This is a genomic window from Daejeonella sp. (assembly GCF_046590655.1).
Classification (GTDB): domain Bacteria; phylum Bacteroidota; class Bacteroidia; order Sphingobacteriales; family Sphingobacteriaceae; genus Daejeonella.
In genome coordinates this window covers 1-55713 of sequence record NZ_JBKJUM010000066.1, presented here as the reverse complement: position 1 = coordinate 55713, position 55713 = coordinate 1, and the positions used below count along the sequence as shown (strand labels likewise).

Annotated in this window: 49 protein-coding genes; 29 read left to right on the top strand and 20 right to left on the bottom strand. The window is 40.2% G+C overall.

Annotated elements, in window-relative coordinates; translation table 11 throughout:
- Positions 1 to 3414 (top strand): DNA polymerase III subunit alpha (gene dnaE / locus ACLL8Z_RS07195; RefSeq protein WP_411274091.1); only part of this gene is annotated, 3414 nt, incomplete at its 5' end.
- Positions 3415 to 3490: 76 nt separating this feature from the next.
- On the top strand, positions 3491 to 3811 hold the full coding sequence (gene trxA, locus ACLL8Z_RS07190; RefSeq protein WP_411274090.1) for a thioredoxin: 321 nt from the start codon (positions 3491 to 3493) through the stop codon (positions 3809 to 3811).
- 61 nt (positions 3812 to 3872) lie between these two features.
- Here trxA and ACLL8Z_RS07185 read toward each other — a convergent pair whose 3' ends face one another.
- Positions 3873 to 6020 carry a DPP IV N-terminal domain-containing protein gene (locus ACLL8Z_RS07185; protein WP_411274089.1) on the bottom strand — a complete coding sequence of 716 codons (2148 nt, stop codon included), beginning with the start codon at positions 6018 to 6020 and terminating at the stop codon, positions 3873 to 3875.
- 221 nt (positions 6021 to 6241) lie between these two features.
- Between ACLL8Z_RS07185 and ACLL8Z_RS07180 the strand changes: the two genes are divergently transcribed.
- Together ACLL8Z_RS07180 and ACLL8Z_RS07175 are read left to right on the top strand one after the other, a co-directional pair.
- Positions 6242 to 7162 (top strand): DUF58 domain-containing protein, encoded by a 921-nt coding sequence (locus ACLL8Z_RS07180; RefSeq protein ID WP_411274088.1) that lies wholly within the window; start codon positions 6242 to 6244, stop codon positions 7160 to 7162.
- Positions 7163 to 7203: 41 nt separating this feature from the next.
- On the top strand, positions 7204 to 8691 hold the full coding sequence (locus tag ACLL8Z_RS07175; protein ID WP_411274087.1) for a glycoside hydrolase family 130 protein: 1488 nt from the start codon (positions 7204 to 7206) through the stop codon (positions 8689 to 8691).
- Here the strand turns inward: ACLL8Z_RS07175 and ACLL8Z_RS07170 are convergent.
- Complete coding sequence (locus ACLL8Z_RS07170; protein ID WP_411274086.1) at positions 8668 to 9672, bottom strand: glycosyltransferase family 4 protein; 1005 nt, start codon at positions 9670 to 9672, stop codon at positions 8668 to 8670. The two genes, ACLL8Z_RS07175 and ACLL8Z_RS07170, sit on opposite strands and share 24 nt — an antisense overlap.
- A complete protein-coding gene (locus tag ACLL8Z_RS07165) occupies positions 9672 to 11960 on the bottom strand; it encodes a glycosyltransferase (protein ID WP_411274085.1) in 2289 nt (762 codons plus the stop codon). Before ACLL8Z_RS07165 ends, ACLL8Z_RS07170 begins: the two co-directional genes overlap by 1 nt.
- 286 nt (positions 11961 to 12246) lie before the next feature.
- Between ACLL8Z_RS07165 and ACLL8Z_RS07160 the strand changes: the two genes are divergently transcribed.
- Entirely contained in the window at positions 12247 to 12915 is a 669-nt protein-coding gene (locus ACLL8Z_RS07160; RefSeq protein WP_411274084.1) for an SGNH/GDSL hydrolase family protein, read from the top strand.
- A 49-nt stretch (positions 12916 to 12964) separates the two neighbouring features.
- Here ACLL8Z_RS07160 and ACLL8Z_RS07155 read toward each other — a convergent pair whose 3' ends face one another.
- From ACLL8Z_RS07155 to ACLL8Z_RS07100, 12 genes are all read right to left on the bottom strand, one after another.
- Complete coding sequence (locus ACLL8Z_RS07155; RefSeq protein WP_411274083.1) at positions 12965 to 14233, bottom strand: DEAD/DEAH box helicase; 1269 nt, start codon at positions 14231 to 14233, stop codon at positions 12965 to 12967.
- Between the two features lie 584 nt (positions 14234 to 14817).
- The gene (locus ACLL8Z_RS07150) at positions 14818 to 16011 is read right to left on the bottom strand and encodes an aspartate aminotransferase family protein (protein WP_411274082.1); all 1194 of its coding nucleotides are present in this window, start codon (positions 16009 to 16011) and stop codon (positions 14818 to 14820) included.
- A 162-nt stretch (positions 16012 to 16173) separates the two neighbouring features.
- Positions 16174 to 16611 carry a hypothetical protein gene (locus ACLL8Z_RS07145; RefSeq protein WP_411274081.1) on the bottom strand — a complete coding sequence of 146 codons (438 nt, stop codon included), beginning with the start codon at positions 16609 to 16611 and terminating at the stop codon, positions 16174 to 16176.
- A complete protein-coding gene (locus ACLL8Z_RS07140) occupies positions 16608 to 17234 on the bottom strand; it encodes a hypothetical protein (protein ID WP_411274080.1) in 627 nt (208 codons plus the stop codon). The genes ACLL8Z_RS07145 and ACLL8Z_RS07140 overlap by 4 nt, the downstream gene beginning before the upstream one ends.
- Before the next feature lie 30 nt (positions 17235 to 17264).
- On the bottom strand, positions 17265 to 17813 hold the full coding sequence (locus ACLL8Z_RS07135; protein ID WP_411274079.1) for an RNA polymerase sigma factor: 549 nt from the start codon (positions 17811 to 17813) through the stop codon (positions 17265 to 17267).
- A 170-nt stretch (positions 17814 to 17983) separates the two neighbouring features.
- Positions 17984 to 18937 carry a transketolase family protein gene (locus ACLL8Z_RS07130; RefSeq protein ID WP_411274078.1) on the bottom strand — a complete coding sequence of 318 codons (954 nt, stop codon included), beginning with the start codon at positions 18935 to 18937 and terminating at the stop codon, positions 17984 to 17986.
- A gap of 47 nt (positions 18938 to 18984) precedes the next feature.
- Positions 18985 to 19830 carry a transketolase gene (locus tag ACLL8Z_RS07125; RefSeq protein ID WP_411274077.1) on the bottom strand — a complete coding sequence of 282 codons (846 nt, stop codon included), beginning with the start codon at positions 19828 to 19830 and terminating at the stop codon, positions 18985 to 18987.
- 96 nt (positions 19831 to 19926) lie between these two features.
- A complete protein-coding gene (bcp, locus tag ACLL8Z_RS07120; protein ID WP_411274076.1) occupies positions 19927 to 20388 on the bottom strand; it encodes a thioredoxin-dependent thiol peroxidase in 462 nt (153 codons plus the stop codon).
- Positions 20389 to 20455: 67 nt separating this feature from the next.
- Positions 20456 to 22165, bottom strand: coding sequence for a M23 family metallopeptidase (locus ACLL8Z_RS07115; RefSeq protein ID WP_411274075.1), 1710 nt, complete (start codon positions 22163 to 22165; stop codon positions 20456 to 20458).
- Positions 22166 to 22179: 14 nt separating this feature from the next.
- Positions 22180 to 22791, bottom strand: coding sequence for a fumarylacetoacetate hydrolase family protein (locus ACLL8Z_RS07110; RefSeq protein ID WP_411274074.1), 612 nt, complete (start codon positions 22789 to 22791; stop codon positions 22180 to 22182).
- Between the two features lie 220 nt (positions 22792 to 23011).
- Positions 23012 to 23557: a T9SS type A sorting domain-containing protein gene (locus tag ACLL8Z_RS07105; protein WP_411274073.1), complete on the bottom strand. Its 546-nt coding sequence runs from the start codon at positions 23555 to 23557 to the stop codon at positions 23012 to 23014.
- Between the two features lie 227 nt (positions 23558 to 23784).
- Positions 23785 to 25503, bottom strand: a complete 1719-nt coding sequence (locus tag ACLL8Z_RS07100; RefSeq protein WP_411274072.1) for an APC family permease — start codon at positions 25501 to 25503, stop codon at positions 23785 to 23787.
- Positions 25504 to 25573: 70 nt separating this feature from the next.
- Between ACLL8Z_RS07100 and ACLL8Z_RS07095 the strand changes: the two genes are divergently transcribed.
- Positions 25574 to 26248 (top strand): phosphatase PAP2 family protein, encoded by a 675-nt coding sequence (locus ACLL8Z_RS07095; protein WP_411274071.1) that lies wholly within the window; start codon positions 25574 to 25576, stop codon positions 26246 to 26248.
- 88 nt (positions 26249 to 26336) lie between these two features.
- Here the strand turns inward: ACLL8Z_RS07095 and ACLL8Z_RS07090 are convergent, their stop codons facing one another.
- From ACLL8Z_RS07090 to yihA, 4 genes are all read right to left on the bottom strand, one after another.
- Positions 26337 to 26990: a hypothetical protein gene (locus tag ACLL8Z_RS07090; protein ID WP_411274070.1), complete on the bottom strand. Its 654-nt coding sequence runs from the start codon at positions 26988 to 26990 to the stop codon at positions 26337 to 26339.
- A 164-nt stretch (positions 26991 to 27154) separates the two neighbouring features.
- The gene (locus ACLL8Z_RS07085) at positions 27155 to 28873 is read right to left on the bottom strand and encodes a M3 family oligoendopeptidase (protein ID WP_411274069.1); all 1719 of its coding nucleotides are present in this window, start codon (positions 28871 to 28873) and stop codon (positions 27155 to 27157) included.
- Positions 28874 to 28877: 4 nt separating this feature from the next.
- Positions 28878 to 29735, bottom strand: a complete 858-nt coding sequence (locus ACLL8Z_RS07080) for a UbiA-like polyprenyltransferase (RefSeq protein WP_411274068.1) — start codon at positions 29733 to 29735, stop codon at positions 28878 to 28880.
- 2 nt (positions 29736 to 29737) lie between these two features.
- Positions 29738 to 30340, bottom strand: coding sequence for a ribosome biogenesis GTP-binding protein YihA/YsxC (yihA, locus tag ACLL8Z_RS07075; RefSeq protein ID WP_411274067.1), 603 nt, complete (start codon positions 30338 to 30340; stop codon positions 29738 to 29740).
- 159 nt (positions 30341 to 30499) lie between these two features.
- Here yihA and ubiE point away from each other — a divergent pair, with 159 nt between their 5' ends.
- The 22 genes from ubiE (at position 30500) to ACLL8Z_RS06965 (ending at position 54119) form a co-directional block, all read left to right on the top strand.
- Positions 30500 to 31237, top strand: coding sequence for a bifunctional demethylmenaquinone methyltransferase/2-methoxy-6-polyprenyl-1,4-benzoquinol methylase UbiE (gene ubiE / locus ACLL8Z_RS07070; RefSeq protein WP_411274066.1), 738 nt, complete (start codon positions 30500 to 30502; stop codon positions 31235 to 31237).
- Positions 31234 to 31980: an outer membrane beta-barrel protein gene (locus tag ACLL8Z_RS07065; RefSeq protein WP_411274065.1), complete on the top strand. Its 747-nt coding sequence runs from the start codon at positions 31234 to 31236 to the stop codon at positions 31978 to 31980. The genes ubiE and ACLL8Z_RS07065 overlap by 4 nt, the downstream gene beginning before the upstream one ends.
- Before the next feature lie 65 nt (positions 31981 to 32045).
- The gene (locus tag ACLL8Z_RS07060) at positions 32046 to 32804 is read left to right on the top strand and encodes an SDR family NAD(P)-dependent oxidoreductase (protein ID WP_411274064.1); all 759 of its coding nucleotides are present in this window, start codon (positions 32046 to 32048) and stop codon (positions 32802 to 32804) included.
- Positions 32805 to 32939: 135 nt separating this feature from the next.
- Positions 32940 to 33389 carry a GatB/YqeY domain-containing protein gene (locus ACLL8Z_RS07055; protein ID WP_411274092.1) on the top strand — a complete coding sequence of 150 codons (450 nt, stop codon included), beginning with the start codon at positions 32940 to 32942 and terminating at the stop codon, positions 33387 to 33389.
- 128 nt (positions 33390 to 33517) lie between these two features.
- Complete coding sequence (locus tag ACLL8Z_RS07050; RefSeq protein WP_411274063.1) at positions 33518 to 34279, top strand: alpha/beta fold hydrolase; 762 nt, start codon at positions 33518 to 33520, stop codon at positions 34277 to 34279.
- A 3-nt stretch (positions 34280 to 34282) separates the two neighbouring features.
- Positions 34283 to 34945, top strand: coding sequence for a CBS domain-containing protein (locus ACLL8Z_RS07045; RefSeq protein WP_411274062.1), 663 nt, complete (start codon positions 34283 to 34285; stop codon positions 34943 to 34945).
- A 9-nt stretch (positions 34946 to 34954) separates the two neighbouring features.
- A complete protein-coding gene (locus ACLL8Z_RS07040; protein ID WP_411274061.1) occupies positions 34955 to 35839 on the top strand; it encodes an NAD kinase in 885 nt (294 codons plus the stop codon).
- Between the two features lie 14 nt (positions 35840 to 35853).
- On the top strand, positions 35854 to 36639 hold the full coding sequence (locus tag ACLL8Z_RS07035) for a DUF6089 family protein (protein ID WP_411274060.1): 786 nt from the start codon (positions 35854 to 35856) through the stop codon (positions 36637 to 36639).
- Between the two features lie 178 nt (positions 36640 to 36817).
- Positions 36818 to 37558 (top strand): isoprenyl transferase, encoded by a 741-nt coding sequence (locus ACLL8Z_RS07030; protein WP_411274059.1) that lies wholly within the window; start codon positions 36818 to 36820, stop codon positions 37556 to 37558.
- 61 nt (positions 37559 to 37619) lie between these two features.
- Entirely contained in the window at positions 37620 to 40166 is a 2547-nt protein-coding gene (locus tag ACLL8Z_RS07025) for an outer membrane protein assembly factor (protein ID WP_411274058.1), read from the top strand.
- A 5-nt stretch (positions 40167 to 40171) separates the two neighbouring features.
- Positions 40172 to 40705 carry an OmpH family outer membrane protein gene (locus tag ACLL8Z_RS07020; RefSeq protein WP_411274057.1) on the top strand — a complete coding sequence of 178 codons (534 nt, stop codon included), beginning with the start codon at positions 40172 to 40174 and terminating at the stop codon, positions 40703 to 40705.
- Positions 40706 to 40750: 45 nt separating this feature from the next.
- Entirely contained in the window at positions 40751 to 41296 is a 546-nt protein-coding gene (locus ACLL8Z_RS07015) for an OmpH family outer membrane protein (RefSeq protein ID WP_411274056.1), read from the top strand.
- Positions 41297 to 41918: 622 nt separating this feature from the next.
- The gene (gene ltrA / locus ACLL8Z_RS07010) at positions 41919 to 43193 is read left to right on the top strand and encodes a group II intron reverse transcriptase/maturase (RefSeq protein WP_411274055.1); all 1275 of its coding nucleotides are present in this window, start codon (positions 41919 to 41921) and stop codon (positions 43191 to 43193) included.
- Positions 43194 to 43399: 206 nt separating this feature from the next.
- The gene (gene murI / locus ACLL8Z_RS07005) at positions 43400 to 44206 is read left to right on the top strand and encodes a glutamate racemase (protein WP_411274054.1); all 807 of its coding nucleotides are present in this window, start codon (positions 43400 to 43402) and stop codon (positions 44204 to 44206) included.
- Positions 44207 to 44417: 211 nt separating this feature from the next.
- Complete coding sequence (nuoH, locus tag ACLL8Z_RS07000; RefSeq protein WP_411274053.1) at positions 44418 to 45488, top strand: NADH-quinone oxidoreductase subunit NuoH; 1071 nt, start codon at positions 44418 to 44420, stop codon at positions 45486 to 45488.
- A 5-nt stretch (positions 45489 to 45493) separates the two neighbouring features.
- A complete protein-coding gene (locus ACLL8Z_RS06995; RefSeq protein WP_411274052.1) occupies positions 45494 to 46084 on the top strand; it encodes a NuoI/complex I 23 kDa subunit family protein in 591 nt (196 codons plus the stop codon).
- On the top strand, positions 46081 to 46614 hold the full coding sequence (locus ACLL8Z_RS06990) for an NADH-quinone oxidoreductase subunit J (protein ID WP_411274051.1): 534 nt from the start codon (positions 46081 to 46083) through the stop codon (positions 46612 to 46614). Before ACLL8Z_RS06995 ends, ACLL8Z_RS06990 begins: the two co-directional genes overlap by 4 nt.
- Positions 46611 to 46916 (top strand): NADH-quinone oxidoreductase subunit NuoK, encoded by a 306-nt coding sequence (gene nuoK / locus ACLL8Z_RS06985; RefSeq protein WP_411274050.1) that lies wholly within the window; start codon positions 46611 to 46613, stop codon positions 46914 to 46916. The genes ACLL8Z_RS06990 and nuoK overlap by 4 nt, the downstream gene beginning before the upstream one ends.
- Positions 46917 to 48941 (top strand): NADH-quinone oxidoreductase subunit L, encoded by a 2025-nt coding sequence (gene nuoL / locus ACLL8Z_RS06980; protein WP_411274049.1) that lies wholly within the window; start codon positions 46917 to 46919, stop codon positions 48939 to 48941.
- Between the two features lie 46 nt (positions 48942 to 48987).
- Complete coding sequence (locus tag ACLL8Z_RS06975) at positions 48988 to 50592, top strand: complex I subunit 4 family protein (protein ID WP_411274048.1); 1605 nt, start codon at positions 48988 to 48990, stop codon at positions 50590 to 50592.
- Positions 50592 to 52091 carry an NADH-quinone oxidoreductase subunit N gene (locus ACLL8Z_RS06970; protein ID WP_411274047.1) on the top strand — a complete coding sequence of 500 codons (1500 nt, stop codon included), beginning with the start codon at positions 50592 to 50594 and terminating at the stop codon, positions 52089 to 52091. The genes ACLL8Z_RS06975 and ACLL8Z_RS06970 overlap by 1 nt, the downstream gene beginning before the upstream one ends.
- 126 nt (positions 52092 to 52217) lie before the next feature.
- Positions 52218 to 54119 (top strand): amidophosphoribosyltransferase, encoded by a 1902-nt coding sequence (locus tag ACLL8Z_RS06965; RefSeq protein WP_411274046.1) that lies wholly within the window; start codon positions 52218 to 52220, stop codon positions 54117 to 54119.
- Positions 54120 to 54336: 217 nt separating this feature from the next.
- On the opposite strand, the gene ACLL8Z_RS06960 is transcribed toward ACLL8Z_RS06965, so the two are convergent.
- On the bottom strand, positions 54337 to 54966 hold the full coding sequence (locus tag ACLL8Z_RS06960; RefSeq protein ID WP_411274045.1) for a LysE family translocator: 630 nt from the start codon (positions 54964 to 54966) through the stop codon (positions 54337 to 54339).
- A 229-nt stretch (positions 54967 to 55195) separates the two neighbouring features.
- On the opposite strand from ACLL8Z_RS06960, the gene ACLL8Z_RS06955 reads away from it, so the two are divergent.
- Positions 55196 to 55713: MFS transporter (locus ACLL8Z_RS06955; protein ID WP_411274044.1), on the top strand; the 518-nt coding region annotated here is incomplete at its 3' end.

The following is a 55713-nucleotide window of genomic DNA, read 5'->3' as shown; positions in this document are numbered from 1 at the left end:
AGGCACATCAAACAGTTCACTAAAGACAAACGTGACCAGCGGTTTCATCAGCTTTTGCTTGCAAAAAATGCACAGGGATATAAGAATCTTGTGAAACTATGCTCTCTTGGGTATATGGAGGGTTTATATAGCAAATGGCCCCGAGTCGATAAAGAGCTAATCCTACAATATCATGAGGGTTTAATTGCAACCACTTGTTGCCTGGGAGCTTCAGTTCCTCAAACTATTCTAAAAAAAGGAGAAGTAGAAGCGGAAACCGAATTTAAATGGTGGCTTGATTTATTTGGTGAGGATTATTACATAGAGCTTCAGCGTCATGACATCCCCGAACAGCAAATTGTAAATGAAGTTCTGTTAAGATTTGCTAAAAAGTACAACGTAAAAATAATCTGCTCTAATGACTCCCATTATGTAGATCAGGAAGATGCAAATGCCCATGATATTTTGTTATGTGTCAATACCGGAGATATGCAAAGCACACCTATTGCGACCGACGAGGAAGGCGGCAAAGGTTATCGGTTTGGGTTTCCAAACGATCAGTTCTTTTTCAAGAGTCAGGCTGAAATGAGCCAGCTTTTTCACGACCTGCCTGAATCGCTTGACAATACGAATGAGATTGTTGATAAGGTTGAACATTTACAACTGAAAAGGGATATCATGCTTCCGAACTTCCCAATTCCGGATGAATTCAAAATTCATTCCGGGGCGGAAGCAGAGAATATGAATCAGTGGGAATATCTAAAACATCTAACATTTACCGGGGCGAAAGTTCGGTATCGTGACATTACATCTGAAGTAGAGGAGAGATTAAATTTTGAACTTTTTACAGTGAGAACAATGGGTTTTGCTGGTTACTTCCTGATTGTTGCCGACTTTATTAGAGCGGGCCGCGATTTGGGGGTATTTATCGGCCCCGGCCGGGGGTCGGCAGCTGGTTCAGTCGTCGCTTATTGTATTGGTATTACAAATATTGACCCTATAAAGTACAATTTACTTTTCGAAAGATTTCTTAATCCCGACCGTAAATCAATGCCCGATATTGATACAGATTTCGATGATGCGGGACGTCAGAAAGTGATAGATTATGTAGTTGACAAATATGGTAAAAATCAGGTAGCACAGATCATTACATACGGTTCGATGGCTGCTAAATCAAGCATTAAAGACGTCGCTCGGGTGCTTGACCTACCTCTAGCCGAATCTAATATGCTAGCCAAACTTGTTCCAGACAGGCCTGGGACAAGCCTTGTTCAGGTTATGACTGCACCAATTGAAACGGTAAAGAAAGAACAAAATCCGGAGGATTTCGAAAACATAAAGATCCTTCGTAAAATCCTTGAAGAAGGTAAAACCGTTCAAGCCAAAGTCTTAAAGGAAGCACTGATCCTTGAAGGTTCAGTGCGGAATGTAGGAGTGCATGCGGCGGGAATAATTATAGCTCCATATGACCTGACCGATATTATCCCAGTGGCTACTTCGAAAGAATCGGACCTCCTTGTTACCCAGTTTGACGGGCGTGTTATCGAAGACGCAGGGGTAATAAAAATGGACTTTCTTGGATTAAAGACTTTAACCATCATAAAAGACGCTCTTCGACTGATCAAACAAAACCATAATGTTGATATTGATATAGACTATATTTCACTTGAAGACACTAAAACTTTCGAGCTCTATCAGCGTGGTGACACCAATGGCACATTCCAGTTTGAAAGCGATGGTATGCAGATGTATCTCCGTGAACTCAAGCCCGACAAATTCGAAGATCTGATAGCGATGAATGCGCTTTACAGGCCGGGACCGATGGAGTATATCCCTAAATTTATCTCCAGAAAGCATGGCCGGGAAGATGTAACCTACGATCTTCAGGATATGCAGGAACATCTGGAAGAAACCTATGGAATTACGGTCTATCAGGAACAAGTGATGCTATTATCCCAAAAGCTCGCCGGATTCAGTAAGGGAGATGCCGACGTTTTACGAAAGGCCATGGGTAAAAAGCAAATAGAGGTTCTTAATAAGATGAGGGCTCAATTCATGGATGGCTGTAAAACGAATAACCATGACGTTAAAGTTGCTGAAAAAGTATGGACCGATTGGGAAGCCTTTGCACAATATGCGTTCAATAAGTCGCACTCCACATGTTATGCATTCGTAGCATATCAGACAGCATATCTGAAAGCAAATTATCCTGCAGAATACATGGCAGCGGTTCTTAATAACCAGAATAATATCGATAAAATATCTTTCTTTATGGAGGAGTGTAAACGTATGGGGGTTCCTGTTCTGGGCCCTGATATTAACGAATCCGAATTAACTTTCACTGTGAACACTAAAGGGGAAGTTCGATTTGGAATGTCTGGCATGAAAGGCGTAGGCGAGAAAGCTGTTGAAAGTATTGTGGAAGAACGCATAGCTAATGGATTGTATCAGAGCGTATATGATTTTTCACGTCGGACGAATTCCCGTGCAGTGAGCAAAAAGGTGTACGAAAATTTGGTATATGGTGGAGCTTTCGATTGCTTCGGATTTAAGCGCTCGCAGTTTTTTTATAAGCCTGAGTCGAGTTTATACAACGGCATTGAAAGACTCGTTAAATACACAAATGATTTTCAGAATAACTTGAATTCTTCTCAAGCATCACTTTTTGGGGGTACCTCGGATGCCCAGATCACGGAGCCAATACTTCCCGAATGCGAGGAATGGGGTTTGATTGAAAAGCTTAAATATGAAAAGGAATCTATAGGTATTTATCTTACCGGGCATCCCTTGGATAATTATAAATTTGAACTTGAAAATTTCTGTTCCCACAAGGTTAAGCACCTCAGTCTCGTAAACAGAATGAAAAGTGCAGAAGCGCTGCCTGAAGATGTCGGGGAATTTAAGAAGATCAGTAACCGGGATTTAATTATTGGGGGACTCGTTTCCGCAAGCAGTCACAGAACAACGAAAACGGGAAAACCTTTTGGTTCATTCATGCTTGAGGATTATAGCGATACCTTTGAAGTAGTTCTTTTTGGCGAAGATTATGTAAAGCTTAAGCAGTATTTGTACGAAGGGTATTTTATTCAGGTCAGGGGGCTAGTTACAGAACGGTTTAAGCAAAAAGACAACTGGGAATTTAAAGTAAATAACATTGTTCTCCTCTCTGAGCTCCGGGATAAAATGTCAAAATGTCTTACCATTCAATTGCCTTTAACTGAACTCTCTGAAAGTTTTATGGAGAAAATTGACGAAATAGTAAAGACCAATTCGGAGCAAAATCCGGTTAGAAATTGCCAGCTTAGATTCATGATCATGGATTATGATGAAGAGACGACTCTGGAAATGCCTTCTAAAACAGTGAAGATTAGCCCAAGTAATGAATTTATCGAAGATATCTCTAAATTGATTGGTGTAAGGTATAAGTTGAATTAGTGTCACATTAACAGATCAAGTTTGTGGCAGGAATATTGAATAGTATATTTGATTTTAAACTGTAAAAAATAGTATCATGGCATTAGAAATAACAGATGCGAACTTTGATGAGTTAGTGCTTAAATCGGACAAACCAGTATTGATTGATTTTTGGGCTGAATGGTGTGGACCATGTCGTATGGTAGGGCCGGTAGTTGAAGAATTAGCAAAAGAATATGAAGGTAAAGCAATTGTTGGAAAAGTGAATGTTGATAATAACCCGGAAATCTCAATGAAATTCGGTATCCGTAACATTCCTGCCTTACTTTACTTTAAAGGCGGTGAAATTGTAGACAAGCAGATTGGGGCGGTTCCGAAATCAGTTCTCGCAGAAAAATTGATGAAGCAATTAGCATAATTAATTAAATAAAAAAACTCCATCGCCTAAGGCTGATGGAGTTTTTTATTAGCAATCCCTGCTACTTCCAGTATTCCAAAAATTCTTTTGGTACAGGTTTTTCTAAAATGTGACTATACATAAATCTGACAGTTTCCTGTGTACTGTGTCTGGCCTTCAATCCACCCCATCCATGCCGTTCGCCAGGGTAAACCATGAATTCAAAATGTTTATTTAAATCCTGGAGTTTGTTTACAAATTGTATTGAATTTTGCATATGGACATTGTCATCCATCGTGCCGTGGATAATTCTCAATGTTCCCTTTAGCTTGTCGGCGTAAGTAATAGGCGACGTAACTTTATAGCCATCAGGGTTGTTCTTGGGCGTACCCATGAAACGTTCCGTGTAATGGGTATCATATAATGCCCAATCGGTTACAGAATAGTTAGCTATTCCATGGGTAAATACATCAGCACCATAAGTCAAAGCCATGGCAGTTATATACCCGCCGAAACTGCCGCCAGTGATACCGATTTTTGTGCCATCAACATAGGGTTTAGATTTAAGGCTCGTCGCCGCATCCATATAATCTTCAATTTCATACTTACCCATTTTTTTATGGATAAAATCCATACCAACTTTGCCTAAATGGCCGGCGCTGCGATTATCTATTGCAACCTGAATAATTCCTTCTTTTGCCCACCAATAGTTGAGACCCAAAGGGCTCTTCCATCTGTCGTATACAGTGCCCGCATCCGGACCACCGTAAACGCTTATCCAAATGGGATACTTCTTGGCAGGGTCAAAATCAAGAGGCAGGGTAATGGTCATCGGAAGTTCAAGTCCATCACGCGTTTTGTAATAACTCAACTCGGTTTTGGGTAAGTTGTAAGTTTCAAATAGTGCACCCTGTGTGCTTGCAAGTTCACGAACTATTTCACCCTTATCATTTACCAACGCAGATTTCGAAGGACTTGAAAGACTTGAATAGGTAGTTATAAAATATTTACCGTTCGGCGAAAGCTCTATCTGATGATCATAATTTCCAAAAGTAAGTCGTTTTGGCTCTTCGGACCCTCTTAGCCCAGCAGTATAGAGGTCGTATCGTGTTGACGTCTCCAGACGTGCTGTAAAGAATATTTCCTGATCTCTCTCATCAACCAGTAACAACTCTCCAACTCTCCATGAACCGGAGGTAAGCTGTTTCTTTAGGTTGCCTTTTAAATCATAATAATAATAATGTCCCCAACCTGATTTATCACTTTTAAGAATAAACCCCGACCCATTTTTAAGGAAATGCATACCATCAAACCAGTCTACCCATGTATTTTGTTTCTCTTCGTAAATGATAGTTTTTGTTCCTGCCGTTGGTTCGACACTATATATTATAAGGTCATTCTGGTCTCTGTTCATCCACTGTACCCATAGGGCTTTGCTATCAGCCATCCAATAAGGGGTGCCGAAATACTGATCGTTTTTAACATTGAAATCAGCCCATACTGTGCCTTTCATTCCTGCATTCACGATACCCACCTTTACTTCAGGATTTTTATCGCCAGCTTTTGGATAGCGTGTATTTTCGAGAAAGCCATGCTGTCCGGTAGAATTATAAATAGGATAAACTGGTACCAGTGTGTCATCGAAGCGCATAAATGCCAATTTCTTACTATCAGGACTCCACCAAAATGCTTTATAACGGGTTGCTCGACCAAGAATCTCCTCATAATAAACCCATGAGGCCCAGCCATTATAAATTACGTTTGATCCATCGCTTGTATATCTTGTTTCTGCACCGGATAATACGTCTACAGAGAAAAGATCATTATTTTTTGTAAATGCAACCTGTTTTTTATCAGGAGACAGGGTGGGATTCTTCTCAAGGACTGTATCCATGGTAAGTTGTTTTTCTGCTCCTCCAGCATCCTTGTAAAAAACATCTTTGTTTCTTATAAAAACAGAAGACTCATTAACTTGCGCCGGTGCAGATGGAACAGCTATTCCGGTTTTTACATCGACAGTGTAAGGCTTATTTTGTTGACCTTCGAGTCGATATTCTATATAATGTGTATCATCCGCCCAACCGCTGTATTGTGGCAGAGGTTTTAAAATTTCTTTAACTGGAGTAGTAAAGACTTCATGAAAATTTAATACTTTTTGCTGAGAATTTGCACTTTGCGTTATCGTGAAAAGGCATGAAAATAATGCAATTTTTAATCTGTTAACCATCATATTTATGATCGATTGTAGCGTTAATAATTTGATTGTTTGGTGTCTGAATATATCATCTGGTTATAATGATACATAATTCTCGAAGGTATAAATCTTTTTCATAAAAATCATTTTCATGCTGTAGGCGTTCCATAAATACCGTAATTTGAAATAATTAAAAAATCAATTTAATTGATGAACAAGCACTTTGGCCATCAATTTTTATAATCTAATTTTATGGAATGGAACCCAATCTGACTAATTACAAAGACCTTCAGGATTTTGGAAATTTGGAACTGCTCTCGCAGCAGGTCGTTGAAGGTTTTATAACCGGACTTCATAAAAGTCCTTTCCATGGTTTCTCTGTGGAATTTGCCGAACATAGACTATATAATACCGGGGATTCTATCAAGAATATTGATTGGAAATTATACGGTCGAACCGACAAACTTTTCGTAAAACGATTTGAAGAAGAGACAAATCTTAGATGTCAGATCGTCATGGATATTTCTTCGTCTATGTATTATCCTGAAAAGGATTTCAATAAACTGTTATTTTCAGTTTATTCCGCCGCCTCTCTAATGTATCTGTTTAAGAAGCAACGCGACGCATTCGGATTGAGCTGCTTCTCTGATAAATTGGAGCTATCCACGCCGGCAAAATCCACCGCAATTCATCAGAAATATTTATTCTCGGAACTTGAGAAACTAATGAGCCGCGAAAGGAGAGGGGATGGTACTGCAGTTGCGCCAGCCCTGCACGAAATTGCAGAGCAGATCCATAAGCGTTCTTTGGTCATAATATTTAGCGATATGCTTGAGGGTGGGGATAATAATCAATTGACAGCCATTTTTTCAGCATTGCAGCACCTAAAACACAACAAGCATGAGGTAGTTATTTTCAATGTTCTTGACCATAAGATGGAACTTGAATTTAATTTTGAAAACAGACCATATCATTTTGTAGACCTTGAAAATGGCGAGGAATTGAAAGTACACCCCGGAAATGTTAAAGAAGCATATCTCAATGCGATAAGTTCATATCACAAAGAGCTTAAACTTAAGTGTGCCCAGTACCAGATTGATCTTATCGATGCGGATATCCATGCAGGTTTTTACCAGATTCTACATTCATATCTGATAAAAAGAGCGAAGATGGCATAATATCTGAATAGAATTAGGAATTTAGCCGAACAAATTATAATATGAGATTATCAGTTGACCGGAGCCCGGTAAAAGTTTACCCGGATCCGAAACGTGTTATTGCGAGGTTTTTCTTCAGCCAGGACGAACGTGCTAAGGAATTAATTTTAAGAGTAATGGCTCTTTCGGAAGAAGATGTCTTTACAATTATATCCCCAATTTTACAGGAATACTCCAAACGTCATCGCAACATTACAAAAATACTCAACAGGCATTGCGATAAAGTAAAAAGACTCATTACTGGAGTAGAGCTTAATTATGAGGAACTTAGTCAATTCAGAAAATTGCTCATCGGTTCATATTTCACCCATGAATATTCTATCGAGTCCGCGGCCTTTTTCAATCCATCTATAATTGAAGATCCGGATCAAACGGAATTGGTTGAAGGGCAAAAGCGAATGATTATTAGCTTTAGAGCAGTCGGAGAAGGGCATATTTCCTCAATCGTTTTCAGAAGAGCCCTTGTTGAGAAGAATGGAGATCTGAGTGTCCTACCCGCTGGAAATTACATTGATGAAGCAGAGATTATAAGGAATGCAGTCTATATTAAAAAATTCTTTTTTGGTAAAGCTGTAGACAATAATATTGACAGTAATGTTCTCGAAAATGTCAAGAAAAAGTTAGGTGACCAGTTTGAATACCAGGAGCTTCGAAATGTTATTTTAGCATTAAAAAATGAGCAATCGTCTGAAGAGGCAAAATTGGACTATGATAAAGTACTTTGGTTGTCTGATTCTTACCATGATATTAGCTTCTCAAAAGACACTGACATTTCTGACCGGGTAATTTTTCCAATTTCAGAATTTGAAAAAAAGGGTATTGAAGATGCAAGATTTGTTACGTTTATCAATGAGGATGGTTCGACTATATATTACGCAACTTATACAGCGTATGATGGTCATATGATCATGCCTAAACTTCTCCAAACAACCGACTTTTATAACTTCAAAATCTGCCCGTTGTACGGAGCAGGAGCGCAGAACAAAAATCTAGCATTGTTTCCGCGTAAGATCAATGGGAAGTATGCCATGATGTCAAGAATTGACGGATGGAATAACTATATTATGTATTCAGACAAGATTCAGTTATGGGAAAGTCCCGAACTGCTTCAGCAGCCACATGCAGCGTGGGAATATATTCAAATCGGAAATTGTGGATCACCAATAGAGACAGAGGACGGATGGCTTATCATAACACATGGTGTCGGCCCGATGCGGCGATATTGCCTTGGAGCAAGTCTACTAAAACTGGACGATCCGTCCGTTGAAATTGGACGTTTGTCGGAACCTCTGATTGTTCCAAATAAGGATGAGCGGGAAGGTTACGTACCGAACGTTTTATATTCTTGCGGTTCTATTATCCATAATGATAAACTGATCATTCCATATGGACTATCAGATTATTGCTCTTCATTTGCTACGGTTGATATCAACGCTCTTTTGGACAAACTCAAGAGCAAATCATCATCATTGTACGATCTTTTTATATAGCTCCAGATAGTCGGACACCATTTTTTCGCTCGAAAACTTTTCTTTTGCCCAGTTATGACAGGCAGTTCTGCTGATCGACTTTAAATTATTAACCGCATCAATTGCTGTGGCGATATCCTTGACAAGATACCCGGTGAGGCCGTCTCTTATTAATTCAGGCATCGCACCCCTATTGAATGCAATAACAGGAGTTCCGCAATACATTGCCTCGGCAACACTTAATCCGAATGGCTCATCAAAATTTATAGGATGAAGCAATGCAGTAGCCATACCAAGTAGTTTATTTCGTTCTTCAGGGCCGGCATGGCCTGCGAAGATTATTTCATCACATAAACGCGGCTCTATCTTTTCTTTGTAATAGCCCTCATCCTGTATAATTCCGGCAATAATCAATTTTGTCTTTGATTTTTGAGCTATTTCAATGGCTTCAGATGTACCCTTGTCGGGATGGATACGACCAAAGAACAGAAGGTATTCCTCGGGATACTCTACAAACGAAAATTCACTTGTTTGAATGCCGTTATAAACCGTTGCTATATATTCGAGTTCTGGGGACCGGTTCGAATGGCTTATTGAAACGTACGATGATGATCGATTATATTTCTTGTAAACGGAAATTATTTTAGGTGAAGAAAAACCATGAATAGTGGTTATTATCGGTGTCTGGATAAGCTTTGAATACGTAAGGGGAAGAAAATCGTAATGATTATGAATAATATCAAAGGAAGAGGCTTTTTCCATTAAATTACTAATATGCAAACATTCTACAACTTTTGCATCCAGATTTCGGTCTTCTTCATAGCCAGTAAGAATTACCGAATCGAGTCTGCCGGAAGTGAGTGAATCAGCTGTTGAAAAAAGTGTGACATCCATTCCCAAAGCCACCATCCCTTCAGTTATGTTCGAAGCCATTTGCTCCCAGGGACCATAATGTCGGGGAGGGGTTCGCCATGCAACGGGCGATAAAATTGCAATTTTCATCAGGCCGCTTCGATATCTGACTCCTGTTGGATTATTTTAATATTTTTTTGGTCGCCAGAAACAGACTCAAGTTCCAGACCTTTGAGGACAAGCAGATGTGAGATGAAATAAGCCAGTGTGCTTTCTGCCCCCTGATTTCTGTTTAGCCCGTCCGGCTGCAAGCCATCACAGCAGCCTTTTGTTTCATGATCGTAAAGGGGTAGACGCAATGTATTCTCGCCCAGAAACCACTGGTAACATACATACATATTACTTAAAAATTGTTTATCGCCGCTCAAATCGTAAGCTTTGAAATACATTAGTACCATAGCCATACTTTCAATTGCCTGTTGATCAAAAATTGCCATACTGCCTTTTTTATAATACCACCCATCGCTTCCTACAGGACTAAGGTAGCCTTTGCTTAAAGTAAGATTATCAAGAAAGTGTATTGATTCATAAGCGATTTCCATCACCCGTTCATCCCCCGTAATTTCACCGGAATGAAGCAAGGCGAGTGGGAGTATCGCATTATCGTAACTAAGTTTTTCTTCAAACCAATGCCAGTTTTCCTCTCGGTTGCTCTCATACGCATTCGTTAAGGGTTTAGTTAACTTTTTGAGCTCCTCGATTAAACCCTCGTTGTGAGGATGGGCATGTAGGTAGTAAGATAAACCAATAACCGTGTTTGCCAGGCCTCTGAGGTGATAGAGAGCTTTAAAGTGTGGAATTGACCGTTGGAAAAGCTCTTCTGCAAACTCCCGGTAAGAATTGTTTGGAGCTGAGTTGATAAGGTAGCCCAAGGCCCATATTGTTCGTCCAAATGAATCTTCGGATCCCACCTCATCCAGATACTCTCTCCGGAAACTTAGGAAATTTCTGAAGTTCCCATCATCCATCTGCATATACTGGATATAGCTGAGGTATATTGGAAGAAGATCAAGCGCTTCCTTACTTTTATTTTGCTCGTATGCCATAAGAGCCATAATAAGAGCTCGTGAATTATCATCGAGACAGTAGCCTTCCTTCAAATTTGGAATGCCATATTTTGCGTGTTGGACGATACCTGTGTCATCAGTCAATCGTTTAACATGAGTTAAATTAAATTCCGGCATAATTTCCGAATCGATAACATGTCTGCTTTTATTTTTAACTGCCATCGGCTGCGCTGCTGAAGCCTCAAGAAGAGCAGTGTATTCCCTGCCGATTGCGGGCCATCTCAAATTCAAACCATAGGCGAAAGCACTTTTCTTCAATTCCTGCAATTTCCCTGTGTGGTCAAGCAGATCGTTAACCGAAAATGCGAGGCTTTCAGAGTCCTTAAAATCAAAAAGCCTTCCGCGCTTATTTTCAAGTAATTCTTGAGCATGCCAATATGGAGTTGATATCACCGCCGCTCCTGCCCCAACGGCATATGAGAGTGTTCCACTTGTAATCTGTGCTTCGTTCAGATAAGGGGTCACATAGATATCGCATGCGGTCAAATAATTGTGAAGATCTTCTTCGGAGACGAACTGATTGATGAATGTCAGATGTTCTTCGACGTTTAAGCTTTTCGCTAGTTTTTTAAGGCTGTCACGATATTCTTCTCCGGAATTTTTCCTGACCCCCGGATGGGTATTTCCCAACACCACGTACATAACATCAGGATGATTCTCAACAATGGCCGGAAGCGCTTTTATAACAGTTTCCAGCCCTTTGTTCCTGCTTATCAAACCAAAAGTGAATAATACTCTTTTGTTCTTGAAAGAAGTGAGATTTTTGACTGGATTGTTGCTGGCAGGCTCCAAATGGGGCACTCCGTGTTCAATTTTCTGTATTTTGTCTGCTGGAATATTGTAAATGTTCTTTAGAAAATCTACTGCACGGTTGCTCATAACAACAATCTTTGAAGACTGGTTAGCGATCTCTCTTATGATAATCTGCTGCATAAAACTTGGCTCCCTAAGCACTGTGTGCAAAATTGTTATCAGGGGTTTGTTTAGGCGGCTGATCAAAGGAAGTAGATATACACCGCTTTCACCACCGTAGATCCCGAATTCGTGCTCGATTATACAGGCGTCTACATCACTGTTATTTATGAACTCAGCGGCTTTTATATAATCCTTTTGATGCTCCTGCCGAACTTTAAACTTAACTTCACCCGGATAATCATGTTCTTCAAGGTTATCTGAATCGTTCATGGCAACTACAAATCCATTAAGCGAACCGTCGGCATTGCCAGCGTTTATCGCTCTTATTAGATTATAATTAAAAGTTGCTATTCCACATTCCCGTGGCGTGTAGGATGAAAGATAAGCGATTTTCATACGTGTTTGTTTATTCAATACTTGTCATAGTGATGTTTGGAGTAGTTTCAAAGATTCTCGTTAAATTGAGTCCTTTAATAAACATTTCAGCCTTCTTAGGTTGATACTTTCGCCTAAGTCTATAATGAATACGCCGATAGGTCAAAATTTACAAGGATGACCACTCGTGTGCAGCTGATTATAAAAGTTATTTCTATTTAAACAGCATTTCTATCATTTTGTTGACAATTTGCATTAGATTTAAATATTATTCCGAAAAAGTTATATTCTTATATATCGTATACAAATGAAATTTAGGCGACTTATTATATCATTGTTATGCATGATGGTGCTCACCAGTATGCAGCTTCAGAAACCAGTAAAGGTTGTGCTATTTGGAGATTCTATTACTCAGGCTGGTGTACGGCCAGGAGGATATATTTCACTTATGCAACAGTCGCAAACAACGTACGAATTGATTGGAGCGGGAATAGGCGGAAATAAAGTATATGACCTCTACTTAAGAATGGAGGATGATGTAATAAAAATAAAGCCCGATGTGGTGGTTATCTATGTTGGTGTAAACGATGTGTGGCACAAGCAAACTCATCAGACGGGAACCGACCCGGATAAATTTACAAGTTTCTATTCTGCAATGATCAAAAAATTCCAGTCTGCCGGTATAAGAGTGATCGTTTGTACCCCTGCAGTTATAGGCGAGAGAACAGATTTTAGCAATCCTCAGGATGGAGATCTGAATAGTTACAGCCAGCTAATAAGAAATCTTGCGAAGCAATACAATTGCAGTTTGGTTGACTTGCGAAAAGAGTTTCTTGGTTATAATCTCGCCAACAATCCCGGAAATAAAGAGTCCGGCATTCTTACGACTGATAGAGTTCATCTAAATCCTGCCGGGAATAAATTAGTGGCTGATTTGATGATAAAAACTTTAACTGGGTTAAAAGTTGAAAAGTAAAAGTTGTAATTATTGATCTAAACTATCCACTTTCGTCTTTTCCCCTCAATTAACGTTTCTTTCCAAAATATCTCTTCGGTGCCCCTTTTGCGCCAGATGTATTATCAGAACGCTCCGGTTTTTTGCTTTTGGAAGAACCACCCTTTTTCTTGGTCGATTGAGTTAGCATATATGCAGCGCCTTTCATATGGTAAGGTTGTTCTTCAACCACAGAAATTGATCGTGAAATAAGTTTCTCGATATCCTTCAGGTATTCCATTTCCTCTTCATCACAAAAAGAAAGCGCAATACCACTTGATCCGGCCCTCCCGGTTCTGCCAATCCGGTGAACATAGGTTTCCGGTACATTAGGCAGTTCAAAATTGATCACATGAGAAAGTTCTTCAATATCGATTCCCCGGGCGGCAATATCTGTGGCAATCAATGCCTTCAACTGTCCTGTTTTAAAGTTCGACAAGGCCTTCTGACGTGCATTCTGGGATTTGTTTCCATGGATTGCCTCAGTTTTTATTCCGGCTTTTACCAAATCTTTCACAATCTTATCTGCTCCATGTTTCGTGCGTGTAAATATGAGAGCAGATTTGATCGCTTTATCATTCAATAGATGAATTAGAAGCTTTTTCTTGTCCCCTTTTTCAACAAAAAAGATTGATTGATCAATGGTATCTGCGGTACTTGAAACCGGCGTGACCTCCACTTTTTCAGGATCAACAAGAATTGTATTAGCTAGTTTTTGAATCTCTGGCGGCATTGTTGCCGAGAAGAAAAGTGTCTGGCGTTTTTGTGGAATTTTTGTAATGATCTTTTTGACATCATTTATGAAGCCCATATCCAGCATACGGTCTGCCTCATCAAGGACAAATATTTTCAGATAATGCAAGTGGACAAACTTCTGATTTATCAAGTCTAAAAGTCGCCCTGGAGTTGCAATCAGAATGTCTATCCCAGATTTTAGCGCGGATACTTGTGAACCCTGGGAAACACCACCAAAAATGACAGCATGTTTCATTCCAGTATGTCGACCGTAAGCACCGAAGCTTTCACCTATTTGTATGGCAAGTTCGCGTGTTGGGGTAAGGATCAGACATTTTATAGCCCTTGGACTCTTATCATAAATTCTGCCGCCCTCGAGTATTTGGAGGATGGGTATTGCAAATGCAGCAGTTTTTCCTGTACCGGTTTGTGCACAGCCAAGCAGATCTTTGCGCTCTAATATGATGGGTATTGATTGTTCCTGGATAGGAGTGGGAATTGTGTAACCTTCTGTTTTTAAAGCCCTTAAAATAGGCTCAATTAAATTTAAATTTTCGAACGACATGTATTGATCTTAATATTGCTGCTTAAAATGCCAGCAATTTATTTTGGCGCAAAGGTACGGGATAAATGTGATATTGCCACAAAAACCGTTTGTGTGGTATTACTGGGTCTAAAATTTGGGAAATGGGGATCAATGCAATTATTTCCTCCTTTCAAGAAGACAAATAAATACATTGATTAGCCAAAGTACTACCAGATAAATACATAATCCCGCCTGAACGTTTAACTTCCATTCACTGAAATACATAAAAAGTATACCAAATGGAAGTATCATGGCGACGATACTTAGTATTAAAAAGTCCTCGAACTCTTTTCCTGCTGGATTTTCAACCGCTCTAATAAAAAATTTGCTTAATAAATAGATATAAATTAATGCGGGCGGATGACTAAGTAAAAGAAGCCAAACTTTATCACTACCAAGGTTATCAAAAATGCTGAGAACTAATACACCAATTGCAGACAGAATTAGTGAGAACCCAAAGATAATTTTTGCTAGTCTATACTGTGTTCCTATGAATTTATTGCTTACTTCAAAATTTAACTTAGAAGTCTCCTTAGATTTCTAAAATTAAGTTAAGTCGCCTTTCAACGGTCAATTTCTGTAAGGATTGCTTCTGTAATTACCTTACAGGCATCAATAATCTCATTTTCCGTTATAATTAACGGAGGAGCGATACGCAATGCTGTATCACAGTGCAGGAACCAGTCGATGATAATCCCGTTCTCCAGGCAGCGTTTGCTGACACGCTCCACCTGTTCGAATGAATCGAGTTGAATGCTCAACATTAAACCTTTCCCGCGAACCTCTTTTATTCTCGGATCATGAAGCAACTTGCGGAATAGTTTTTCTTTAACAGGAACATCAGACATCAGATTCTCGTCAAGTATAACTTGCAGATTAGCCAACCCAGCCGCACAACTCACCGGATGCCCGCCAAAGGTCGTAATATGCCCTAAGATCGGATTTTCTTTCAAGGCATCCATTATTTTATGTGATGATATGAAAGCTCCTATCGGCATCCCCCCCCCCATGCCTTTAGCAAGAAGAAGGATATCGGGAATAATGCCAAATTGTTCGAAACCAAATAAGGTTCCCGTACGGCCAAAGCCCGTCTGGATTTCGTCCAGAATTAATAGTGCTCCAGTTTCATCACACCGCTTGCGTAATTGCTGCATGTAACGCAATTCCGGAACTCTTACTCCTGCTTCACCCTGTATTGTTTCCACAACAACAGCGGCTGTTTTTTTTGTTATCGAATCCAGATCTGTGAGGACGTTAAATTGGATAAACCCTATGCCGGGAAGCAAGGGTCTGTAGGCCCGTTTATAATATTCATTGCCCATTATGCTTAATGCACCCTGTGTGCTGCCATGATATGAGTTGTTGCAGGCTAAAATATTTGACCTCCCGGTAAATCGTTTCGCTAATTTCATCGCCCCTTCAGTAGCTTCAGTACCAGAATTAACAAAGTAAACGGAGTGAAGAGATTCAGGAAGAACGGAAGCCAGTTTTTCGGCAAATCTGACCTGGGGAGATTGAATAAATTCACCGTATACGGTTAAATGGAGATATTTGTCGACCTGGTCTTTTATAGCCTCAACAACTTTAGGATGACGGTGGCCGGTATTACTAACCGCGAAACCGGAAACGAGATCCATGTATCGATTACCGCTGGGATCATACAAGTACATACCCTCCGCACGTTCTACTTCAAGTGATCGGGGAAAAGATGAGGTTTGGGCGGTATTAAGCAGAAACAACTGGCGAGTGGTAAGCATTCGCGAAATTACTAAAAAAGAGTTGCCAGTTGCGAGTTACCAATTATGGGGTCTGGATGCATAGGCAAAGCGCCCGAATATTACTTTGTTAGCATTCACCAAGCTTTAGAATTGTTAATTTCCAAGTAGCCTGAAAACGGGCAACAGGCAACTTGCACCCAACTATTCGTTCCCTTTCCTCCGATTATTCAACTGCTTATAAAGATGTTCTCTAAATTCGCTCTCCGCTTTATATAAAGCCAGAATCTTTTGCGGCGGGATAGCCTTAGCATATAATTTCCTATACCTTTTCTTTAAATCAAGCATTTTACTTTCATAAACCAGATCAGCACTAATTATCTCATCAGGGTCACTGTTTTTGCTGTATTTTGCTTCTTTCTTTTTCTTAAGTAGTTCCAAAAATTCTTTTGAGTAATTGTTGTAAACTGGCCAGAATTTTTGAGCCTCTTCGCTTGTTAAGTCAAGTTTACTGGTAATAAATGCTACTTTTATCGATTCGATCTGTTCAGATCGTCCCCAGCTCCTTTGTGCGAATGATTGTAAGGTTAGTGCCAAACACATTACAAATACCCACAATCTCTTTTTTAACTCTCTGTTCATAATGTTGTACTGTTGATATATAGCTCCAATTCCTCGGATGAAACATCACCTGTTACAGCTTCCAGTTGATCAGTATTAAGATTTTCAATAATAAATGGAGTATCGCCGGCAGTACTGTGTGCTTGCAGGTAATTCATAATTTCCTGATCTGGAACTTCTGAAAGTTGTTTATCGAATTGGTAAGTATTGGAGCTAAAGTATATTCCGGTTGCAATCATAGTCGTGATACAAGCTGCAGCCGCATAACTAATCCATGAAGTAAATAACCTGCGACCTGGATTCGCTTCGCTTGATGAATCGTCCAATCTTGAGTTTATTCGCTCTGAAAGCTCAGCAAAATATCCTTCTGGCAATGCAAAGCCCTCGGAAGGAGCAAATGATCTAATCTTCTCGACAGTAATGTTACTCTCAATGGTGGACGAAAGTTCATCAAAATAACTAAGAGGAACTTTAAACCCACTATTACAATCAACGCCTGTTGGCTCAATCAATGATAGGCTTTCCAGATTATCAGACAGTTCCTGAAAGTATCCGGAAGGTACGATGAAAGGAATCCCATTCCCAATCGCAGCAAGAGTCGGTGCTTCTTTCTGCAAATCTATTTCTCTTTCATTTGATTCCATATTCTTTAGACCCCCAGCGTGTAAAAAGGTTTAATCAGTGTTCAATAAATAATCTTCTATTTTCTTTACCGCTATATGAAAAGATGCTTTGAGACCTCCCACTGTAGTTCCCAGAATTTCTGATATCTCCTCATATTTCAGATCGTCATAGTATTTCATATTGAAAACCAGGCGCTGCTTCTCGGGCAAAGTGAGCAAGGCTTTCTGAAGTTTCATTTGAGCATTATCACCATCGAAATACGGGCTATCGGCTAAAGTCTTTGCAAGATCATATCCTGCACTTTCATTAAGAGAGATGTTATTTTTATGCTTTTTCCGATTTATAAACGTGATGCTTTCGTTTGTTGCTATCCGATAAAGCCATGTATACAGCTGAGAATCATTCCTGAAATTAGAAAGACTCTTCCAGACTTTAATAAAAACTTCCTGCACAAGATCATCAGTATCATCATGGTCGATTACTAATCTACGGATATGCCAGTAAATCTTTTGCTGGTATTTATTCAGAAGGAGTCTGAAAGCCTCATTGCGGGTGCTTTCGAGTTCAAATTTGCTGAGAATTTCTGAATCATCTACCATTTTAGTTGCGAGTTATCAGTTGCCCGTTACCAGGCTAATCGGATTTGCAGGGCGTTTAATTAAAAGTTTAACAATCATTCGTTTCATCGCCCAGACTGGTAACTGGTAACCGGTCATTGCTTTATCGTTCGTTTTTCCGCTCAGTCTAACAACTAACAACTAACAACCAACTATTTCCTCTTCATCACCCTTTCCACCGCTCTAACAATATCATCGGTGTCTAATCCGTATTTCGTCATTAACTGATCAGGAGTTCCGCTTTCTCCAAAGCTATCATTTACAGCAACATACTCTTGTGGCACAGGGTTATTTCTGGTAAGTACCTGTGCTATGCTGTCGCCGAGTCCGCCGTAGCGGTTATGTTCTTCAGCAGTAACAACACAACCCGTCTTAGCTACCGACTTTAGGACTGCAGCCTCGTCCAATGGTTTAATTGTATGGATATTTATTATTTCTGCATTTACACCTAACTCAGCAAGTTTTTCGCCGGCTTCTATTGCCTTCCAAACTAGATGTCCCGTAGCAAAGATTGAAACATCAGTCCCCTCACTAACCATCCAGGCCTTTCCTATTTCAAATTTCTGATCGGGATCGGTGAATACAGGGACAACCGGACGCCCGAACCTTAGATAAACCGGGCCGTGGTGCTCAGCGATTGCAATAGTAGCAGCTTTGGTTTGGTTATAGTCGCAAGGGTTGATAACAGTCATGCCCGGGAGCATTTTCATCATACCGATATCTTCGAGTATCTGGTGGGTTGCTCCATCTTCGCCCAGAGTCAAACCTGCATGAGAAGCACAAATCTTGACGTTTTTGTCAGAGTATGCAATAGACTGTCTGATCTGATCATACACGCGTCCTGTTGAAAAATTTGCAAATGTGCCGGTAAATGGAATTTTTCCGCCAATGGTCAAACCGGCAGCAATTCCCATCATGTTCGCTTCCGCGATACCTATCTGAAAAAAGCGCTCAGGGAATTCTTTTATAAAAGCATCCATTTTAAGTGAACCAACAAGATCGGCGCATAAGGCAACTACTTGGTCATTCTTTTTCCCAGCTTCTAACAGCCCAGCCCCGAAGCCGGAACGAGTATCTTTTTTCTCGGTGTATGTATATTTTTTCATATTAAACCTGTAACCAGGGTTTGTGAGCTTGAGGAATGTTTTAGTTATTAGTAATCTCCGTGGGTTTCTTCAACCTGGGCGAGTGCAAGGGCGAGCTGCTCATCGTTTGGCGCTACGCCGTGCCATTTGTGTGAATGCATCATGAAATCAATTCCGTTACCCATCATTGTTTGCATGAGAATCATAATTGGTTTTCCCTTACCTGTTTTTGAAACGGCGAGGTCCAGGACGCGGATAACATCAGACATGTCGTTCCCGTTCATTTCCAAAACTTCCCATCCAAACGCCTCCCATTTTGCCCTTAAGTTTCCGAGGGAGAGTACATTCTCGGTCGAGCCATCAATTTGCTGGCCGTTGACATCAATTGCTGAAATCAGGTTATCAACTTTGTTATGACTAGCGTACATCGCCGCTTCCCAGGTTTGTCCTTCCTGTAATTCCCCATCACCATGAAGAGAGTAAACAAGACGATTATCCTTGTTAAGTTTTTTAGCAAGCGCTGCGCCAATAGCAACAGACATTCCCTGACCGAGGGATCCTGAAGCAACCCGGATTCCGGGCAAGCCTTCATGAGTTGTAGGATGACCTTGTAACCTCGAGTTTATCTTTCGAAAGCTCGCTAGTTCGCTCAGTTCAAAATATCCTGATCGTGCAAGTACGCTATACCAAACTGGCGAAATATGGCCGTTAGAAAGAAAGAAGAGATCTTCGTCATTGCCGTCCATGTCAAATTTCGTATTGTGTTTTAACGCGTGAAAATATAGCGCTACGAAATAGTCTGCACAACCAAGAGAACCCCCTGGATGTCCCGACTGGCACCCATGTACCATTCTTACAATATCACGCCGCACTTGAGCCGCAAGTCTTGTTAATTTATCAATATCTGGATTCATATAATTTGCTTAAAGCGCCGCTAAAATAGGTAATGTTGTTTGAATAGAAAAAGGTTAGGCTTTTAATAATGCGGGATCATCACACGATTTAAAGAGTTAAATAAGTGATTCCATCACTTGTTGAGAAGAGTTTTTGGTATCAACCTTCGAAATGATCTTTTTAATTATGCCGTCTTTACCGATAATAAAAGTTTTGCGGGCAACTCCCATGTACTTCTTTCCATACATGTTCTTTTCAACCCAAACTCCATATGATTCGACTATTTTTTTATCCTCGTCGGAAATCAAGGAAAATGGTAAACTATATTTCGATGTAAATTTCTGGTGTGATTTTTCATCATCGGTACTAAGCCCGAGCACTTCAAAACCCTTGTCGATTAAGGATTGATAATTATCTCTGAAGCTGCATGCTTCAGCTGTACAACCCGGGGTGTCGTCCTTAGGATAAAAATACAAGATCAGATCCCTGCCTAAAAAATCACTTAGTGAAATATCATGGCCATTTTGATCTTTTGCAGTAAAATCAGGGGCTTTTTGTCCTTCGTTCAATTCAATCATTATCAGGATTGTTGGAGCGCTAAATTACTGAAATAAATCAATCGCTGATTAATAAGCAGAGGCTTTATTATCTGAAAAAGCTGATCGTGTATTCAGTCCTATTCGACTTCATATCCGTTACGGTTAGTTGTAAGTCGTGTTTTCCCTTACTAGTTTGATCATCTAATGTATGCCAGAGCGAAGCTGTTTTAGCGTCGTATTCCATAAGAATCCATTTTCCATCAATCCGTCCGGTAAATGTTTTAATGCCGGAAAGATTATCTGATATCTTAAACTGGATTCTAGGCGTTGTTGTGAGGGACTTCCCATTGCTTATGCTAACTGGAGTTATTCTGGGAGGCACAGTATCCAAAGCAACATAGAAGCTTCCAAAACCTCGGAGATCTGCACTTACGAAACCCTTTTCATAAGAGCCTCCTTGTGAAATTTTATTTGCATTTACCAATATAGCCTTCGATTGAAGATGTGCTGGTAAGTCCGAATTTATTGCAATACTAAGCTTGTAGGGGAGATGAACAGCAATCAAACGATTATGTACGTGGTGTAATTTCGATAATCCTCCAAAAGGAGTAGGGGAACTTGAATAAACAAAATTAAGATCGCTATATAAAGAATTTTTTGACATCTGAATTTTCATCCCATTAGTGTCAAGCTGATTGTCTTCATTAAATTTGAACATTCGGCCTTTTACGGGCTTAATAAATTTAGATGCGGTTTCATCATATCTGATCTTAAAGTTGAGGACACTTTCGTTACCAGCCACGTCGCTAACTACATACTGCGCTTCATGAATGTCCCTGTCGGTAAAATTTATCAGACCATTGTTTACTTTTGTTTTATAAATCTGTAATGGATTGCCCGGCTCAAGGAAACCTTTTTGGATTCTCCGGCCTGAACTCATTAACAATGGATAATCTACATGAGAATTAATACCCCGGGAATTGGCAAATGAAAATTTCTCCCAAACAGAGGAGTAAATAGTTTCGCCATCTACCCGCAATTCTATTGAATATGGGCCATTTGAATTTTCCGAAGCGGAGTTCTTATCGCTGGTCATGATTCCAAAACCGGTTTTCCCGCTAATACTAACAATTTTTACAGGACTCAACTGGTAAATTCCACTTGCTCCGCCAATAGGAAAAAACTGTCTTGGAGTATTTTCACTAAATGGTTCACCATTTAGCTGATACATGTATAAGCCAGTTATCGCAGGTTTTACTCGATCAGGAATAGTAATGCCAAAAAGCTGTGGATTAATTGCTTCTTCAGTATTTGTATCCCTTATTTCAAAATGCAGGTGTGGGCCACTCGAGCCCCCGGTATTACCAGACCATGCAATTATTTCGCCTTTTTTAACAGGAATTTCTACAGGCAGAAGCGGGAAATCAACATCGAAATTTTCAATTCTGTATTGATAAGCTTTAAGGGACTGACTAATGCGGCTGTTGTATTTTTGAAGGTGCATATACACCGTAGTGTACCCGTTTGGATGTGTGAGGTACAAAGCGTTGCCGCCCCCACCAATTTGTACTCTAACTCTTGATACATAACCATCCGCCGCTGCATAAACCGGATAACCTTCTTTCTGATTTGTTTTAAAATCCAATCCCGAATGGAAATGGTTAGACCTCAGCTCGCCGAAATTGCCAGCTATGATCGGAGAAATTCCAAGCGGGTATCGAAAATAAGACTCAGGGTAATCCTGCAACTTATCATCTTGCGCGAAGGTCGCTGTAAATAGTAATAAGAGGAAAGTCAGAACTATAAATCTTAACATATTTGGAATGGATATTAGCGGACGTAAAAGTCCAGCATTTTATCTTCTTCCAAATAGCCTGCCAAATGATCACCGATGTTCACTTTCCCTACCCCTTGCGGTGTTCCGGTGAAGATCAGATCACCTTTTTTTAGTGTAATATATTGAGAAACAAAGGCGATGATTTTCTCAAAGGAAAAAAGCAAATCATTAGTGTTTCCCTTCTGAACCATGTTCCCATTAATATCTAACTTGAAATTTAAATTGGTCAAATCCTTGAATGTCGATTTAGGAACGAATTTACTGAGGGGAGCAGAGTTGTCAAACGCTTTTGCGAGTTCCCAGGGCAATCCTTTCTCTTTATGTTTCTGTTGGATATCCCGCGCAGTAAAATCAACACCAAGAGCAATTTCTTCGAAGTAGTTCGAAGCGAATTTCTCTGCTACATGTTTTCCCTCTTTTGAGATTTTCAGCACTAGTTCTATCTCATGATGGATATCTGTTGAAAATTCGGGATGATAAAAAGGTTTGTTGTCTCTTAGTACTGCGGTATCAGGTTTCATAAATATAACCGGGACAGTCGGTACGGGGTTATTCAGTTCTTTGGCATGTTCAGCATAATTGCGACCGATAGCGATTATTTTCATTTGTATGTAATTTGTTATTTTATTGCAAAGGAGCCCTTCCGAACAACTGTGGTAGGCGGCCTAAATGAGCTTATGTTCATGTTATGAGCTGCAAACTCATGCAGGTTTTATCAAAGTAATTTGAATTAGAAGTATTGGTAAATATAAATTTTCCTTCAGCATGAAACCCATTGTCTCGGCGAAGATATAAATCCAATAAGCAAATAAAAGAAATTAACGGTTATAAAACAGAGATTCGCTTGGTGATGATCTCACCAGCAACGCTTACGCGAATAAAATAAAAACCGCTGGTAAGCCGTGAAGCGATATCGAAAGAATTTGCCTGATCTCCGGCAGAAAGCCTTTCAGTAAGTAAGGTTGTAACTTCATTGCCTAACACATCCATAATTTTAATGGTAACGTTGGAGTCCTTATTAATGGAATATGATAGATTGAGCTGGTCTGAAACTGGGTTCGGATAAACTTTTACATTATTTAGGACCTTATCGTTATCGCCTTGTTTCGAAATCCGTGATGTAGGTGAACCTGAAAATAACTTTTCCGTTCCAGGCTTGAAAGGAACGAAATTCACTATGACCCCATTTTTCAAGAATGCGGGTCTATTGAGACGTGTATCGGTTATTTTAGTTGATATTGTCGCTTTTATAATCTTGGAGGTATCATTCGAAACTGAACTTGTACCAGCAAATACTTCAGAGTGGCCCGGCATTGTGATGCCGCCCAAAGTGATGAATATTGCTAATAGTCCGAGGTAGAAGTTTCTCATACGCACTTAGTACACTATAAATATAGGGCTTTATAATATATACACTTGCAGGGCAATAAAGTTTTTAACAAATTTTAACTAAAATTATAGGGTATACGTCAATATTAACAAATTTGTTAAGATAAATTTAATTAATCAGAATGATATTTAAACATAAAAATTATGACGTTGTTAAATTACATTTAAGGTGTACTTTTGTTCCAAAATTTTTGAACGTGTCGAATTGATTACGAATTGGTATTCTTCTGGTTCAATCGGCTCTTGTGATACCCATAAGAGAAATAGATAATAAGCCCTAAAGCAAGCCAAATAAGAAATCTCAGCCAATTGGTATAGCCCAATTCTGTCATTAAATATAAACAGCTGAGCATTCCCAGAACCGGTATCAAAGAAAGCTTTTTCATAAAAGATAAGACAGACATTGTAATTGCAGCGAGGATAAAGAGGAAATAAGGGAGTTTGTCCTTATACTCATGCCAGTCGCCGTTATAGGTGAACAGGTTGAGGATCTGCTCTCGGAATATTAAAAAGAGGCTTAGGATTAGCAATGGTACTATATATTTGCTATTCACATACGGGATTCTAAAACGTTTCCGATTTAGATCAGTGATTGGCTCCTCTGGCAATAGGAGCACGCCTCCACATACCAAAACGAAAGCAAACAGTGTACCGATACTGGTAAGGTCAGTCACTTCTGTAAGATTCATAAATAAAGCAGGGATAGCGACAACAAATCCGGTAACAAGTGTTGCAAACCCAGGAGTCTTATATTTGGGATGGATACTTGAGAATTTTTTAGGTAGCAGGCCGTCGCGGCTCATGCTCATCCAGATGCGGGGCTGACCCATTTGAAAAATAAGTAATACGCTGGCCGTTGCTATAACAGCACTAACCGATATTACGTAGCTGATGTTTTCCAATCCCACATTCTTAAATACAAAAGCCAATGGGTCTTCTACTTGCAGGTATTTGTAATTAACCATTCCTGTGAGGACAAGTGCTACGAGGATATATAGCACAGTGCAGATAATCAGGGAATAGATCATGCCTTTTGGAAGATCGCGCTGTGGGTCTTTACATTCCTCGGCAGTAGTAGAAATTGCATCAAATCCTATATAGGCGAAGAAAACCCCTGACACGCCTTTCATCATCCCTTCAAATCCATTAGGTAAAAACGGATCCCAATTGGCAGGAGTAATGTAGAAAAATCCCAACAGGATCACTCCAATAACCACAGCTACTTTTAAGATAACCATTGCATTAGTAGCTTTCTTAGTTTCCCGAATGCCGATATAAACGAGGTAGGTAATCAGAAAAACGATACCGAGTGCCGGGATATCGGCAATTAATTTAAAATTTCCGGATCCTGGCGCTCTATTCCAAGCTTCTGCGGCATACTTTACTTTATCCGTTATCCCAGCAAGTTCTCCACCTGCAGCTAGAATTTGCGAATGGGCTCTGGCCGCAGAAAGATAGTCCATGGTAAGGTAGGCAGGGATGTGAATGTTGAAACCTTCCAATAAATTGGTAAAATATTCGCTCCAGGAGATCGCGACAGCAATATTGCCTATTGCATATTCCATTAATAAATCCCAACCGATTATCCATGCTACAAGTTCTCCAAAAGAGGCATAAGCATAGGTATACGCGCTGCCAGCTACTGGTATTCGCGATGCAAATTCGGCATAACAGAGAGCTGAGAAACCGCAGGTGACTGCGGTTATGACAAATAGGATACTAACACCAGGCCCACCATTAAATGCGGCATTTCCTATCGTCGAAAAAATACCTGCACCGATCACTGCGGCTATCCCCATAAGGGTGAGGTCTTTAACAGTCAAAACCCGACGCAGGCCAGCTTCTTCCGACTCAGCATCCGAGAATCCCGCCTGGCGGTCCCTCATTATAAGTTCAATTGATTTTTTGCGGAAGAAATTTGAGGACATAAGGAAAGCTAAATGATTTAGTACCAAACATAAAAATTATTTAGTTTTGAAAATACCTTAAACTTAAATAATGCGCTCCAGCTTCGGCAATCTGCTCAAAAGGCACCTGGCTTTTATTATTCCATTCATTATAATGGTTGTTATATGCCTTTATATCTATTTAACAAATTCCAAGATTGAGATTTTCTTATGGACGAACATTCGCCATAATGCCTTTTTTGATGAATTTTTCAAGATCAGTACGCTTATAGGGGATGAGTACACAACGATCTTAGTTTGTATTGGGATGTTGTTTATAAAGTACAGGTATGCCGTGCTAACAATTCTTGCTTATCTGTATTCCTCGGTAACTGTGCAGATCCTGAAAAGGATATTTGACTCGCCACGGCCCAGTAAGTTTTTCGAAGGATTAAATCCTATTAGAACAATTGAGGGCTATCCTCTGTACGAAATCAATAGTTTTCCTTCCGGCCATAGTACCAATGCATTTACGCTAGCCGTTGTGCTGGCCTTCATCCTCCCTAAATTAAGGTACCATTGGGTTATAATCCCGGTTGCAGTGCTTACTGCCTTCTCCAGGGTGTATCTCTCACAACACTTTTTCCAGGATGTTTTTGCCGGGGCTGTTCTAGGAGTTGTACTAACCTTCCAGTTAATATGGTGGCTGGAAAATACAGAATGGTATCATTCTCCCAAACTGGATGGCCGACTATTTAAAACAAAATTTAAAGGTCATTGGCAATAAAAAGGAAGGTGAAAACTGAAAAAGAGGTGTCTTACGTGAAAAATAAGATTTAATTTAACCTCATACCTAGAGGGTTAATAAATAGATTTTAAGTTTCCCCTTTTCTGAGAAGGAAGAAAGCCAAACCAATTAGAGCAATGCCTCCTGGAATTGCCCAATAAAGATATTTTTTGCTCGCTGTATTGTTATCATTTATTTCGTCGCTTGTAAACTGGTCAGACATGTTCAATTGTTCATTGACCTCAATAGAATTGAAAAACTTCACCTTTTCAGGCACTGCAAATTCGCTGTGAAGGTCCTGGTAAAGATATTCAAAAATATATGTGGCACTGCTTGCATGCAGCAGGCGGAAATCTCTGTATAATACACCGCTCCCGGTATCGATTTGAAGTGTGAAGTCTTTTACGTTTAGTGCTCCAAGTTTACTATCTCTTTCGTTTTTTATAATTGAGCCGGTGGATACCGTCCGCACATTTTTGATGTAGTCATTGTAGTACTTCTTCAGGTGCTTATCTTTCTCGATGTCAGGAGTTGACATCTCATCATCAGGTGTTTTGAAAATAAGGATGGTGCCCCAGGGGCTTACAGCAACCATGCTATATTTGTCGTTTTTTTCAGTTTTAGTAAATCCTTTCGGAAGATTCACCGAAACGGTACTATCGATCCTGACCGTTTCCCAATCCTGAGCAGAAGACGTATTAGAAATTATAAATAGAATAATGATAAGGAGTAATGATTTCATAAAGGGGGTATTGCAATAAACGTGCCCTGTAAGTTGACATTTGACAGTCGACAATGATCAGTTGAAAGTGGACTGGAAAAAGCCTTGCTTCGGGTCGAGTGGCTTCACTGCTGAGCGGGTTATTATACGCCCAGTCTAACAACTAACAACTAGCAACCGTGTGCTTAATCCAATTTCCCTAACTCGTCCCTTACAAACTCCGCCAGTTCCTTTACATAAGATGCACTAAAATCAAACTCTATACCTGCCGTTTCGTAGATTTCCTTAATTGTTTTTGTGTAGCCCAATTTTAAGGCATCCAGATACTTTTGAAGTGCCTTTTCAGGATCATTCTTATAATTTTTCCAGACTGCTATTGCTCCTAATTGTGCTATTCCGTACTCAACGTAATAGAATGGCACTTCAAAGATGTGAAGCTGTTTCTGCCAGAGGTTGCCGAGTGCTTCGTGATAACCGCTCCAGTCGGCAAAATTATTACCAAAAGGTTCAAATATCTTCTTCCAAGCTTCGTTTCTTTCAGCATTTGTATGATCAGGATTTGTATAGATCCAATGCTGAAACTGATCGACAACGGCCACCCATGGCAGTGTTTTTAACACATCTTTCAGTTGATCTTTCTTTGCGCGTTTCAGGTCTTCAGGATTATCAAAGAACACATCCCACTTGTCCATAGAGATAAGTTCCATACTCATCGATGCAAGTTCAGCTACTTCTGAAGGTAAATGTTTGAAATCGTTTAGCTCCAGGTCGGCAGAAATAAAGGTGTGAACTGCATGTCCACCTTCATGGACCATTGTAGTAAGGTCGCGGAATGTGCCGGCAGAATTCATAAATATAAATGGAGCGCCGCTTTCGGCCAGCGGATAGTTATATCCTCCGGGTGCCTTCCCTTTTCTGCTCTCTACATCAAAAAAGCCATTTGCTTTCATGATCTGGAGTCTCTCTCCAATATAGGGGTTTAGCCCATGGAAGCACTTAATTGATTTTTCAATGAGCTCTTCGCCAGAATTGAAAGGCTTTAATGCTGTTTTTCCCGAAATATCAACGTCCATATCCCAGGGCTTGAGTTGTTCAAGTCCGAGTGCTTCGCGACGATTTTCGGCATGGTCGAGCAGAATAGGAACAACTTCTTTTTCTATTGCTTCATGGAATTTGTAGCAATCTTTCGGAGTATAATCAAATCGTCCCAGTGCCTGGAACATATAATCCCTGAAATTCTCGAAGCCGGCGTTAAGTGCAACCTGATGCCTTAGCTTTAAAAGTCCGTTAAATAGTTCATCCAGCTTTTCGCGATCCTGTAATCTTCTTGCGGTAATCGCCTCCCAGGTTTTCTGCCTGACATTTCTGTCTGTATCCTTCAAAAATACGGCGGCCTGTTCAAGTGTATATTCTTTGCCATTCAGCACGACAGACATCGCACCGGTAATAGCCTGATACTTTTGCTGTTGTACTTGAATTTGCGTCTGAAGCGGAACATTTTCTTCCCTGAACAACTCCAACGCCTTTTTTATGCCCCGGGTGTACACGAAATACTTATTCTTATCAAGGTTTTCTGAAAACTCGCTTTGAATGAACTTTTTATTCAGATCATTATTAAGAGGTGCAATTTTAGGCTCTATCTCCGTAGCGAAAAACTGGAAATCCGTAAGCAGCTTTTCATCACTTGTATCGCATGTCATCCTGATATATCTCCAGGCAAAATCTTCTTCAAGCGCTGCCTCAATCTCACTGCGGTCTTTGAGCCAACGCTCAAGTCCGGTGGCCGAATGTATTTTTCTGGCGAGTAATTCTGTAAATATGGGTTCAAGATTTTCCCAGCTTATGGTTAAGTTTTGCGGAATATAATTTCTTGGATTTTTGGTGATTTTAAAGGTATCTATCATATTATTATTGATTTCTCAGGTAAACGTCCAGAAGGAAAAAAACAGCAAAGACTACCGAAGCTATTCCATTTGTAGTGAAGAACGCCCGGTCGACTTTTGACAGGTCATTTGGTTTTACAAGCTGATGCTGATAAACCAGCAGTGTTATAAAGAAAAGGATTCCTGCAAGATAGAACCAGCTCAAAACCGAAAAAAAGTAAGGGAGACTGATAAATATAATCGCAAAAAAGTGAAGAATTGACGAAACTATCAGAGCTTTTTCTTTACCCAGCCATGCCGGTATTGAGTTCAGGTCATTTTCTCGATCAAACTCTTCGTCCTGAAGAGCATAGATTATATCAAAGCCACTCACCCAGCAAAGAACTGCGAGTGAAAAATATATAGGAAGCAAAGCGAATTCTCCAGTTACAACCAAATATGCACCGATGGGAGCCAATGATAGACCAAGCCCAAGGATCAAATGGCATAAAGGAGTAAATCGTTTAGTATAGCTATAGCCCAGTACAACTGCCAGAGCCACCGGTGACAGATAGAAACACAAACGATTTATTAGAAGTGTTGTAGAGATAAGAAGGAGGCTATTGATTATAGTGAAAGCAAGCGCTTCTCGCGATGAAATACGCCCGGACGGAATATCCCGGACCACAGTCCTCGGATTTGCAGCGTCAATCTCACGGTCAAGATAGCGATTGAAAGCCATGGCAGCATTTCGAGCGAATACCATGCATAAAAGCATCAAAAAAAGCTTGATCCAATTGAATTCGTAATCTGTGGTTGTTATTGCCAGAAAGAATCCAATTATTGCAAAAGGCATGGCGAATACAGTATGAGCAAATAATACAAGCGAAAAATACTTCTTCATATTTACCTCGTAAAGGTCTTATTCAAGTCGCTGATAAAGTACAGTATTTCATCTCGTCCGTCTTGCGTTTCTGCGGAAGTAATATAATGCTGAGGAACCTCCTCAAAGATTCCAAGCAATGCTTTTCGGAATTTACCGACGGCTTGGTCCGTTTTTACCCGGGATTGCTTATCAGCCTTGGTAAAAATCAATTGAAAGGGTAGCCCATTTTCGCCAAGCCACGAACAAAACTCAATATCTATTTTCTGCGGCTCAAGACGGCTATCGATCAGTACAAATACACATTGAAGGTTTTCTCTGTTTCGCAAATAAAAGCTAATGAATTTCTGCCAGTCGGCTCTATTGCTTCTCGAGGTCTTTGCATAACCGTATCCTGGAAGATCCACGAGCTGCCAGTTTTCATTGATTAAGAAGTGGTTGATCAGTTGCGTTTTACCGGGAGTTTGTGAAGTCTTTGCAAGCCCCTTTTTCTGAACCAGCATATTGATCAAAGAAGACTTACCCACATTTGAGCGGCCGATAAACGCATATTCCGGTAATAGCGCAGGAGGTAGTTTGTCTGTTCTGGTATTACTGCACTGGAATTCGGCGGTTTTGATAATCATTGGCGCAAAGTTATAAGTTATAAGTTGTAAGTTATAAGTATTTAAACGCTGTGAAGGAGTTGTAGGTCGTAGGTTATAAGCTGTAAGAATTAAAAAGCCCTGCGAAAACTTACAACTTATAACCTACAACTTACAACTCATTACTATCTTTACACTTATATGCCCAGTCCCAACCCCGTTACTCCATACCGCGATTCTAATGATTCAAAAAAGGAACAGGTCGCGAAGATGTTTAATAACATTTCAGGCACCTACGATTTTCTTAATCACCTCTTATCACTCGGCATCGACGTAATTTGGCGTAAAATGGCCATTCGCGAACTTCTTACGGATAAGCCAAAGCACATACTTGACGTTGCCACCGGAACCGGAGATTTCGCATTTGAATCCATAAAGATTTTAAAACCTGAAAAAATTACGGGTATAGATATTTCTGAAGGAATGTTAGCTATTGCGCGCGACAAAATCTTCAAAAGAAATCTTCAGGATACTTTCGAGGTAAGCCTGGGGGATTCAGAAAAGATCTTATTTAAGGATGACACATTTGATGCGGTGACAGTAGCCTATGGCGTAAGGAATTACGAAAACTTGGGAAAGGGACTTTCAGATATGCTCCGGGTGCTTAAGCCCGCGGGTAAAATAGTCATTCTTGAATTTTCCAAGCCAAAGGCTTTTCCAGTAAAGCAGGCCTATAATTTTTATTTCCAGTATATAACACCTTCAATTGGTAAGCTTTTTTCAAAAGACGCAAGCGCTTACAGTTACCTTCCTGAGTCGGTTGCAGCCTTTCCGGATGGAACCCAGTTTATAGATTTAATGAAGAAAGTTGGATTTCAGAATACCAAATGGCGCAAGCTGGCGTTTGGAATTTGTTCCATTTATACCGGTACTAAATGAAAAAACGTTTATACCTGATTTTTTTGCTATTTCTTTTTTTTAACTACAGTTCATCTGCGCAACAAAATTGGGGAGGAGGGGTAGATAATGATATTCTTCACTTTGGATTCAAGTTTCAGTATGTTGCTGCTGAATTTAAAATCCTGAAAAGCGCTGAATGGAGAGGCCCTTACATTGATCAGACTGACGGTACGCAAATGATACCAAGTCAGCTAAAAAGTCTCAGTTCTCCAGTTTCCCAGGGTTTCGCCTTGGGATTTGTTTCGGATTATAAAGTGGCAGAAAATGCCAATATCAGATTTACACCTGGTTTGGTGTTTTCGGATATTTCAGCAGTTTACGAATATGATGACCCGACCTACACCGTTGAAAAAAAGGTGCAGGCAACCTTTGTAGACCTGCCTTTAGGAATTAAATTAAAATCAAACCGTTTGAATAATTACCGCGCCTACCTTATTGCCGGGGCTAAATATTCAATGGATATTGTTTCTAGAAAAAAGAAAGACGACAGTTCACTGATAGCATCCGAAAAATACCTGAAAAGCGTCCCTAATTCTTTGTGGTATGAAGCGGGGCTTGGCCTTGATATATATTTTGAGTGGTTCAAGCTATCACCTGAGATAAAGTTTTCGCAAACGACTAAAAGTGTACTTTTTGATAAAGACAGAGCGATAAACCCTTATGTTACACCCATTGACAAGATGTTTTTACGAAATCTTCAATTCAGTTTGTTTTTCGAATAATTTTTCTGCTCTCCATTTGCATAATTATTGCTTCACGCTTCCTATTAATTCCCTATTTTCGGCCTATGTCGAAAATAGCCTTAATAACAGGTGCAACTGCCGGAATAGGCGAGGCATGTGCCCGTCTTTTTGCACAACAAAATTACAATCTCATACTTCTGGCCCGTAGGGCAGAAAGATTGGAATCACTTGCTGAAAAACTGAGTCTCGAATTTGGTATAGAAGTGAAAATATTCGTCGTTGATGTAAGGGATAAGGAGGCTGTTCGACAATTGGAAACCCTGCCTCGCGAATGGAAAAAAGTGGATGTTCTTGTCAATAATGCAGGGCTTTCACGAGGACTTGATCCCATCAATTCCGGTGATAGTGAGGATTGGGATGTTATGATCGACACGAATATTAAAGGTCTTCTATACGTAACCAAGATTGTCTCAAACTGGATGATCCAATTCGGCGCGGGCCATATAATCAATATGGGATCGATTGCTGGAAAGGAAACTTATCTTAATGGGAACGTTTATTGTGCCACTAAATATGCTGTGGATTCATTAAACCAAGCCATGCGGATTGACCTATTACCTCATAGGATTAAAGTGACCGGCATTCATCCGGGTGCAGTTAATACGGAATTTTCTGAAGTTCGGTTCAAAGGTGATACAGAACGTGCTAGAAAGGTTTACGATGGTTTCGAACCACTGCTTGCACAGGATATTGCAGAAACGATTTGGTTTGCAGTCTCCCGTCCACCACATGTTAATATCAATGATATGATTGTAATGCCGACAGCTCAGGCAAACACAACACATCTGATAAGGGAAATGTGAGCAGAGGCAACCGAAAACTAACCACGAATCGCAAACATCTTACAAACAACAAATCTATCTCTGAAAATTATCTCAACCCACATCAATTCCGTAGGTTTGCAAAAATTAACCTAGTTGAAAACTTATACTCACCAAATGCCGCTTCAGGAAAATATTGATAAGGATATAAAATCTGCCATGTTAAGCAAAGACGGGGCTCGATTACGTGGGTTGAGAGCTATTAAAGCTGCTCTGCTTATTGCAAAAACTGAAAAAGATGCTTCCGAGATATTAACAGAGGAAGCCGAAATTAAGGTTTTGCAGAAATTGGTAAAGCAGCGCAAGGAATCTGCGGAAATTTATCAGCAGCAGAAGCGGGATGATTTGTACCAAATCGAGCTCGAAGAGATGCAGGTAATTGAAACCTATCTTCCAATACAAATGAGCAGGGAGGAGCTTGCTGCTTATATCAAGAATGCAATAAGGCGGTCGGGTGCAGAAAGCATGAAGGATATGGGCAAAGTGATGGGATTAGTGAATCAGGAATTGGCAGGGAAAGCTGATGGTAAAACAATATCTGAACTTGTAAAAGAGCTCCTGGCCTGACAGGGCCTTCATTTCATAAATCACATACAAAAACTTATTTTTATAAGCATTAAATTAGTTTTTATACTGTTTTTACATTTAGACTTATATCTTTAACAGGTAAGACGATTTACGCACTTAACAATTTTATGGAGTTCGAAATTAAAGAAGAAAACGGGTTTAAATTTATTGACGAAGGCGAAGGTGAAATACTATTATTGCTCCATGGATTAATGGGTGCGCTCAGTAACTGGACGGGTGTAGTAAACGAATTCAAAAAGGACTATCGGGTAATTATACCTTTACTACCATTATATGATCTTCCACTGCTAACGACTGGTGTAAAGACGTTGGCGAAATTTGTTAATAAATTTGTTAAATACAAAAAGCTTCAAAATATTACAGTTTTGGGAAATTCACTAGGCGGACATGTTGGGTTGATATACACTTTAAGTCACCAGGAAGATGTGAAAGCACTGGTGCTTACAGGAAGTTCCGGATTATATGAAAATGCTTTTGGAGGGTCGTTTCCTCGCCGTGAGAGCTATGAGTTCATCAAAGAAAAGGTAGAATTTACATTTTTTGACCCTGCAATTGCCACAAAGGAATTAGTAGATGAAGTATACCAGATTGTAAATGACCGCGTTAAGGTTATCCGAATTTTGGCCATGGCAAAATCAGCAATCCGGCATAATATGTCGAAAGATATCCATAGGATTAAAGTTCCCGTATGTTTGATATGGGGAAAAAATGATAAAATTACGCCTCCGGATGTGGCGATTGAATTTAACGAACTTTTACCTGATTGTAAGCTAAATTGGATTGATCAATGCGGGCATGCGCCTATGATGGAACAACCTCAAAAATTTAACGCTCATCTTAAAGAATTTCTGGATAAACTCAAAGAATAAACTATGTATGCATATGAACTTATATCTGATGCAATACCTCCGGTTAAAACCTCTGACACTATTCAGAAGGTAACGGAACGTATGTCTGAGTTCAGAGTGAATCATTTGCCAATTGTAAATGACCTGCAGTTCTTAGGACTGATTTCTGACGAAGACCTGATTGAATCAGTCGATCTCTCCTTTCCGATAGGTGGCTTAAGCCTTTCTTTGCATAATCCCTTCGTTTTTGAGGAACAGCATATATATGATGTAATACGCCTCTTTTACGAACAGAAACTCAGCATCGTCCCTGTTTTGGATATTAACAAAAATTATAAGGGTCTGATTTCAATAAACACTATGATGGAACATATAGCAACCATCACGTCTGTCAAAGAGCCCGGTAGTATCATAGTCCTGGAAATTAACAACCGAAATAATTCTTTATCTCATATTGCACAGATAGTTGAATCCGATAATGGGCAGATACTTAGTTCTTATTTAAAATCCTTTCCTGATTCAACGCGACTGGAGATGACCCTAAAGCTCAACCGAACGGATATATCGTCTATTTTAGCTTCCTTTTTAAGGTACGATTATAATGTTAAAGCCACCTTTAACAACACGAAATCTGATGATGGCACATCCGACAGGTATAATCAGCTCATGAATTACCTTGATATCTAAAAATCCAGCATGAAGATTGCAATTTACGGCAGGCAGTTCAATAATACCGTTCTACCGCACGTTCAACAGGTTTTCGACAGCCTCGCACAATATGACGTTGAACCCTTTGTGTACGATAAGTATAACCATTTTATATCCGGCAAAATTTTCTTTCCAAAAAAGTTCCAGATTTTTAGAAACTATCATGACTTAGTAGCTGCAAAAGTCGATGTAGTAATTAGCCTTGGCGGCGATGGAACATTACTCGATACAGTTACGCTGATTTGCAACTCCAACATCCCTGTAATAGGAATTAATTTTGGAAGGCTGGGATTTCTGGCAAGTATTAACAAAAATGATATTGCTTCCGCGATACACAGCCTGGTAACTAAGGAGTTTACCCTGGATAAACGTGAGCAATTACAGCTGGAATCTGAGCTGAACCTTTTCGGTAATGAGAATTTCGCTCTGAATGATATCACGATACATAAACGAGATACTTCTGCAATGATGATCGTTCATGCATATCTAAATGGAGATTTTCTTAATTCTTACTGGGCTGATGGTTTGATAGTTGCAACTCCTACCGGTTCAACAGCATATTCCTTAAGCTGCGGTGGTCCGATTATATTCCCGGGTTCTGGAAATATGGTTGTAACTCCAATATCTCCACACAATCTGAATGTGCGGCCTATTGTACTATCTGATAATAACATTCTTTCATTTGAAATAGAAGGCAGAAGCTCCAAATATTTAGTTACCTGTGATTCCCGCACCGAGGTTATTGATGCTTCAATTAAGATTAAAGTCAGAAAGGCTGATTTTGGGATTAATTTGATCCGGCTCAATAATGAAAACTACTTATCTACGTTAAGAAACAAATTGCTTTGGGGAATAGACACCCGAAATTACTAAGCTAAATTCTTTTAATGCGCCGACTGATCCTAATAATTTGTTTCTTCACACCCGCTTTTTTTGCACAATCCCAAACTTGGGAAGTCGGGGTTTCTGCCGGTGCTTCTGGTTATATGGGTGATATCAACCCGGTAAAACCCTATAAATTTACAGATCCGGCTTTTGGTGGACAAGTAAAGCGAAACTTTAATGGACACTGGTCGGCAAAAGTCGGTTTTCTGCAGGGAAGGATCCAGGGAGATGATGCAAAGTCATCTAATGCTTATCAGATCGACCGAAATCTGCATTTCCGTTCTGCAATATCTGAGTTATCCCTCCAGGTTGAGTTTAATCTTTTCAATTATCTGCCAGGGGGACTTCCGGGGTTTGGATCAAGAAGGTTTAGCCCTTTTATTTTTACCGGTGCAGGTGCGGTTGCCTTCAATCCTGTGGCAGATTATAACGGGAGTGAAACTGAACTTCACCCCCTTCAAACTGAAGCCGTTGATTATAAAAAAAATGCTATTTCTGTCCCTTATGGAGCAGGGGTAAAATATAATTTAAAGGGCAACTGGAACATTATAGGCGAGATTGGTTATCGTACGGCATTCACGGACTACCTTGATGACATTAGCGGAAGATATCCCGACTTCACAATTACTCCGCCGGCTAGTCCTATAAGTCCTGCGTTATCTAACCGATCTCTTAGTCCAAGTACCGCTGGAGACCAGAGGGGAGACTTTCGGCCGAGGGATACATACATGTTCACAGCCATCAGTCTGACTTATACGTTTGTTTCAATAAAATGCCCTACATTCTGAATTCGGATGTCAGAGGTCGGAAGTCTGAATTCCGATGTCAGAAGAGGTACGTTAGCTCTGACTTCTGACATCCGACTTCTGACCACAATTTACTAGTAAAAAGGTACAAAATTTAGTACCTTTGCACTCTAATTTTTAGAGTGAGGTATTTCATTTTGTTATTCGTTAGTATCATTCAATGAGTTTAATTGATCAAATCGATAAGGAACGCCTACCAAAACACGTGGCTATCATAATGGATGGAAACGGCCGATGGGCAAAAGAAAAAGGCAAACTGCGTGTATTTGGTCATCAGAATGGAGTAGTCTCAGTCAGAGATACTGTTGAAGGTGCGGTAGAATTGGGCATCAAGCATCTCACATTATATGCTTTTTCAACGGAAAATTGGAATAGGCCCAAGCTTGAAGTAATGGCTTTAATGGAATTACTCGTATCTACTATAAATAAAGAGACTAAAACCCTGATGAAGAATGGTGTACGTCTGAATGCTATAGGGAACCTTGAATCACTCCCCGAAAAATGCTATCGGCAGCTTGCTGAGACTATTGAAAAGACTTCACAGAATAAGGCTTGCACACTTACTTTAGCTTTAAGCTACAGTTCGAGATGGGAAATTACAGAAGCGGCTAAAAGCATGGCAATTAATGTCAGGGACGGAAAACTCAATGCCGAGGAAATAACAGAAGATACTTTTGCGTCTTATTTAAACACCTGCGATATGCCTGATCCTGAACTTATGATCCGCACAAGTGGTGAGCACAGAATCAGCAATTATCTCCTGTGGCAGCTGGCATATTCCGAATTGTATTTTACTACCAAGCTATGGCCTGATTTCAGAAGAGAGGACCTATTTGAAGCTGTAATTGATTTTCAGAAGCGCGAGAGACGCTTCGGAATGACCAGTGAACAGTTGAACTAATTTTAACTTTAACACTTTTTAACAAGTGATTAGCTTATTTTAGCACCGTTAAACACGACAAATGAACCGCATTTTAATTATAATATTTTTACTGATTTCAGGTACCTCGGCTATGGCCCAGTTTGGCAGAACGGGAGCGCCGCAAACACCGAGAAGTACAACTCCAAGCACCGAAATCAGCTATCTGAATCCGCAGGAATTTACAATCGGCGGTACAAATGTGGTTGGCACCCAGTTTTTAGATAAATCGGTCCTTGTTACAATCTCTAAACTAACTGCCGGCGATAAGATCATGGTGCCGGGCGACGCTACTTCAAACGCGGTGAAAAATCTTTGGGCACAGGGCTTATTTGACGATGTTAAATTGAATGTTGCTGAAGTTAGGGGAGACTCCATTTTTTTTGATATAATAGTGGTAGAACGTCCCCGTTTGACCAGGATTGATCTTCTTGGCCTGAAGAAAGGCGAAGTAACAGATGTTAAGGCTAAACTTAACGACAAGACAGGAAAAGTTGTTAATGAGAATCTGATAAAGACAACTACTGATATCATAAAAAAGCATTTCAATGAAAAGGGATATCTCTTTACGGATGTTTCCATCGCTCAGAGAAAAGATACTGCCGAGGCAAATAATCTGATCCTGGATATCACAGTCGACAAGAATAAGCGGGTAAAGATCGATGAAATAGTTTTCACGGGAAACAAAGATTTTAAGGAGAAAACCCTTCAGAAATATCTGAAGAAGACTAAGGAACGCGCATTTTATAAAGTTTTCGGTTCAGCTAAATTCCTTCAGACTAAATATGAAGAAGACAAACTTACGATGATCGCAAAAATGCATGAGAAGGGTTACAGAGACGCCGAGATCGTTGGTGATTCTACATATCGTTCAAGTGATAATGGTGTAACCGTTAAGATTGATCTGTACGAAGGACCTAAATATTATTTTGGAAACATCACTTTTGCCGGCAACGCCAAATACCCAAAAGAATTTCTTGAAACACTTCTTGCAATAAAAAAAGGTGAGGTTTTCAGCGAAGAAAAACTAACCAAAAAACTTTCCAGCAGTCCGAATGGTGACGATGTTTCATCACTTTACCTAAATGATGGATATCTTACATTTAACGTGGATCCTGTTCAAACGAAAATATACGGGGATACAATCGATCTTGAGATAAGAATGTACGAAGGGCCGCAGTACACAATTAACAAAGTTATGGTTAAAGGTAACGACCTAACTAACGATAAAGTCATCCTCAGGGAGATTCGTACTAAGCCGGGGCAGAAATTTTCAAAGGAACTTATTGTCCGCAGTACACGCGAAATTGCGCAGCTTGGAAATTTTGATGACACTAAAACAGACCCAAGACCTATAAATATCAATCCCAATGAAGGTACTGTAGATATTGAGTATAGTGTAGTAGAAAAGCCTTCTGATCAGATTGAACTATCCGGTGGTTTCGGCGGGGGACGTGTAGTAGGTACACTCGGACTAACCTTCAATAACTTCTCAGCACGGAATCTATTTAATATGAGCGCCTGGAAGCCTCTTCCCAAAGGTGATGGGCAAAAATTGAGCATCAGGGGGCAGACGAATGGTAAATTCTACCAATCATATAGTTTTTCCTTTTCAGAGCCATGGCTAGGTGGAAAAAAACCAATATATTTTGGTATCAGCGCATTTACATCCTTACAATCAAATGGATTGAGTAACAAGGATGTTGATCAGCAAAAGATCCGCCTTAACGGGATGACATTTACGCGTGGGCAGAGGTTAAAATGGCCGGATGATTATTTCCAGGCAAATACATCGATCAACCTGCAGCAATATAAGTTGAACAATTATAATCAGTTCATCTTTGCTACCGGAACTTCATATAACTTTAACCTGACACAGGAGATTAGCCGTAGCTCGATTGATGCGCCGATCTTCCCGACATCCGGTTCGAATCTTAAACTTACAATCCAGGCAACTCCGCCATATTCCTTGTTAAATAATACGAATTATACAATAGCGACCGATAAGGAAAAGTATAAGTTCACAGAATATCATAAATGGAAATTTGAATCTCAATGGTTCCAAAGGATTTATGGAAAGCTCGTGTTGAAAGCCCAGGCTCAGTTCGGACTTTTAGGAATTTATAATACAGCCGTTGGTCAATCTGCTTTCGAACGCTTCAAGCTGGGTGGTGATGGTATGCAGGGATTTGATTTTCTTCAGGGTTCTGAAATTATTGCCATGCGCGGTTATGCCAACAACGCTGTTATTCCTGCCGGATCTAATCCCACTATTGCTCAGGGTTCAGGAAGCCCTATCTTTAATAAATACGTATTAGAATTAAGACACCCTATTACTGCGAGTCAGTCTGCTACAATATTTGTACTGGCATTCGCTGAAGGTGGTAATACATGGAATTCATTCCGTGATTTCGCCCCATTTAATGTGAGACGTACGGCAGGATTTGGAGCAAGGGTCTTTTTACCTATTTTTGGTTTGCTGGGTATCGATTATGGATTTGCATTTGATAAAATTCCTGGCCTTAATGATAATGGAAGACAACCTTTCACGTTTAGTATTTCACAGGCGTTAAATGGTGGATTTAATTAATTAAAATGAAACGAGTAATTTTCAGTACTTTATTATTATGTATAATAACACTAACCGCTACTGCACAACGATTTGCGTATGTTGATAGTGATTATATTTTAAAGCATATACCAGAATACACCTCCTCCCAAAAGCAATTAGATGCCTTATCGGCACAATGGCAAAAAGATGTGGATGGGAAGTTTGCAGATATTGAAAGGTTATTTAAGGCATATCAAGCTGATCAGGTATTACTTACTGAAGATATGCGAAAGCGAAGAGAAGCTGAAATAATTGAAAGGGAGAATGCTGCGAAAGAGTTTCAAAGACTTAAATTTGGGTTTGAGGGTGAGCTTTTTCAAGTACGTACAAGACTAATAAAGCCGATCCAGGATCGGGTTGCGAAGGCAATACAGGCCGTTGCAGACGCCCAGCAACTTGATATGATCTTTGATAAAAATAGCGAGATCACACTATTATATGCAAGTCCGCGTTTAGACAAAAGCAACGACGTAGTTACCCGTCTTGGTTTTAAGCCAGGCACCTTTGTTACAAATTAAATGCTTTCATAAATTATAAACAAAAACAGAATAAAAATACAAACAATGAAGAAATTAGTTAGAATAGGATTAGTTGCGGCGGGAATGTTCATGGCTGCAAACGTTGCGAACGCTCAGCAGAAATTTGGTCACATTAATTCTGCAGATCTTTTGCAATCTATGCCTGAAATGAAAACTGCAGATGCTACCTTTCAGACCTTTGCTAAGCAAAAGCAAACGGCTTTGGAATTGATGGATGCAGAACGTACCAAAAAGATTACTTTGTATAACGACAAATCAAAGATGATAAGCGAGGCTAATAAAGAAACTCTGGGCAAAGAAATCGAAGGGCTGGTTAAAGAGATTCAGGACATGGAAAAGCGCATCACCGAAACTCAGGAAAAGTCTCAGGAGGAGTTGACAACAAAACGTACAGAAATCTACCAGCCAGTATTCAAAAAAGCTGAAGATGCCGTTAAGATTGTCGCTAAAGAAAAAGGCTATGCTTATGTATTCGATATATCTCAACCAGGTGTTGTGTATTTCGACGGTGGCGAAGACTTATTAGCAGCTGTTAAAACTAAATTAGGGATTACTACTGCAAGTAAGTAATAGCCTTTCCAATTAAATGAAGCGTAATCAGTTATGGTTACGCTTTTTTTATGGTGCGCCGGGCATGGCGATCTACTCTAGGGTTAAAGTCCCGAACACGCTTTGCAGTAGGAAGTGTTAGCTAAAGACAAGGGTGTCGCGGGTGACTGCGAATCTGAAGGAAGTCGGCGGCAAATATGGGGGCTTACGAACAGAAACTGTATATAAGGCGTATTTAGTCCGGGTGATGTTGCCATACAAACAAAAGCCCAATACTGCACGGGGACTATCACGTAGATACGGAAGCCACATCCATAGGAAGTAGATTGTCTTACCCCGGGAGATCTGATTGGGATCTGTCAAGTGTAAGCGCGATTACAGGCGAAGAAACGTTTAGCGGGAACGCTAAATGGCCTATCAGAAGTCAGCAGATTCCATAGTACTGTTTTTTTTACAGGAAGGGATGAATGTTAGGATGGCAAAGGAAACAGAAAGTTTATGGCAGAGCGATCACAGCAGAACCACGTTAGAGAACTGCTTATATGAGGGTAGGACGGAATCCGAGAGTAGAGTATAAGAGGAGCTGAGTCGAGCCGTACAACCAATGTGCACAATGCCTGGGAAGGAGTTTTTTTTTAGTATTATGCTTGAAGAAATATTAGACATCCGAAATGTACAAAGAGCCTTTAGGCAGGTCACTGCCAATAAGGGTGCTGGTGGTATTGATGGTATGCAGACCGATGAACTTCGTGACTACCTGAATTCTAACTGGCAGGCATTACGGTCTGATATTTTATCAGGCGATTATCGACCGCTCGCAGTTCGAAAGGTAGAGATACCTAAGAGTAGTGGCGGTAAGAGAATGCTTGGCATTCCGACGGTCATTGACCGTCTAATCCAACAGTCCATTTCCCAATGGCTGAGCCCGAAATACGAGGGTGACTTTTCTTTCCATAGTTATGGTTTCCGTCCAAAGCGCAACGCCCATCAGGCAGTGCTCAAGGCTCAGGAATACCTTAACGCAGGCTACGCATGGATTGTGGAGCTTGATCTGGATAAATTCTTTGACCGGGTAAATCATGACAAACTCATGCATCTACTATCAGGAAAGATAAAAGATAAGCGAACATTGAAGCTTATCCGATTTTATCTGGGTAGTGGCCTGATGGATAACGGACTGGTTAGCCCCAGAAGAGAGGGTACTCCACAGGGTAGTCCACTAAGCCCGTTATTATCCAACATTATCCTACACGAACTTGATGTTAAGCTCGAAGAACGGGGACATCTGTTTGTGCGATATGCGGATGATTGTAGCATTTATGTTAAGAGCACAAAGTCCGCCCATCGGGTGATGGCAAGTATTTCAGCTTATCTGGAAGATTGCCTGAAACTGAAGGTTAATAGGGAGAAAAGTAAGGTCAGCAGGCCAGGCCAGAGTAGTCTGCTTGGTTTTTCATTCTATGGCAGCAGCAAGGGATGGAAGATGCGCATTGCCCCCAAATCCCTAAGCGCTATCAAGGAGAAAATCAGGGGACATACGAAACGCAGCAAACCGGGTCCACTACTAGAAAGAACATTGAGGCTTAAGGAAATTATTCATGGTTGGGTGAACTACTTCTCTATTGCAGAAGCAAAGGGTCATATGGTGAAACTCGATGAAATGATGAGGACCAGATTGCGGATTGTTCTATGGAAACAGTGGAAGAATATTACCGGAAGGGCACGTAAGCTGATGAAAATGGGGGTGGTAAAATCAAGGGCTTATCAGTTGGCTAATACCCGAAAGGGGTATTGTAGGACTGCAAATAGCCCTACATTGCTAACAACGCTTGACAAAAAGTACTTCTTGAAACTTGGATTAGAAGGGTTTGCCAACTATTACTACCGGAAAACAACACACCAAACGAAGTTATTCTAGCAAACCGCCGTATACCGAACGGTACGTACGGTGGTGTGAGAGGACAGATAGGGAAATAATCCCTATCTTCCTACTCGATCGGTTCTGTAGAATCAAGTATCATGTCTCAAGACTGAATCATTTTAGTAATATATTTGTAGTTAAAGTAATATGAAAATAATGAAGCGTTTCAGTTCACTTTCAACTTCTTTTTCCATTTTTACTAAATGAGTTCTTCACTGCCTATTGGAATTTTCGACTCAGGCATTGGCGGACTTACAGTGGCAAATGCCATCCGTAAGATCCTTCCAAACGAGCAGCTTATCTATTTTGGCGATACTGTGCATATGCCTTACGGAGATAAATCGCCCGAAGCTGTAAAGTTTTATAGTCTCAAGATCGCTAAGTTTCTTCTGGATAAAAAATGCAAGGTGATAGTTATTGCATGCAATACGGCATCTGCGCATGCCTACCATGAACTGGTCCATTTTCTTGGAGATCAGGTACCTATTATTAATGTCATTGATCCTGTGGTTAATTTGATGGTGCGAAAAGGAAATGACAAAAAAATTGGTGTGATTGGTACCAAATCTACAATCCGTTCTGATATCTACGCAAGGAAATTCAAAGCTGCTAATCCCAAAATTGAAGTTTCATCCCTTGCTACACCGTTGCTGGCTCCCATGATAGAGGAAGGTTTTTTTAACAATAACATAAGCAAAACGGTGATAAATTCATACTTGTCCTCTTCCAAATTAAAGAAAATCAATAGCCTGATCCTTGCATGCACTCACTATCCGCTAATTAAAGATGAAATTTCAAAATTTTACAATGGAAGTGTAAACATTCTAAATACAGCTGAGATTGTTGCCCAACATGTGGAGGATCGTCTGAGAGATCTCAAATTATTAAATGAGGGGCCTGGAAAGAGACATCAATTTTTTGTTTCTGATTATACTCCATCATTCGAAAAAAGTACCAAGTTGTTTTTTGGAGAGAAGATTAATCTAACGCGTGAGGCGATTTGGGACTGAAAGAAGAATCAAGAATCAAGTCTCAAGACAAACTCACTATTAGGCGATGGTTATGTTCGAAAGTAAATGTTCAGGCCTTTCGGATAATCTAAGACCGTTTTTGTAAATACCCCTTGTATTGTTGAGACAGCCCGATCTTGATACTTGATACCGGATTGATACTTCTTTCTTCCTTCAAAATATGTAAGTTTGCTCACATAAGCCCGAAGAATTGAATTTCTATTTGACATATGTCCTCGTAGCTACCGCTTTATTTGCATTCACGGCCTTATTCACCCTATTCGCTTTATATTCTGAACGTAAGATATCTGCTTTCATGCAGGATCGCCTTGGACCGATGGAAGTGGGGAAGTATGGCTCCCTGCAGGCCTTTGCAGATATCCTCAAAATGCTTCAGAAAGAATTTATCATTCCTTCAGCTGCCGATAAAATCCTTTTCACACTCGCACCGATAGTCATATTTGTTTCTGTGTATCTTGGATTCGCAGCTCTGCCCTGGGCTCCTGGCTTAAGCCCTAGTTCAATAAACCTGGGCTTGTTTTATATTTTTGCTATCCTTTCAATGGAAACTATTGGTATTTTGATGGCTGGATGGGGTTCAAATAATAAATACGCACTTCTGGGTTCCATGAGATCGGTGGCTCAAATGGTTTCGTATGAAATTCCTGCAGGTATTGCCTTAATCTCCGCAGTTATGATCTCCCAGACATTTAATATGCAGGAGGTCTGTATTAAGCAGGGAATACTGTCTAACGAAACAATTCTTTTTCTGGGAAAATGGAATGTAAGTTCCATTGGAGGTTTCTTCGCATGGAATATCTTTCAGGCTCCCCATTTGATAATAGCCTATTTCATTTACTTTATAGCTTCACTCGCCGAGTGCAACCGTGCACCTTTTGATATTCCGGAAGCAGAATCGGAACTCGTTGCCGGATTTCATGTTGAATATTCGGGATTACGATTCGCATTCGTATTCCTGGCGGAGTATTCAATGATGTTCCTGGTTGGAATGATAGGGGTTATTTTATTCCTCGGTGGCTGGAATAGTCTTTTGCCCAATATAGGTGTGGCCAGGATGGCCGATTGGACTACAAGTGTTGGTTGGGGAATATTTTGGGTACTTATTAAAACACTTCTCGTCGTCGCGGTTCAGATTTGGATCAGGTGGACTTTGCCCCGCCTGAGAGTAGATCAATTGATGAGTTTTTGCTGGAAGGTCTTAACCCCTCTGGCATTTTTATGTATGCTGATTTCTGGTATTTGGCGCCTCACAATGATGTAAAATAGATGATGAAAAGTAAGCTTTTTAATGTCTTCAAAACAGTTGGGAAGGGTATGAGTCTTACGCTTACTCATTTTTTTGCTGCATCAGAAAGCCGGAAAGTAAAGTCTATAACCGATATTAATTACTTCTCTCAAAACAGCGGGACTACGACCATACAATACCCTCATCAAAAGCTTCCTTTACCGGAAGTGGCCCGTTACCAGTTAGACGTAGAGATGGACGATTGTATCGTTTGTGATCTGTGTGCAAAGATATGCCCGGTAGATTGTATTGAAATAGAAAGCATTAAAGCCACAGAAGCCATTGGTAAAACATCCGATGGAACTACCAAACGCTTATATGCAGCAAAATTCGATATCGATATGGCAAAATGCATGTATTGCGGCTTGTGTACAGTAGTTTGCCCTACTGAATGTATCATTATGACCGATACATACGATCGCAGCACATTAACTTTGAACGAAATGGTTTACAAGTTTTCTGACATGTCTGCCAGTGAAGCGGAAGAAAAGAGGATTGCGCTGGAGAAACAAAATGCGGAACGTCTCGCATCGAAGCAAGCCGCATCACAACCTGATAAAACGAAAAAATGAGTGTTGAGCAACTGGTGTTTTACTTCTTTGCTGCCTTAACGTTAATTTCTGCGTTCCTGGTAGTTAATATGCAGAACCTGGTTAGGAGTATTTTTCTTTTTTTTGTAACTATCTTTTCGCTTGCAGCAATGTTCGTTTTCGCTCTGGCAGATTTTATCGCGGTCACGCAGGTTGTAATCTATGTCGGTGGTGTTCTCGTGCTCATGCTCTTTGCCTTTATGTTATCAAACAGAGAATTACTTAGTGGAATGCAAATTGTTAAACCTGGTTTGAAGATCGGGCATCTGGCAGGCCTGTTAATCTGTGGCGGTCTATTTTGCCTGCTGTATACGGCAGTCTCATCCGCCGATATAATTAACTTACCATGGATAAAGGAAAGTCAGGCTATCGGGCAAAACGATAACACTATCCATCAGATCGGTATTCATACTATGACGAGATATCTACTTCCGTTTGAGGTAGTTTCAGTGTTTTTAATGATGGCTTTGATAGGAGCTGCACATTTAGCCAGAAGGGAGAAAAGATCATGATTCCCTTATCGCACTTTATGCTGATCAGTGCTGCACTTTTTTGTATCGGCTTATATGCTGTTCTAACGAAAAGGAACGCAATCCAGGTTTTAATAGGTATAGAGTTTATGATAAACGCAGCTGTTCTGAATTTTGTGGCCCTTGGAAGATTAGACAAATTCGCTGGCGGCGGACAAATGTTTGCATTGTTTGCAATTGTGTTAGCCGCTGCGGGAGTTGCTGTTGCTCTTGCTATAATTTTGAATGTTTATAAACATTTCAGGACTATCAATCCTGCTAAAATCGACACGCTGAAAGATTAAATGGACTTATTGAAATTTTCAGGAAACTTCTTATGCTTACTATCGCTAGCCGCAGTAGCTTTTCCGCTATTGTCTTTTATCCTCGTCGTTTTCGGTAAAAAAACCTCAGGTTCCGCCATTCCAATTTTTAACATAAGCGTGAGCTTTTTGTCTGCCATAGTAGTATTTTCTTTGGTGTGGAATGGTGATACTATCCACCAGCAGGTTGAATGGTTCACAATAGGAACGAAGGTTATTACGGCCGGGATATTCTTGAATAACCTTTCTGTACTCATGATGCTCCTGGTATCCGGGATATCAGTACTTGTTCATATTTATTCAACCTGTTATATGAAAGGCGATGTGAATATTCACAAATACTGGGCTTATCTGGGCCTTTTTTGCTTCTCGATGATGGGGCTTGTAATCAGCGACAGTTTATTGCTTATCTACATGTTCTGGGAACTAGTAGGGTTTTCGTCATACCTCTTGATTGGCTTTTGGTTTACAAAAGAAGCTGCATCCCAGGCCGCAAAAAAGGCTTTTATTATGAACCGTATAGGTGACTTAGGCTTTCTGGCAGGAATAATGATCATTTATACCCAATTCGGCACATTTGATATTGAGGAGCTTTTTGCAGGCGGAGGCTTGGTTGAATCTGCTTCAATTGTCGATTCTAACTGGATTAGTACATACAACCAAATGCCCATCATTTGGCTTAGTATTGCCGGATTGGCTTTTTTTATAGGTGCAATGGCAAAATCAGCTCAGTTCCCCTTGCATACCTGGTTGCCAGACGCTATGGAGGGGCCCACCTCTGTCTCTTCACTTATACATGCTGCAACAATGGTTGCCGCTGGGGTTTTCCTGATAGGCCGCGTCTATCCAGTATTTGATACCATCTCATTAAATATTATCACTATAACTGGTGTATTAACAGCATTTATGGGAGCTTCTATTGCCCTGACACAAAATGACATTAAACGTATCCTTGCTTATTCCACAATTTCGCAGCTGGGTTTTATGGTCGCTGCTATGGGGATCGGTGCTTATGGAGAGAGTATTTTTCATCTCACTACGCACGCATTTTTTAAATGTTTATTGTTCCTCGCGGCCGGCGCCGTGATTTATCAGCTCCATCAATACAAAGAACAGCATAAACTCGAGTTTAATCATCAGGATATTCGCTTAATGGGAGGGCTTAGAAAACAAATGCCAATATCATTCATCACTATGAGCATCTCTGCGGCGGCACTTGCAGGGCTACCTTTAACTTCCGGATTCCTTTCTAAAGACGCTTTGTTAATTACTTCTTATGAATGGGCCGAGGGTTATCATGGATTAAGAAAGTTGGTACCATATCTGCTAACATTAATCAGTTGGTTAACGGTGTTCTATATAGCCAGGCTAATCATTAAGATTTTCCTCGGGAAGCCCCGCTTTGATGACTTGCGTGAAGCCCCCCCAATAATGAGTGGCGTCCTGGCAGTTCTGGCAATTTGCAGCTTGTTCTTAATGTTTTCATTTAATCCCTTCTCATTTGAGAGTTCATGGGTTCTGCACGGATTCGGCAGTGCCGGCGTAAAAAGAGCTGATAATTTACATGTGATCGTGCCCGCAATTGTGGCTATTGTAAGTATCGTTATTGTATTTGTGGCATATAAAATATACGGTGGTAGAGAAGTGAAAATTTTTTCTGAGAAGAGGTTTCTGTATCGCTTTTCTAACCAGGCTTGGTACCTTGATCGTGCCTATAATTTCCTATTTATTAGGCCTGCTGAAGCTATAGCGCGTTTTAGCAGTATGTTTGATGTTCTGATCGTAGATGGTTCTGTGAACTTACTGGCGAAAACTATAAGTGTTTTTTCCGAGATATCGGATTGGTTTGACCGGAATATCGTGGATGGCATTGTTAATGGTATTGCAGTTTTGGCGGGAAAAACAGGGAAATTTAGCCGACAATTTCAAAGCGGAAAGCTACAGCATTACTTCATCACTATGTTAAGCCTGGTAATAACTTTCTTCATAATTACATACTTCATATGAGTTCAATGATAAATTTGCCTGCGAAAACAATAGTTTAGGAGAATTAATGAATAATATACTCTCCATACTGATCTTTTTGCCGCTAATAGCTGCGTTGGCAATTATTATACTTCCATCTGGTTTTAGAGAGCGATTTAAATACATTGCTTTAGCCACCACTATCGCTCAGTTTCTCATCACCCTTTCTATCTATCTTAATTTTCATAGTACGGCTGCATTTGCTGGTGTAAATAAAGAAAGCCAGTTTCAATTGCTTGAAAAGATTTCCTGGATACGGCTGGATCTGGGCTCGATTGGAAAACTCGAAATTGATTATCACCTTGGAATTGATGGTATGTCAATGCCTTTTTTGATGTTGTCTGCTTTGGTTATGTTCGTAGCTACACTCGCTTCCTGGGAGATTAAAACTAATTTAAAGGCATTTTTTGCTCTCTTGTTATTGTTAAATACAGCTGTCATGGGTGTTTTCTGTTCGCTTGACTTTTTTCTCTTCTATATTTTCTATGAGTTGATGCTGTTGCCGCTTTATTTCCTTATTGGAATGTGGGGAGGAGCAAGAAGAGAATACGCCGCCATTAAATTCTTCCTTTATACGCTTTTCGGCTCTGTGTTTATGCTGCTGATTATCATAGGGCTGTATTTCTCGGTATTGAATCCTGCAACCGGAAACCATACATTTAATATGATCCTGATGATGGATCCTGGTAACTACCTGGGTAATTCGATATTCTCAACGACGGCAAACCAGAGCCTATTGGGAATTTCAGCCAGATTGCTTGCATTTATCGTGCTCTTCATAGCTTTTGCAATAAAAGTCCCTATCGTGCCCTTTCATACCTGGCTGCCTGATGCCCATGTTGAAGCTCCAACTCCAGTTTCCATAATCCTTGCCGGCTTACTATTGAAAGTTGGAGGGTATGGAATCCTTCGTGTTTGCTATAGCATCTTCCCTGATGCTGCGATGCAGTCAGCATGGTGGCTTGGCTTAATTGGAGTTGTTTCAATCATCTATGGAGCATTAAACGCTCTTGCTCAAACAGATTTGAAGAGGCTCATTGCTTATTCATCAATTTCTCATATGGGCTTCGTGATACTGGGGATAGCTTCTGGTACAACTGAAGGTGTAAGCGGGGCACTGCTTCAAATGATTAGCCATGGCGGCTTATCGGCCATGCTTTTCTTCCTTGTGGGCATGCTATATAACCGTGTACACGATAGGGAAATCGCCCATTTCCGTGGCCTTGCATTAGTTATGCCGCAATTTACGGCATTTGTGATGATCGCTTTTTTCGCATCGCTCGGACTACCCGGCTTCTCTGCATTTATGGCCGAAGCATTTAGCCTGATCGGTGCATTTACATCCCAAGAGGTTAATGGACTTTTGCCCCGTTGGATGGCTATCGGAGGTTCTGTGGGTATTCTTCTTAGTGCAGCATACTTTCTTTGGACACTGCAACGCATGTTTTTCGGAATGACCAGATTAAAAGGAGGAAACGAATGGCTTTCCAGGTTGAATGACGTTTCTATTCGCGAGAAGCTAGCACTGGTCCCGCTTGCTGTTCTTGCTCTCGCACTCGGGATTTTCCCATCACTCATTTTCAGTAAAATGAATGCCTCAGTTCTGGCTTTCATAGAAATGATCTCGGGATAATGAATGATTTTATTCCCTATATATCGCTTTCATTAAATGATACCCTCAGGAGCTTATCATTTTTTTATCCTGAAGTAATACTAGTAATAGGCTTTATTGCTGTAATTCTCGCGGAACTTTTTTTTTCAAAAAGAATATTGCAATTGCCATTTTTATTTGCGATCCTGACATTAGCAGTTACAGCAGTCTTGAATTTCAGAATGCTAGGGCAGAAGTCGGTTCAATTGTTTGGAGGAATGGTAGTACTTGATCATTTGTCGGTCTTACTGAAACTCATTTTTTCTTTTATCGGGATATTGTTTGTCTTATTTGTCAGATATCACAAGCCTTTGCAGGATAATAGTAAAGGAACCGGGGACCTGTTCAGCATTTTACTTGCTGTTCAGTTAGGCCTAAACCTGATGGTGATGTCCCAGAATTTATTGATGATATACCTTTCTCTGGAGATGGTTTCTGTAGGTTCGTATTTGATGGTTGGTTATTTATCTCAGAGTCAGAAACAAACCGAAGCAGCCATGAAGTACGCATTGTTTGGCGCCGTTTGTTCAGCTTTTATGCTTTACGGCATGTCATTGCTTTATGCATTTACTGGAAGTCTGGAAATTTATTCCCCTCAATTCGTGAGCTTTTTAAATACTGTTCCTTTTCATTCCTGGGGTATCGGTCTGATTATGCTTTTAATGGGTATAGCTTTTAAACTTTCTTTAGTTCCTTTTCATTTCTGGGCGCCGGATGTCTATGAAGGTGCACCAACTCCGGTGACTGCTTTCTTATCGACAGCTCCCAAAATCGCTGGAATCGGTCTTTTAATAAGGGTTTTAACACCATTTGAGCCACTAAGTTTATCTGGAATTGATAATTCATCTCTCAGCTTGACTAGCGTTATGGCGGTGATGGCAATACTCAGTATGATCGTTGGAAATTTTGGTGCTATCGGTCAGAACAATGTGAAGCGTATGCTCGCATATTCCTCAATCGGACACACCGGATTTATGCTTATGGCGTTGTTCATTTTTTCTGAAAGTGGCTTTAAAGCTCTAATTTTTTACATGGTCATTTACTCAATAATGAATATGGCTGCCTTCATAATAGTTGACGAAGTTGAAGAGAAAACCGGGAAAGAAAACATCAATGATTATAAGGGCATTGGCAATGATTTAAGAGTGTTGATGATTGCGATGGTTATCGTTCTCGTGTCTCTTACCGGATTGCCGCCTACCGCAGGCTTTACTGCCAAGTTCCTGGTTTTTTCATCTGCTATTGAAGCTTATAATTTATCCGGATCAACATTATTAATGACAATGATTATAACCGGAGCGATAAGTACTGTGGTTTCGCTATTTTACTATTTCAGAATCCCTTTGAACGCTTTTTTACGAACCAGTGAACCCAACGTCCCTGCAATTAGCAATTCCGCGAAAACTTATATAAGTCTGTTCCTTGTTTTCCTATTGCTATATTTAATGATTTTTCCATCTGCGATCCAGCAATACCTATAGAGACAAATTTCTTTTAATAGCCACATTGTCAATTTGTTAGTAAAGGTATATTTTATCGTGTTTTCAGTTCAATTTCATTGGCTTCTTAGGGATTAAATATCTACTTTTGCATGCTCACAACTACGTATGAGCGAGCAGATCAAACATGAGTGCGGTATCGCACTTATACGCCTTTTAAAACCCTTATCTTATTATCAAAAAAAGTACGGCACAGCACTTTACGGGCTGAATAAGTTGTATCTTTTAATGGAAAAGCAGCATAACAGGGGACAGGATGGAGCCGGTATTGCAACCATTAAACTGGATGTCCAGCCTGGAAAAAGGTATATAAGCCGGCACCGGTCTATGGGAGCAAATGCAGTGGCTGAGATTTTCGAATATGTGCAGAACAAATTTGCTGACGTTCAAAAAAACGCACCCGAACTTTTGCACGATACAGATTGGCTAAAGGAAAATATAAGTTTTACTGGCGAAGTATTGATGGGCCACTTACGTTATGGGACCCATGGAAAAAATAGTATTGAAAGCTGTCACCCTTTTCTTCGTCAGAATAACTGGATGACTCGTAACCTTGTTATAAGTGGTAATTTCAATATGACTAATGTGGATGAGTTGCTAGATCAGCTTTTTGAGCTGGGCCAGCATCCGAAGGAGAGAACAGATACAGTAACCGTTCTGGAAAAGATCGGACACTTTTTAGATACAGAAAATCAGGAACTTTTTGATAAGTATAAAGCCGATGGTTTCTCAAATGAAGAGATCAGTCACCAGATTGCTGAACACATTGATGTTGCTTCGATATTAAGACGTTCAGCCAAAACATGGGATGGTGGCTATACTATTAGCGGAATTTTCGGTCATGGGGATGCATTCGTTATGCGCGATCCAGCCGGTATCAGGCCCGCATTTTATTATCATGACGAAGAGGTAGTTATCGTTACTTCCGAGCGCCCCGCAATACAGACAGCTTTTAATGTGCCGTTGGAATTAGTCAAAGAGATCAAGCCCGGCCATGCATTGATAGTTAAGAAGAATGGACGTGTGACAGAAGAGCAGTTTCGTGAACCGGAAGTACAAAAGTCATGTTCCTTTGAGCGAATCTATTTTTCCCGGGGTAGCGATGCCTCGATTTATCGCGAACGTAAGCAGCTGGGCCGCCTTCTCTGTCCGCAGATCTTAGAGTCTATCAATTATGACCTTAAAAATACAGTTTTTTCATACATTCCCAACACTGCCGAAGTGGCCTTTTATGGAATGGTTGAGGGTATACACAAATATGTAAAGCAATTACAACGCGACATACTCCTAAAACGGCCAGATCGGATTTCTGATGAGGAACTTGAAGAAGTACTAAATATCGCACCCCGGATAGAAAAGATTGCTATTAAGGATGTTAAACTCAGGACATTCATAACTCAGGATGCTGACCGGGGCGATATGGTTGCCCACGTTTACGATACTACTTACGGTTTAATTAAAAGAGGTACAGATAACCTGGTAGTGCTTGATGACTCGATTGTTCGGGGAACAACTCTTAAACAGAGTATCCTTAAAATCCTTGACCGTCTTGGTCCGAAGAAAGTGATAGTCGTTTCTTCTGCACCTCAAATCCGTTATCCGGATTGTTATGGGATTGACATGTCAAGGATGGGCGAATTTGTAGCTTTTGAAGCCGCAATTTCTCTCTTGCGGGATACGGGTAAAGAATGCGTGATTGATGAAGTTTATCAGAATTGCCTCGAATCGCAAAAGCTTGGTAATAAGCAAGTGAAAAATTATGTTCAGCAGATTTATAATCAGTTCACTGATCAGGAGATCTCAGACAGGATAGCAAAAATAATTACTCCTAAAGAAATTCAGACAGAAGTCCACGTCATCTATCAAACACTCGATAACCTTCATAAAGCAATTCCAAATCATTTAGGCGACTGGTATTTTTCTGGTAATTATCCCACACCAGGGGGCAACAAAGTAGTGAATAAGGCATTTATGAATTGGATGGAAGGGAAGAATCAGAGAGCTTATTAGATCAGTTGACGGTTGATAGTTAACAAAGTTGAATGTTATTAACGCGATCCTTTATTCAAATCTGTCACATGTAGGTTGCTCCTGCATATAGAATATCGTGGATTGCGTCTCTAAAACCAATACGGGTGGCAAATATGAATCTAAGGCGTTTCAAAAATCAGTAAGTCTGAACGGGGGTGGGTACCAAAGAATGCTGTTCCGAATTTTCCATTTTCAATTAAACAAGCGAGTGCCCGGTCAATAAATTATAAAGCAATCTCGCAGCAAAAATTAAAATAAGCACACCTGCGATCCGGTTCAGATTAGAAATAGTCTTTTCTTTGATACGATATCGTAATTTGTTGGCGTAGTAAGCTTTTACAACATCCACGCTGAATTGAGTCACCAGAATGGAGCCGAAAAAAGGAACAACTGCCGAGGCTTCAATCTCTCCTGAAACAGATATCACGCCGCTGGTTACGCTCAGCCAGTATAATAATATTGCAGGGTTGAATATACACATGATAAATCCTTTAAGAAAATATCCTGTGTTACGGCGTTTGGACGTAGATGTTTCGTAATTGACTTTTACTGTTTTGAATAGGTAGTAAATCCCTATGGCAAATAAGATTGAGCTCCCAGTAACACCGATCTGAACCCGGTATTTACTTTCCAGGGCAAGAAAGGAGGTCCCGTAAAGGGTGAGGGCTACATAGAAAATATCACTAACAACTACCCCGGCGGCTAGTGAAACACCTGCGTAGAAGCCTTTTTCAATACTAGTTTTAATCAGAGCAAAAAATACAGGGCCGGTTAAAAACGAAAGCACAAATCCCAATCCAATTCCTGATATAATTGATTCGATCATTACGAATTATTAATCCAATTTTGCGAATATGCAAATAGTCTGTGTAATAACAATGGAAAAAAAGTTAGGTTTCAACCTTCCAGAATGAACGCATCCTTTTAAAAACTATTGCACCTCTTCAATATGCAGCCGTAACTGTTGGCTTACATCCGAACACCTCTAAAAAAAACATCCAGATATGAGAAAATTAATTTATGTTAGGGTTCTTTTTTAATAAACTAACTTTTAAATGATGGAGAAGAATTCACAAATTAACTATGGATCCGCATTATACACTATTATAACGGTGTTTTTTTTCTGGGGTTTCCTCGCTGCAAGTAACGGCATTTTCATTCCCTTTTGTAAAACACATTTTAACCTGACCCAATTTGAATCACAACTAATTGAGTATACTTTTTATGGTGGTTATTTTATTGGATCGTTAATTTTATTCTACGCTTCAAAGATTAGTAAAGTAGATATTATCAATAAGTGGGGTTATAAAAACAGTATCGTAATTGGCTTAGTAATTTCGGCTGCAGGTGCCTTACTAATGGTTCCCGCACTGCATTCCGGTTCTTTTCCCTTTATTCTGACGGCTTTCTTTTTCGTTGCAATTGGATTCTCCCTTCAGCAAACAGCAGCAAATCCCTTTGTAGTGGCTTTGGGAACTCCTGTGACAGGTGCCAATCGTTTGAATTTGGCAGGGGGAGTAAATAATTTCGGAAGTATATTGGGACCGATCGCTGTAAGTATCATTCTTTTTGG

What these genes read in the sequence shown, in the direction of transcription:
- trxA (WP_411274090.1), top strand. Translation starts at nt 3,491, where the DNA reads ATGGCATTAGAAATAACAGATGCGAACTTTGATGAGTTAGTGCTTAAA.
- ACLL8Z_RS07185 (WP_411274089.1), bottom strand. Translation starts at nt 6,020, where the DNA reads ATGATGGTTAACAGATTAAAAATTGCATTATTTTCATGCCTTTTCACG.
- ACLL8Z_RS07180 (WP_411274088.1), top strand. Translation starts at nt 6,242, where the DNA reads ATGGAACCCAATCTGACTAATTACAAAGACCTTCAGGATTTTGGAAAT.
- ACLL8Z_RS07175 (WP_411274087.1), top strand. Translation starts at nt 7,204, where the DNA reads ATGAGATTATCAGTTGACCGGAGCCCGGTAAAAGTTTACCCGGATCCG.
- ACLL8Z_RS07170 (WP_411274086.1), bottom strand. Translation starts at nt 9,672, where the DNA reads ATGAAAATTGCAATTTTATCGCCCGTTGCATGGCGAACCCCTCCCCGA.
- ACLL8Z_RS07165 (WP_411274085.1), bottom strand. Translation starts at nt 11,960, where the DNA reads ATGAAAATCGCTTATCTTTCATCCTACACGCCACGGGAATGTGGAATA.
- ACLL8Z_RS07160 (WP_411274084.1), top strand. Translation starts at nt 12,247, where the DNA reads ATGAAATTTAGGCGACTTATTATATCATTGTTATGCATGATGGTGCTC.
- ACLL8Z_RS07155 (WP_411274083.1), bottom strand. Translation starts at nt 14,233, where the DNA reads ATGTCGTTCGAAAATTTAAATTTAATTGAGCCTATTTTAAGGGCTTTA.
- ACLL8Z_RS07150 (WP_411274082.1), bottom strand. Translation starts at nt 16,011, where the DNA reads ATGCTTACCACTCGCCAGTTGTTTCTGCTTAATACCGCCCAAACCTCA.
- ACLL8Z_RS07145 (WP_411274081.1), bottom strand. Translation starts at nt 16,611, where the DNA reads ATGAACAGAGAGTTAAAAAAGAGATTGTGGGTATTTGTAATGTGTTTG.
- ACLL8Z_RS07140 (WP_411274080.1), bottom strand. Translation starts at nt 17,234, where the DNA reads ATGGAATCAAATGAAAGAGAAATAGATTTGCAGAAAGAAGCACCGACT.
- ACLL8Z_RS07135 (WP_411274079.1), bottom strand. Translation starts at nt 17,813, where the DNA reads ATGGTAGATGATTCAGAAATTCTCAGCAAATTTGAACTCGAAAGCACC.
- ACLL8Z_RS07130 (WP_411274078.1), bottom strand. Translation starts at nt 18,937, where the DNA reads ATGAAAAAATATACATACACCGAGAAAAAAGATACTCGTTCCGGCTTC.
- ACLL8Z_RS07125 (WP_411274077.1), bottom strand. Translation starts at nt 19,830, where the DNA reads ATGAATCCAGATATTGATAAATTAACAAGACTTGCGGCTCAAGTGCGG.
- bcp (WP_411274076.1), bottom strand. Translation starts at nt 20,388, where the DNA reads ATGATTGAATTGAACGAAGGACAAAAAGCCCCTGATTTTACTGCAAAA.
- ACLL8Z_RS07115 (WP_411274075.1), bottom strand. Translation starts at nt 22,165, where the DNA reads ATGTTAAGATTTATAGTTCTGACTTTCCTCTTATTACTATTTACAGCG.
- ACLL8Z_RS07110 (WP_411274074.1), bottom strand. Translation starts at nt 22,791, where the DNA reads ATGAAAATAATCGCTATCGGTCGCAATTATGCTGAACATGCCAAAGAA.
- ACLL8Z_RS07105 (WP_411274073.1), bottom strand. Translation starts at nt 23,557, where the DNA reads ATGAGAAACTTCTACCTCGGACTATTAGCAATATTCATCACTTTGGGC.
- ACLL8Z_RS07100 (WP_411274072.1), bottom strand. Translation starts at nt 25,503, where the DNA reads ATGTCCTCAAATTTCTTCCGCAAAAAATCAATTGAACTTATAATGAGG.
- ACLL8Z_RS07095 (WP_411274071.1), top strand. Translation starts at nt 25,574, where the DNA reads ATGCGCTCCAGCTTCGGCAATCTGCTCAAAAGGCACCTGGCTTTTATT.
- ACLL8Z_RS07090 (WP_411274070.1), bottom strand. Translation starts at nt 26,990, where the DNA reads ATGAAATCATTACTCCTTATCATTATTCTATTTATAATTTCTAATACG.
- ACLL8Z_RS07085 (WP_411274069.1), bottom strand. Translation starts at nt 28,873, where the DNA reads ATGATAGATACCTTTAAAATCACCAAAAATCCAAGAAATTATATTCCG.
- ACLL8Z_RS07080 (WP_411274068.1), bottom strand. Translation starts at nt 29,735, where the DNA reads ATGAAGAAGTATTTTTCGCTTGTATTATTTGCTCATACTGTATTCGCC.
- yihA (WP_411274067.1), bottom strand. Translation starts at nt 30,340, where the DNA reads ATGATTATCAAAACCGCCGAATTCCAGTGCAGTAATACCAGAACAGAC.
- ubiE (WP_411274066.1), top strand. Translation starts at nt 30,500, where the DNA reads ATGCCCAGTCCCAACCCCGTTACTCCATACCGCGATTCTAATGATTCA.
- ACLL8Z_RS07065 (WP_411274065.1), top strand. Translation starts at nt 31,234, where the DNA reads ATGAAAAAACGTTTATACCTGATTTTTTTGCTATTTCTTTTTTTTAAC.
- ACLL8Z_RS07060 (WP_411274064.1), top strand. Translation starts at nt 32,046, where the DNA reads ATGTCGAAAATAGCCTTAATAACAGGTGCAACTGCCGGAATAGGCGAG.
- ACLL8Z_RS07055 (WP_411274092.1), top strand. Translation starts at nt 32,940, where the DNA reads ATGCCGCTTCAGGAAAATATTGATAAGGATATAAAATCTGCCATGTTA.
- ACLL8Z_RS07050 (WP_411274063.1), top strand. Translation starts at nt 33,518, where the DNA reads ATGGAGTTCGAAATTAAAGAAGAAAACGGGTTTAAATTTATTGACGAA.
- ACLL8Z_RS07045 (WP_411274062.1), top strand. Translation starts at nt 34,283, where the DNA reads ATGTATGCATATGAACTTATATCTGATGCAATACCTCCGGTTAAAACC.
- ACLL8Z_RS07040 (WP_411274061.1), top strand. Translation starts at nt 34,955, where the DNA reads ATGAAGATTGCAATTTACGGCAGGCAGTTCAATAATACCGTTCTACCG.
- ACLL8Z_RS07035 (WP_411274060.1), top strand. Translation starts at nt 35,854, where the DNA reads ATGCGCCGACTGATCCTAATAATTTGTTTCTTCACACCCGCTTTTTTT.
- ACLL8Z_RS07030 (WP_411274059.1), top strand. Translation starts at nt 36,818, where the DNA reads ATGAGTTTAATTGATCAAATCGATAAGGAACGCCTACCAAAACACGTG.
- ACLL8Z_RS07025 (WP_411274058.1), top strand. Translation starts at nt 37,620, where the DNA reads ATGAACCGCATTTTAATTATAATATTTTTACTGATTTCAGGTACCTCG.
- ACLL8Z_RS07020 (WP_411274057.1), top strand. Translation starts at nt 40,172, where the DNA reads ATGAAACGAGTAATTTTCAGTACTTTATTATTATGTATAATAACACTA.
- ACLL8Z_RS07015 (WP_411274056.1), top strand. Translation starts at nt 40,751, where the DNA reads ATGAAGAAATTAGTTAGAATAGGATTAGTTGCGGCGGGAATGTTCATG.
- ltrA (WP_411274055.1), top strand. Translation starts at nt 41,919, where the DNA reads ATGCTTGAAGAAATATTAGACATCCGAAATGTACAAAGAGCCTTTAGG.
- murI (WP_411274054.1), top strand. Translation starts at nt 43,400, where the DNA reads ATGAGTTCTTCACTGCCTATTGGAATTTTCGACTCAGGCATTGGCGGA.
- ACLL8Z_RS06995 (WP_411274052.1), top strand. Translation starts at nt 45,494, where the DNA reads ATGATGAAAAGTAAGCTTTTTAATGTCTTCAAAACAGTTGGGAAGGGT.
- ACLL8Z_RS06990 (WP_411274051.1), top strand. Translation starts at nt 46,081, where the DNA reads ATGAGTGTTGAGCAACTGGTGTTTTACTTCTTTGCTGCCTTAACGTTA.
- nuoK (WP_411274050.1), top strand. Translation starts at nt 46,611, where the DNA reads ATGATTCCCTTATCGCACTTTATGCTGATCAGTGCTGCACTTTTTTGT.
- nuoL (WP_411274049.1), top strand. Translation starts at nt 46,917, where the DNA reads ATGGACTTATTGAAATTTTCAGGAAACTTCTTATGCTTACTATCGCTA.
- ACLL8Z_RS06975 (WP_411274048.1), top strand. Translation starts at nt 48,988, where the DNA reads ATGAATAATATACTCTCCATACTGATCTTTTTGCCGCTAATAGCTGCG.
- ACLL8Z_RS06970 (WP_411274047.1), top strand. Translation starts at nt 50,592, where the DNA reads ATGAATGATTTTATTCCCTATATATCGCTTTCATTAAATGATACCCTC.
- ACLL8Z_RS06965 (WP_411274046.1), top strand. Translation starts at nt 52,218, where the DNA reads ATGAGCGAGCAGATCAAACATGAGTGCGGTATCGCACTTATACGCCTT.
- ACLL8Z_RS06960 (WP_411274045.1), bottom strand. Translation starts at nt 54,966, where the DNA reads ATGATCGAATCAATTATATCAGGAATTGGATTGGGATTTGTGCTTTCG.